Origin of the sequence: Sphingobacterium tenebrionis (genome assembly GCF_037126265.1) — a bacterium.
Lineage (GTDB): Bacteria > Bacteroidota > Bacteroidia > Sphingobacteriales > Sphingobacteriaceae > Sphingobacterium > Sphingobacterium tenebrionis.
Genome location: NZ_JAYLLN010000022.1, coordinates 1 through 57,671, shown reverse-complemented (window position 1 = coordinate 57,671; position 57,671 = coordinate 1). Strand labels below are relative to the sequence as shown.

General features: G+C 41.4%; 41 protein-coding genes and 2 tRNA genes (1 of these 43 running past the window's edge). 26 read left to right on the top strand and 17 right to left on the bottom strand.

Annotated elements, in window-relative coordinates; genetic code table 11:
- Positions 1–787 carry the 3' portion of a DUF3347 domain-containing protein gene (locus VJ786_RS10105; protein WP_209023117.1) on the top strand. It extends 68 nt beyond the left edge of the window, so the window shows 787 of its 855 coding nt (coding positions 69–855); the start codon falls outside the window, past its left edge; the stop codon is at positions 785–787.
- Entirely contained in the window at positions 784–3,072 is a 2,289-nt protein-coding gene (locus VJ786_RS10100) for a multicopper oxidase domain-containing protein (RefSeq protein WP_134776886.1), read from the top strand. The genes VJ786_RS10105 and VJ786_RS10100 overlap by 4 nt, the downstream gene beginning before the upstream one ends.
- A 193-nt stretch (positions 3,073–3,265) precedes the next feature.
- Here the strand turns inward: VJ786_RS10100 and VJ786_RS10095 are convergent, their stop codons facing one another.
- Positions 3,266–3,712, bottom strand: a complete 447-nt coding sequence (locus tag VJ786_RS10095; RefSeq protein WP_134776887.1) for a DoxX family protein — start codon at positions 3,710–3,712, stop codon at positions 3,266–3,268.
- A gap of 86 nt (positions 3,713–3,798) precedes the next feature.
- Entirely contained in the window at positions 3,799–5,205 is a 1,407-nt protein-coding gene (locus tag VJ786_RS10090) for an alpha-L-fucosidase (RefSeq protein WP_134776888.1), read from the bottom strand.
- 94 nt (positions 5,206–5,299) lie between these two features.
- Between VJ786_RS10090 and VJ786_RS10085 the strand changes: the two genes are divergently transcribed.
- From VJ786_RS10085 to VJ786_RS10075, 3 genes are read left to right on the top strand one after another with little or no spacing between them, the layout of a single operon-like run.
- Entirely contained in the window at positions 5,300–6,088 is a 789-nt protein-coding gene (locus tag VJ786_RS10085; protein ID WP_134776889.1) for an N-formylglutamate amidohydrolase, read from the top strand.
- Positions 6,075–7,904, top strand: a complete 1,830-nt coding sequence (locus VJ786_RS10080; protein WP_134776890.1) for a peptidase MATCAP family protein — start codon at positions 6,075–6,077, stop codon at positions 7,902–7,904. The genes VJ786_RS10085 and VJ786_RS10080 overlap by 14 nt, the downstream gene beginning before the upstream one ends.
- 31 nt (positions 7,905–7,935) lie before the next feature.
- Positions 7,936–8,967, top strand: coding sequence for an ATP-grasp domain-containing protein (locus VJ786_RS10075; protein WP_134776891.1), 1,032 nt, complete (start codon positions 7,936–7,938; stop codon positions 8,965–8,967).
- Here the strand turns inward: VJ786_RS10075 and VJ786_RS10070 are convergent.
- From VJ786_RS10070 to VJ786_RS10040, 7 genes are all read right to left on the bottom strand, one after another.
- Positions 8,939–9,928 carry a YihY/virulence factor BrkB family protein gene (locus VJ786_RS10070; protein ID WP_099366083.1) on the bottom strand — a complete coding sequence of 330 codons (990 nt, stop codon included), beginning with the start codon at positions 9,926–9,928 and terminating at the stop codon, positions 8,939–8,941. The two genes, VJ786_RS10075 and VJ786_RS10070, sit on opposite strands and share 29 nt — an antisense overlap.
- A 213-nt stretch (positions 9,929–10,141) precedes the next feature.
- Positions 10,142–10,738 (bottom strand): hypothetical protein, encoded by a 597-nt coding sequence (locus tag VJ786_RS10065; RefSeq protein ID WP_134776892.1) that lies wholly within the window; start codon positions 10,736–10,738, stop codon positions 10,142–10,144.
- Positions 10,739–10,909: 171 nt separating this feature from the next.
- Entirely contained in the window at positions 10,910–14,080 is a 3,171-nt protein-coding gene (locus VJ786_RS10060; RefSeq protein WP_099366085.1) for an efflux RND transporter permease subunit, read from the bottom strand.
- A gap of 26 nt (positions 14,081–14,106) precedes the next feature.
- Positions 14,107–15,165, bottom strand: a complete 1,059-nt coding sequence (locus tag VJ786_RS10055) for an efflux RND transporter periplasmic adaptor subunit (protein ID WP_134776893.1) — start codon at positions 15,163–15,165, stop codon at positions 14,107–14,109.
- Positions 15,166–15,178: 13 nt separating this feature from the next.
- On the bottom strand, positions 15,179–16,516 hold the full coding sequence (locus tag VJ786_RS10050; protein ID WP_134776894.1) for a TolC family protein: 1,338 nt from the start codon (positions 16,514–16,516) through the stop codon (positions 15,179–15,181).
- Positions 16,517–16,520: 4 nt separating this feature from the next.
- On the bottom strand, positions 16,521–17,123 hold the full coding sequence (locus tag VJ786_RS10045; protein WP_336557662.1) for a TetR/AcrR family transcriptional regulator: 603 nt from the start codon (positions 17,121–17,123) through the stop codon (positions 16,521–16,523).
- A gap of 140 nt (positions 17,124–17,263) precedes the next feature.
- Entirely contained in the window at positions 17,264–17,926 is a 663-nt protein-coding gene (locus VJ786_RS10040) for an NUDIX hydrolase (protein WP_099366089.1), read from the bottom strand.
- A 139-nt stretch (positions 17,927–18,065) separates the two neighbouring features.
- On the opposite strand from VJ786_RS10040, the gene pfkA reads away from it, so the two are divergent.
- From pfkA to gap, 3 genes are read left to right on the top strand one after another with little or no spacing between them, the layout of a single operon-like run.
- Positions 18,066–19,049 (top strand): 6-phosphofructokinase, encoded by a 984-nt coding sequence (gene pfkA, locus VJ786_RS10035; RefSeq protein WP_099366090.1) that lies wholly within the window; start codon positions 18,066–18,068, stop codon positions 19,047–19,049.
- A 3-nt stretch (positions 19,050–19,052) separates the two neighbouring features.
- Positions 19,053–19,901, top strand: coding sequence for a hypothetical protein (locus VJ786_RS10030; RefSeq protein ID WP_134776896.1), 849 nt, complete (start codon positions 19,053–19,055; stop codon positions 19,899–19,901).
- Between the two features lie 6 nt (positions 19,902–19,907).
- Positions 19,908–20,906, top strand: coding sequence for a type I glyceraldehyde-3-phosphate dehydrogenase (gap, locus tag VJ786_RS10025; RefSeq protein ID WP_099366092.1), 999 nt, complete (start codon positions 19,908–19,910; stop codon positions 20,904–20,906).
- Positions 20,907–21,220: 314 nt separating this feature from the next.
- Here gap and mnmA read toward each other — a convergent pair whose 3' ends face one another.
- Positions 21,221–22,321: a tRNA 2-thiouridine(34) synthase MnmA gene (gene mnmA, locus VJ786_RS10020; RefSeq protein WP_336557661.1), complete on the bottom strand. Its 1,101-nt coding sequence runs from the start codon at positions 22,319–22,321 to the stop codon at positions 21,221–21,223.
- A gap of 185 nt (positions 22,322–22,506) precedes the next feature.
- Here mnmA and VJ786_RS10015 point away from each other — a divergent pair.
- Positions 22,507–22,579, top strand: a tRNA-Phe gene (locus VJ786_RS10015).
- Between the two features lie 259 nt (positions 22,580–22,838).
- On the opposite strand, the gene VJ786_RS10010 is transcribed toward VJ786_RS10015, so the two are convergent.
- Together VJ786_RS10010 and VJ786_RS10005 are read right to left on the bottom strand one after the other, a co-directional pair.
- Entirely contained in the window at positions 22,839–23,339 is a 501-nt protein-coding gene (locus VJ786_RS10010; protein WP_134776897.1) for an HAD domain-containing protein, read from the bottom strand.
- Positions 23,340–23,341: 2 nt separating this feature from the next.
- A complete protein-coding gene (locus VJ786_RS10005) occupies positions 23,342–23,725 on the bottom strand; it encodes a hypothetical protein (protein WP_134776898.1) in 384 nt (127 codons plus the stop codon).
- A 265-nt stretch (positions 23,726–23,990) separates the two neighbouring features.
- Here VJ786_RS10005 and VJ786_RS10000 point away from each other — a divergent pair.
- Positions 23,991–24,063: transfer RNA gene (locus tag VJ786_RS10000), tRNA-Phe, on the top strand.
- A 372-nt stretch (positions 24,064–24,435) separates the two neighbouring features.
- Here VJ786_RS10000 and VJ786_RS09995 read toward each other — a convergent pair.
- Complete coding sequence (locus tag VJ786_RS09995; RefSeq protein WP_336557660.1) at positions 24,436–24,897, bottom strand: helix-turn-helix domain-containing protein; 462 nt, start codon at positions 24,895–24,897, stop codon at positions 24,436–24,438.
- Positions 24,898–25,753: 856 nt separating this feature from the next.
- Between VJ786_RS09995 and VJ786_RS09990 the strand changes: the two genes are divergently transcribed.
- Both VJ786_RS09990 and VJ786_RS09985 read left to right on the top strand, forming a co-directional pair.
- On the top strand, positions 25,754–28,645 hold the full coding sequence (locus VJ786_RS09990) for a TonB-dependent receptor (RefSeq protein WP_134776900.1): 2,892 nt from the start codon (positions 25,754–25,756) through the stop codon (positions 28,643–28,645).
- A gap of 43 nt (positions 28,646–28,688) precedes the next feature.
- A complete protein-coding gene (locus VJ786_RS09985) occupies positions 28,689–29,516 on the top strand; it encodes a tyrosine-protein phosphatase (RefSeq protein WP_134776901.1) in 828 nt (275 codons plus the stop codon).
- A gap of 217 nt (positions 29,517–29,733) precedes the next feature.
- Here the strand turns inward: VJ786_RS09985 and VJ786_RS09980 are convergent, their stop codons facing one another.
- The 4 genes from VJ786_RS09980 to VJ786_RS09965 all read right to left on the bottom strand — a co-directional run bounded on the left by VJ786_RS09980 (position 29,734) and on the right by VJ786_RS09965 (position 34,174).
- Positions 29,734–31,347: a tetratricopeptide repeat protein gene (locus VJ786_RS09980; protein ID WP_134776902.1), complete on the bottom strand. Its 1,614-nt coding sequence runs from the start codon at positions 31,345–31,347 to the stop codon at positions 29,734–29,736.
- 347 nt (positions 31,348–31,694) lie between these two features.
- Complete coding sequence (locus tag VJ786_RS09975; RefSeq protein WP_134776903.1) at positions 31,695–32,663, bottom strand: MBL fold metallo-hydrolase RNA specificity domain-containing protein; 969 nt, start codon at positions 32,661–32,663, stop codon at positions 31,695–31,697.
- On the bottom strand, positions 32,660–33,247 hold the full coding sequence (coaE, locus tag VJ786_RS09970) for a dephospho-CoA kinase (RefSeq protein ID WP_134776904.1): 588 nt from the start codon (positions 33,245–33,247) through the stop codon (positions 32,660–32,662). The genes VJ786_RS09975 and coaE overlap by 4 nt, the downstream gene beginning before the upstream one ends.
- A gap of 30 nt (positions 33,248–33,277) precedes the next feature.
- Positions 33,278–34,174, bottom strand: coding sequence for a CdaR family protein (locus tag VJ786_RS09965; RefSeq protein ID WP_245153304.1), 897 nt, complete (start codon positions 34,172–34,174; stop codon positions 33,278–33,280).
- A 141-nt stretch (positions 34,175–34,315) separates the two neighbouring features.
- Here VJ786_RS09965 and purL point away from each other — a divergent pair, with 141 nt between their 5' ends.
- The 14 genes from purL (at position 34,316) to VJ786_RS09895 (ending at position 57,525) form a co-directional block, all read left to right on the top strand.
- Positions 34,316–37,996: a phosphoribosylformylglycinamidine synthase gene (gene purL, locus VJ786_RS09960; RefSeq protein ID WP_134776905.1), complete on the top strand. Its 3,681-nt coding sequence runs from the start codon at positions 34,316–34,318 to the stop codon at positions 37,994–37,996.
- An 8-nt stretch (positions 37,997–38,004) separates the two neighbouring features.
- Entirely contained in the window at positions 38,005–38,163 is a 159-nt protein-coding gene (locus tag VJ786_RS09955; protein ID WP_167554253.1) for a hypothetical protein, read from the top strand.
- Between the two features lie 57 nt (positions 38,164–38,220).
- Positions 38,221–39,111: a 23S rRNA (adenine(1618)-N(6))-methyltransferase RlmF gene (gene rlmF, locus VJ786_RS09950; RefSeq protein WP_134776906.1), complete on the top strand. Its 891-nt coding sequence runs from the start codon at positions 38,221–38,223 to the stop codon at positions 39,109–39,111.
- Between the two features lie 549 nt (positions 39,112–39,660).
- A complete protein-coding gene (locus VJ786_RS09945) occupies positions 39,661–42,555 on the top strand; it encodes a SusC/RagA family TonB-linked outer membrane protein (protein ID WP_167554254.1) in 2,895 nt (964 codons plus the stop codon).
- 66 nt (positions 42,556–42,621) lie between these two features.
- Positions 42,622–44,067 (top strand): RagB/SusD family nutrient uptake outer membrane protein, encoded by a 1,446-nt coding sequence (locus VJ786_RS09940; protein WP_245153305.1) that lies wholly within the window; start codon positions 42,622–42,624, stop codon positions 44,065–44,067.
- An 11-nt stretch (positions 44,068–44,078) separates the two neighbouring features.
- Entirely contained in the window at positions 44,079–45,179 is a 1,101-nt protein-coding gene (locus VJ786_RS09935; protein ID WP_134776908.1) for a discoidin domain-containing protein, read from the top strand.
- 19 nt (positions 45,180–45,198) lie between these two features.
- The gene (locus tag VJ786_RS09930; RefSeq protein WP_245153306.1) at positions 45,199–46,290 is read left to right on the top strand and encodes a DUF5007 domain-containing protein; all 1,092 of its coding nucleotides are present in this window, start codon (positions 45,199–45,201) and stop codon (positions 46,288–46,290) included.
- A gap of 11 nt (positions 46,291–46,301) precedes the next feature.
- Entirely contained in the window at positions 46,302–49,433 is a 3,132-nt protein-coding gene (locus VJ786_RS09925; RefSeq protein WP_336557659.1) for a SusC/RagA family TonB-linked outer membrane protein, read from the top strand.
- A 12-nt stretch (positions 49,434–49,445) separates the two neighbouring features.
- Complete coding sequence (locus VJ786_RS09920) at positions 49,446–50,984, top strand: RagB/SusD family nutrient uptake outer membrane protein (protein WP_134776909.1); 1,539 nt, start codon at positions 49,446–49,448, stop codon at positions 50,982–50,984.
- Entirely contained in the window at positions 50,984–51,724 is a 741-nt protein-coding gene (locus tag VJ786_RS09915; RefSeq protein WP_099366105.1) for a fasciclin domain-containing protein, read from the top strand. Before VJ786_RS09920 ends, VJ786_RS09915 begins: the two co-directional genes overlap by 1 nt.
- A 3-nt stretch (positions 51,725–51,727) precedes the next feature.
- Entirely contained in the window at positions 51,728–53,332 is a 1,605-nt protein-coding gene (locus VJ786_RS09910; RefSeq protein WP_134776910.1) for an IPT/TIG domain-containing protein, read from the top strand.
- A gap of 10 nt (positions 53,333–53,342) precedes the next feature.
- Positions 53,343–55,061, top strand: coding sequence for a LamG-like jellyroll fold domain-containing protein (locus VJ786_RS09905; RefSeq protein ID WP_134776911.1), 1,719 nt, complete (start codon positions 53,343–53,345; stop codon positions 55,059–55,061).
- A gap of 10 nt (positions 55,062–55,071) precedes the next feature.
- Positions 55,072–56,454: a discoidin domain-containing protein gene (locus VJ786_RS09900; protein ID WP_134776912.1), complete on the top strand. Its 1,383-nt coding sequence runs from the start codon at positions 55,072–55,074 to the stop codon at positions 56,452–56,454.
- A gap of 21 nt (positions 56,455–56,475) precedes the next feature.
- Complete coding sequence (locus tag VJ786_RS09895; RefSeq protein ID WP_134776913.1) at positions 56,476–57,525, top strand: PKD domain-containing protein; 1,050 nt, start codon at positions 56,476–56,478, stop codon at positions 57,523–57,525.
- Positions 57,526–57,671 lie beyond the last annotated feature (146 nt).

The following is a 57,671-nucleotide window of genomic DNA, read 5'->3' as shown; positions in this document are numbered from 1 at the left end:
GAACCAGGAAACCATTACAGCAAGTATCAAGGGGAATTGCGGGATGTGCAAAAAAACCATTGAAAAAGCAGGAAACGAGAAAAACATTTCGGCGGTTAATTGGGATGCAGACAGCCAAACGGCTAGCATCAGTTTTGATAAGACAAAAACATCAAAAGAGGCCATTTTGAAGAAAATTGCGCAGGTAGGTTATGATAATGAATCATTCCGTGCCCCTGACGATGTGTATGCTAAATTGCATGAATGTTGTTTATATGATAGGGATCATGAAACGGCGGTTGCAAAAGAAGACCATGCAGGGCATATTGCTAAAAATGATCATGCAGCCCATTCAAGCCATCAAATGAACAACAGCAAGGAAACCAGTCTGAACTCGGTTTATGGCCATTATCTTGGTCTTAAAGATGCCTTGGTCGCTAGCAATGCAAATACCGCGGCATCTCATGCCAAAGAATTAAGCAAGGCTATTCAACAAGTGGATATGGGGAAATTGGAAAAATCAGAACATGATGCCTGGATGAAAGTCTATAAATCCTTGGAAAAAGACGCTTCAGCAATTGCAGCGGAGAAATCCATCGATAAACAAAGAATCAATTTCATCAATCTTTCCAACAATCTTTACAGCTTAGCAAAGGTAGCCAAAGCGGATAAGCCTCTTTATTGGCAATTCTGCCCAATGGCAAATAACAATAAAGGTGCGTTTTGGTTAAGTTCAGAGCAAGAGATCAAAAACCCTTACTTCGGCAGTAAAATGTTGACCTGTGGTTCGGTAAAAGAAAAGATATGAGAAGTCTAACGAAATACATCCTGCTCCTATTAACGGCAGTCCTGTATTTTCCGGCGGATGCACAACAGGTCGTGCGATATGATCTTTATGTAAGGGATACCATGGTCAACTTCAGCGGAAAACCAAAGAACGGGATTTCGGTTAATGGCGGTATTCCGATGCCGACATTGACCTTTACAGAAGGAGATACCGCAGAAGTGCATGTCCATAATAAAATGAAAGCAGGAACATCCCTCCATTGGCATGGGGTGTTTCTGCCTAATAAAGAAGATGGGGTTCCTTTTTTGACCCAAATGCCCATCAAAACCGATGAACCTTTTGTATATCGTTTTCCGATCAAACAGAATGGTACTTATTGGTACCATAGCCATTCAGGAATGCAGGAACAAATAGGCATGTATGGAGCCATCATATTCAATAAAAAGAAGGGTGATCCAACTTTCCGAAAGGGAATAGACGATATTCCATCCATCCCCTTGGTGCTTAGCGAATGGACAGATCTTGATCCAGACAATGTACACCGGATGTTGCACAATGCAAATGATTGGTTTGCGATCAAAAAGAACGCAGTTCAGAGTTATGCAGAAGCAATCCAGGCGGGACATTTCAAGACCAAAGTGACGAATGAATGGAAACGCATGTTGGCCATGGACGTGAGTGACGTTTATTACAACAAATTTCTCATTAATGGGGGCTCTGAAAAAGTGTATCCGGATTTCAAAGCGGGTGATAAGGTTAGGCTGCGTGTGATCAATGCCGGAGCATCTTCCTACTTTTGGTTGACCTATGCCGGTGGTAAGATCACGGTGGTTGCGAATGATGGAAATGACGTAGAACCGGTGGAAGTTGATCGTTTGATCGTTGGGGTTTCAGAAACCTACGATGTGGTAGTGACCATTCCGGAAGATGGATTTTCCTATGAATTCATGGCTACGCCAGAGGATCGGACAGGAAATTCTTCTATTTATTTAGGGAATGGCATCAAACAGTTGGTCACTCCCCTTCCTACCCTTAAGTATTTTGAGGGGATGAAGATGATGAACGACATGATGAAGATGAATGGGGATCTGGATGATATGGGCATGAAAATGACGCTCCAGAAAATGGATATGAATACGGTGATGTATCCAGAAATGGAAGATCAGCAGAAGGAGGCACATGAAGGGCATCAAATGCAGGAGAACCATAAGGGACATGATATGCAGGAAAAGCAAGATAATTCAGCGACCCATGAAGGACATGATATGAACAGTCATCAAGGGTCGGGAAACATCAAAACCCTGAATTATGGGATGTTAAAATCAACTATTCCTACTTCCCTTCCGAAGGATGCGCCTGTCCGGAACCTACATTTTGAACTGACCGGAAATATGAACCGCTATGTTTGGAGCTTGGACAATAAGGTCTTGGACGAATCGGATAAGATCCTGATCAAGAAAGGTGAAGTATTAAGGATCACCATGTACAATAACTCCATGATGCGGCATCCGATGCATCTCCATGGTCATGATTTCAGAGTGATCAATGGACAAGGCGAATATGCTCCTTTAAAAAATGTGTTGGATATTATGCCGATGGAAACCGATACTATTGAATTTGAATCCAATGCGGATGGTGATTGGTTTTTTCATTGCCATATCCTTTATCATATGATGGCAGGTATGGGTCGTGTTTTCAGCACGGAGAACCAACCTGCAAACCCTTATCTTCCCAATGAGCGGATGGGATACCCCATGCTCCAGAAGGAAAGCAACATGGCTCATTTCATGATCCAAAATGATTTTGCCACGAATGGGAATGATGGGGAATTAATGGCCCATAATGCGAGGTATAGCTTGACCACGGAATGGCGCTTGGGTTATAATAAGATGCATGGTTATGAGGTGGAAACCCATTTGGGAAGGTATATTGGGAAGATGCAGTGGTTTATGCCTTTTGTAGGTTTTGATTATCGATATCGAAAAATGGAAAACCATGAATCGGAGAAGAATCTTTTCGGCCAAGCGAATAGTAAGGATGAACGGGCTTTGTTCAGTGCAGGATTTGCTTATACTTTACCGATGCTGGTTCGGTTTCAGGCGGAGGTTTATCATGATGGAACGTTGAGGTTGGGGTTAATGCGGGAGGATATTCCTTTGACCAAGAGGCTGAGAGGTGGATTTATGGTGAATACGGATAAGGAGTATATGTTAGATCTGAGGTATATTTTGACGAAGAATTTTGGTGTGCGAGGTCATTATGATTCGGATATGGGTTATGGGATTGGGTTGAGTGTGAATTATTAAACCTACGTCATTGCGAGGCACTGCGTCATTGCGAGGAGGCATTACCCCGTCCTTGCGAACCATCCGTCATTGCGAGGAGGCACGACGAAGCAATCTTTACACTAATCGAAAGATTGCTTCGTTCCTCGCAATGACGTAATTTTCGCAATGACGTTGTTTTTGCAATGGCGTTGTTCTCCCTATTACATTTTTCCTAAATATCCCTTTTATACCCTGGCTTATCCATCATCTTATCCAAAGACATCGGGCCAGAACCTACTACCACAAAATAACAAAGCAACAACAACACCACCAAAGACAACCAGAACTCCGAATTCAGAAAACTAAATCCCTGCGTGATATTCACGAAAAACACCGCACCTATCAAAATCGGGATCTGTATCAACGCCGCTAACCTCGTCGCAAACCCCATCATGATAAAAATACCACCTACCAAATGCGCAAATACCACATAATGTACCGCCCCCCAAATAGAAAGCTGAAAATGCGTTCGCTCAATTAATGCAGCTACGGAATCCCTGTCCATAACAAAACTTACACCTTTGGCAAAAATCAAAATGCCGAGTGCAATCCGGATGAAATCAATCCACCTTGGATGGTGATGATCTCCCCAATATTCAATTCGTTGAATTAGGTTCATAATAACCTCCTTTTTTAATTGGTCATACTAAAACAACGAACAATAACCCGCTGATATTGTGTGGATTATTATCAAATATTTTTAGATCAGTTCAATATCAACTCAATAACCGGAATTTCCACATTCGGTTTTACCACCGGCAGATCCATGATCAGATCATTCTCTCTGGCCGTAATCGCCATGTGCTCCCCATCGTTGGATTTTGTCCTGGAGGTATATTTAACTTCCGAATTATCATGCAGAAATTGCGCATATTTCACCTTCCCTTTAAAATTTGGCAGATAAAGCGTTTTGAAAGGATATTGCAATAAATGAACATACAAACGCTTGGTCTTCGGGTTATAGGTCAACAACGTATTACCCGGTTTCTGAAAATCCGCAGGCGCCTCTGTACAGCCGTAAATAGATGCCGAGTGGAATTTCATCCATTTCCCAATAGCTTCCAATCGATCATTTGCCCGATCATCAAAATTCCCTCTCGCTGTTGGCCCCACATTCAGTAACAGGTTACCGCCCTTACTCACCACCTCGATCAGCATGGCGATAAGCTGGTTGGAGGACTTCCAGGTGTTCTCATCCCTATGGTATCCCCAAGATCCCGAAAAAGTCTGGCAAGTCTCCCAAGGAACCCTCACCCCGTTAAAAGTCGGCCACTCATTCGGCATGAATTGTTCTGGCGTTTTATAATCCCATCCCCAAGCTTCAGCTCCCATATCCAAACGATCATTCATGATGATGTTAGGTTGCAGCTCCCGCGCCAGTTTGATCAGTCCCTCGCTGTCCCAATCCTTGTTTCCTTTGCCATTAGGCCCCGGATACGAAAAATCCCAGAACAACAGATCGATCTTTCCATAATTGCCCAGCAATTCCCTGACCTGCTCCTTCAAATACTTCCGGAAATTATCCATATTTTTACCCGAATTCGTGGCGATGGCTTCCTGGTTGCCTCTCAGAGGATGCGTATTATCAATGGTAAAGTCTGGATGGTACCAATCGATCACCGAAAAATAGAAACCCACTTTCAGTCCGTTCTTACGGCAGGCTTCCACAAAAGGTTTCAACAGGTCTTTTCCATAAGGTGTTTTGGCCGCATTGAAATTGCTCGATTTGGTATCCCACAAACAAAATCCCTCATGATGCTTGGCGGTTAACACCACATATTTCATCCCGGCATTCTTGGCCGCTAAAGCCCATTCTTCGGGATGGTATAAGTCAGGATTAAAAAGATCAAAGTATTTCTTCTTATAGGTTTCATGGTCGGTTCTTTCGATCTGCTGAACCCATTCATGCCGTGCTGGCAAGGCATACAATCCCCAATGGATGAACATTCCGAATCGGTCGTTCTTCCACCAGGCCATCCGTTCTTCTTTGTTATCAATGGATTTTTCCTTCCAGTCTTTTCCTTGGGCAACGGCTTGGGAGGAAACAGAACCAAAAAGCAAACAGGCTAACGCTAATTTTTTAAGTAAAGGTTTTTGGAATAAGTTGATCATAATGGTTAGAATATAAATAACTGAAAATAGGAAAAATAAAACTATTTCTACAATTTATTGTTTATTAATAAGATAATCCCTAAAGGAGAATTTTATGCCTTTGCTTACAAAATATGAAATCAAATTGGCCGATAGCCCATTCTGGACTTTTGCTATCCACGACGGCCACGATATAGATGAAAAATTACTGCCTTATCAACTGTTGAATGAGGAAGAACGATTACGGGAGGAAGATCCCTTTACTGCGCTGATCGCCGAACTTCCCTGCAATCGCTTTATTATGGAAAGCTCACGCTTTCAATTGGACATCAACCGTACCTTGGATGACGCCATCTACCTCAAACCCGAACAGGCTTGGGGTTTAAATGTATGGAAAGAGGACTTCCCATTGGAATTGATCAGTGAACTCCGTAATGATCATCGCGAAATATTTGAAATCATAGAGAGTAAGATCCAGGATACCATTGCCCAATTTGGCTATTTCATTATCTTGGATATCCATAGCTATAACGCCAAACGCGAAGGTCCAGACCAAGAGATCAATATGGATACGGATCCTGAAATAAACTTTGGCACCATCCACCTCAACCAAAAGTGGAGACCATTAATGGATGAATTGATTAACTTTATATCAGCGGAGGAATTGAATGGCCAGGCCATTGATGTAAGGGAGAATGTAAAGTTCAAAGGCGGCTATTTCGCGCAGACCATGAACCAACTCTATGGAGACTATGGTTTCGTGCTGGCGATCGAATTCCGGAAAGATTTTATGGATGAATGGACCGGTGACCCCGATTACCACAAAATCATGGCCTGCAAACAGTTACTCTTAAAATCATTGACGGTATTTAACCAGTATTTTCACCAAGATGGAAAAGAATAAAGCACTTTTACGTATTCTAAATGCGATCAATAAACGTACTCCTATCCATTATCAAGTTCCAAATGCCGGTAAATTCATATTCAATAAAATAGTTCCCTATATTTTTATTTACCGTGTTCCAGACACGGGTAAAAAGGATAAAATGATTGCCGATTTGGCAAAGACCGAAAATGCAAGCATTGTATGTAAAGAAGATGAATTTGCGCTGGAGGAATGGATAAAACCGATTGCTGAATCCTTGGCACAAGAATTTGGTGCCTGTCTATTGATTGAAACTTGGATTTCGGAATCCAACCAAAAGGATGATATCCTTTTGCATGTCGGTCAGAAAGATATACTCCCACTTGCGGAATATTTTGAAAGGAACATCCGGATGGAAACGGCAGAATTATCGGTAGCCATTTCTAAGGACCTGCAGATTCCAAAACCGGAAAACCTGCCATCCTTATTCTCGAAGAAATACCTGCAGAACAAGCAGATTTTATTATTGGGAATATCCATAAAAAAGCGATATATCGATTACGAAGAGAATATTTTACCACTCTTGATGCGTACCTATCGCGAAACATTGGCAAAATCACTTTCCCGACTTTTCTTTGAATTCCTGCGGGTCTATACCCACTTGAATGCCACTGCCCAAAAGATCAATGTTCATCAGGAACTTACCCCGATGATGAATGAGATCGATGATGCCTTGGCCCAGGAAAGCAAGAAATTCGATTTCCTATTGATGGTCACGCCTTTGAATGCCCATGAAGCTTGGTTGCAGTTCAAAAAGGATAAATATTGGAAAACACCAAAATTCCTTTACCGACCTATGCACGTAGATCCCGATCTGGTTAAACGCCGGTTGTACAACCTCCGGATCGAAGATATTTACGATCCTACGATGGCCTATATTTTTCGGGACAAAAGAACCGAATTGGACTCCATGATCACCATGCTGGCCGATCGTGGTAAAGAGGATTTCCTGCATGGGAGCCTACAGGTATTCGGGAATGTTTCAGAGAAACTATACAACTCCGCTTTGGCCCTATTGATGATGACCGAACCAGAAACGACTTCCAGCAAAAATGAAGAATGGATCGGACCAAGTGAATTTGCCAAAATGGCCAAGGAAGAAGTTAAATTTCTGCAACAACAAAATCAGGAATTCAATTGTCCTATCCGTATCCGCGAAGATATTTCGGGGGTTATGGTCAATAGAGGGGCATTGAATATCAGTAAGGAGTATAAACTCACCAAATCACGGGCAAAAGCACTCATCCAGCATGAGATCGGCACCCATGTCGTAACCTATTTCAATGGCAGGATGCAACCATTGAACCTTTTTAGTTTGGGTGTTCCCGGCTATGAAGAATTACAGGAAGGCTTGGCGGTACTTTCGGAATATATTGTTGATGGTCTGAACAACGATCGGTTAAGGATCATTGCAGCGAGGGTTATTGCGGTACAACATATGCTCTTGGGTAATTCCTTCACCGATACCTTTGCCCTGTTGGTCGACCAATTTGGGTTCAAACATGAAACATCTTTTCAGATTGTCATGCGGGTTTATCGTGGTGGTGGATTGACCAAGGATATGCTCTACCTCAAGGGCATCATGGAATTGATCGAATACCTAAAGGAAAACAACAATGTACATCTCCTGATGATGGGGAAAATACGAAAAGATTACCTGCCGATCATCAAAGACCTGCTGCAAAAAGAAATCCTTATTCCACCAGCCATTACACCGAGGTTCATGTTTCCTGAATATTTGGATAAATGGAAAGAGGTGAAGACAAAAGCATCTGTTTTTAAATTGACACATTAAATCACTACATAAGAAAAAACTCAACGCAAATATGAAAATTGCATTTTTGATCAATCAAACGCATAAAGAAGAAGAGAAATTCACGACCACGATATTAGCCCTCAAAGCATTGGAGAGAGGCCATACGGTATTGTATATTGGTTTGGCAGATTTCGTTTACAAGGATGAACAGCGGGTTATGGCACACTGTAGGCTCATGGAACCTCCTGAAACCATGCCTACTGCAGCCAAGTTCATGAAAACCCTAAAAGCGAAAGAAAAAGAACTGGTCGATATGGCCGATGTGGAGGTGCTTTGGCTAAGGTTCGACCCTACCCTAGATATGATCGGAAGGCCATGGGCTTCAGCAGCAGGGATTCAGTTTTCCCAACTTGTAAAACGCAATGGAGGATTTGTTATCAATGACCCTGATAACCTAATCGAGGCGAATAATAAGCTGTACCTGCAGAATTTCCCAAAAGCCATCCGCCCAAAAACGTTGGTCACCAGAAACCATGAAGATGTAACGGCATTCCTGAAAGAACAAGGGGATAAAATTATCCTTAAACCTTTAAAAGGCTCCGGCGGAAAGAATGTGTTTATGATCAAATCGGGAGAGACACAGAACCTGAAGCAAACGGTAGAAGCCATTGCGCGGGATGGTTATGTTATGGCTCAGGAATATCTTCCAGATGCTGTTAAAGGCGATATCCGTTTCTTCCTGCTGAATGGTGCCCCTTTGGTGGCTGAAGGTAAGTACGCCGCGGTTAGACGTGTGCAATCTGCAGATGAAATCCGAAGCAATATCCATCAGGGAGGATCGGCTCAAGAAGCAGAAATTACGGATGATATTCTAAAGTTGGTTAAAAAAGTGACCAAAAAGCTAAAGGACGACAATATGTACCTAGTGGGATTGGACATTGTAGGCGACAAAATTATGGAGATCAATGTATTCTCTCCCGGCGCTCTGATGCATATTAATCAATTGACTGGCATTGATTTCACCGAAACCATCATCATCGATCTGGAAAAACGAGTGAAAGCATTCTATAAACCTACTTCTCGACCACAGTCTCGTCGGTAGTAAGTGGAGCGGGCGGAATTTCTTTGACATTCCGCTCGATCTCTTTAACCTCTACATGAACCGCATATTCCGATGGCTCTATCGGATAATTTTTGAAGGTGGCATATTCCCTCGTAAAAATTGCCCCAAAATATAGAATAGCCGCGGTATAATACACCCATAATAAAATCAATACGATCGATCCAGCAGCGCCATAAGTCGTAGCGGTATCTGAATTGGAAAGATAAAATCCTATTCCTAAGCGTCCGAAAATAAAAAGAATAGCGGTAAATAAGGCGCCCGCCTTAACCGGTTTCCATTGGATGTTGACATCAGGAAGAACCTTAAAGATAACCGAGAATAATAAAAATATAATTCCAAAGGTTAGCATGAAATTGATGATATCCATAACATGCACGGCCATATCCGGGAAATACCGCAATAAGTTATCGGTAAAGGCAATAATGATCCCGTTGACCACTAAGGTGACCACCAATAGAAATCCTAAACCAATGACCAATGAAGAGGATAACAAACGGTCCATGATCAATTTTAACCAACCTTTTTTCGGTTTCGCCCGCACATGCCATATTTTGTTGATGGAGTTCTGAATATCCCCAAAAACAGTGGTCGCACCAATGATTAATGTGACTATACTGATGATCAACGCCATGGAAGATTTTCCGGAAAGCTCCAAGTTTTTAATGATTTCTTGAACCTGACGTGCTGCATTTCTTCCTATCAGTTCATTCAACTCCGAAAATAATTTACCTTTAATGGCATCTTCCCCATAGAAAATACCCGCCAAAGAGATCATCAGCACCAAAATAGGACCTATGGAAAAGATAGTATAATAAGCCAAGGAAGCACTATACTTCATGGTATCTTCATTGATAAATCCTAATGCACTATTTTTTAAAATCGTAAAGGTGTTTTTAAAGAAACCTCCTTGTTTTTTATCTTCTTTTCGCTGTTGATCCATGTGTTGTATTTAATATTTTTTTCGAGATGTAAGTGAGGTGTAAGTGACTTGCAAGTGTGGTGTAAGTGCAAAAAGGCACTTACAATATACTTACAACCTAATTACAGTATACTTAAAGTGTGTTCACAGTCCTATTCAAGGCTTTATCCTTAAAACACCAAAGTCAAAAAATGGTTTGAAACCAGTAAAATATGGGGATTGCTTTGAACCTAGCTAAGAAGCTTCCTCAAATCTACCTTCGGAAGTCAGCAAATAATTGGTAACCGTTTTTGTAGGCTCTTCCGACATGTAATTCCAATCGGTAAGCACTACCCTATCCTTCTCCATCACGCTCTCCTTCCGAAAAGCTGATTCGGCAATCTCATCATAGGCAATATCCAAGAAATCAATGATTTTTCCTTCTTTATTGATATTCAACAAGGTTGTAATGATTTCATGTTCTCCTAGAGGATAGGTCAATACAATACTATAATAGGCTGGAGAATAGTGAAGCCTATACCTCAAGCGTACATCTTTAAAATTCACTTCATCGGCCTCAAAATGGATACGTTTCAAAAAATCAGGATTATGGATCCCTTTTTTATCCACATTATCAAAATTGGTCGAATCGGCCAAAGGAAATGAACGGTTATCAAGGCCTTCGATAACGGCCAAAATTTCGTCCTTTTCTTCGGATGTTGGGGCAACGGAAACTTCCTTTTCTTCTTGCTGAACAAGCTGCTCCACAGGCTGTTCTACAACCTTATTCTCGGTCTGCTGTCTACAACCTACCAGCACAATAAAACAACATGTTGTCAAAAAGATTTTCATTTCCCGTTCGAATTTTCTGCAAAATTAATCAATTTCAGAACAAGTTTGTAGGGTAGAAAGTTTTGTAGGGCAGCTAATTATTTCAATTTTCTAAACATTCAGCTACAATTACGAAAAAAGAGGCTGAATCTTTACGATCAGCCTCTTTAAGTATGTGATTTTTAAATTGTTCTAGTTGTGTTTCACATCCATTTCATCCACATAATGTTCGTTCGGAACATAATCGGCATCAATAAGTTCCACATAGTTGGTTTTCTTTTTACTTCCCCAACGGCGGCCCATACTATCAAATAGCGAATAAACCACTGGAACTACCACTAAGGTAAGTAATAGGGAAGATAATAGACCCCCGATAATTACGATAGCCAAACCTTTGTTCATATCTGCACCATCACCTGTTGCCAACGCGATCGGGATCATACCGAATACCATCGCAATGGTCGTCATTAAGATCGGACGAAGACGGGCATGGTTGGCAGCAACCAAGGCATCGTGCGTAGTATCCCCATTATCCTTACGGTGGTTAGCAAAGTCGACCAATAGGATCGCATTCTTCGCCACCAAACCGATCAACATGATGATACCTAAGATGGTAAAGATGTTCAAGGATTGACCAGTCAATGCCAATAAGATCAAGGCTCCAATAAAGGATAGTGGAATCGAGAACATCACGACAAATGGTGTACTGAAACTATCGTACAGGGAAACCATTACCAAGTAAACCAACAGGATAGATGCCAATAATGCCACTCCCAAGGTCCCGAAACCTTCTTGTTGGTTTTCCATGTTACCACCCCAGATATAGACTACTCCTGGCTTACGCTCTAACTTAGAGAACTCTGCTTCCCATTCTCCAGCCACATCCCCTAAGGTACGACCTACAAGAGATGCTTGAACCGAAACAGCTGGCGATTTATCACGACGCTCCAATAAGGAAGGTCCTGAACCGTATCCTACCGTAGCAAATTGCTCTAAGGAAATAGGAACACCTTGTTTGTTGATGAATTTCAATCCCCTCACATCAGCGATGTTAGAACGGCTAGCTTCATCAAAACGGATATTGATATCATATTCATTATCACCTGCACGGAATTTATTGTCTGTATTTCCGGAGAATGCTGTTTGCATGGTCATACCTACGGTAGCCACATCCAAACCTAATGAAGTCATTTTCTCGCGGTCTACCTGCACATTGATTTCAGGGTTACCACCTTCAGAAGTTAATTTCACGTTGGTAGCTCCCGGAACCTTACGAAGTAGGTCTGCTGCTTTCTCAGCAAATTCATTCGCATCTTTCAGGTCAGAACCGATCACGGTCAATTTCAATGGTGCCTGTTCTGCTCCCATCAATCCCATACTCACGAATTTTACCTTCGCTCCTACCAATTCTTTTTCCAATTCACGTTGCAATCTTGCCGCATAAACTTTTGAATTCTCGGTATAGGTATCCTTCATGATCACGTGGATCTCGGATTTATAACGCGTTCCTGAAGTAGAGTTCATACCATCTGAGGACTGACCTACTGTAGTAATGATACGTTCCACTTCTGGCTTATTTTTAATGATATTCTCTGCTTTTTGGGTCAGGAAGTTGGTCTTCTCTAGAGAAGCATCTTTCTCCAACTCAAACTGCATCAGGTATTCCCCTTTGTCCGAAGATGGGAAAAAGTCAGTACCGATATAACCTGCAGGAACCAGGGCACAAGATCCTACCAAAAGGAAAAAGGCGATAAATAAAGTTCCCAACTTGGTCCATCTGTTCTTCAATGACCATTCCAAGATACCGGAGATCCAGTGGGTGAATTTGGTCAATCCAGCTTCAAATCCATGGATGATCTTTCCAAAGAAAGAGTTTGGATTCAAATGCTCTAATTTTCCGAAACGGGAATATAACCAAGGCACCACCGAGAAAGATACCAATAAGGATAGTAAGGTCGATATAATAACCGTTACACAGAACTGCGCAAGGATATTAGCCACCAAACCAGAAGACATCGCGATCGGTAAAAATACCACCACGATAACCAAAGTAATCGCTGTTACGGTAAAACCGATCTCTTTTGCTCCGTCGTAAGCCGCACGCACCTTGTTCTTACCCATCTCCATATGGCGGTGGATATTCTCGATAACAACGATCGCATCATCGACAAGGATACCCACTACTAGGGAAAGTCCTAAAAGGGACATCAAGTTCAGGGTATAACCCATCAACAATAATCCGATAAAGGTCGCGATCAAGGACAATGGAATAGCCACCATGGTAATCGCCGCATTTCTCAAGGAATGCAAGAAGAACAACATGATGAAACCTACCAAGGCAATCGCGATCAATAAGTCATGGATTACGTTATTTGCTGCGTTCAAAGTATAATCTGTCGAGTCATTCGCCAACAATACTTTCACATTGTCTTTCGAATAATCTGTTTCAACCGTTGCAATAGTTTCTTTTACCAACCTGGATACCTCTACCGCATTCGCATCCGACTGCTTGAACACCTGTAACATGATGGTATTCTTTTGGTCTAAACGAGCGATCTTTTCGATCTCTTTGATACCATCCTGTACATCGGCCACATCACGAAGGAAAATCGTTGTTCCAGTCGGAGTAGTAATAGGCAGGTTTCTCAATTCATCAATTGACGTTACTTTACCGGCCAAACGGATGGTGGTACGGTTTTCACGTGTACTCACATTACCTGTAGGGAAATCGAGGTTGGATGATCCGATCACCTGTTGGATCTGACCAATGGATAAGCCATATCCTTCCAATTTCTGTGCATCCACACTGATCTGGATCTCTCTTTCTTCACCACCGATCAGGTCTACTTTCGCAACACCATTGATACGGGCAAAGATCGGTTGGATCTTATTGTCCAGTAAGTCGTAAAGTTGTTTCTCCGATAGGTTGGAAGTCACCGCTAAACTCATAATAGCGACATCATCCAAGGAGAATTTATTCAACGATGGTGCATCAACATCATCTGGTAAATCGTTCAGGATGGCATTGATCTTACGTTGGGCATCGGTCAACAGGAAGTTGACATCGGCTCCGTCGTTCAAGGTAATCATCACCACCGAAACGTTTTCCATGGAAGTAGCTTCCAATTTTTTGATGTTTTCCAAGGAGGAGACGGCATCCTCAATTTTCTTGGTTACGGTATTTTCCACCTCCGTAGGCGAGGCACCTGGATATACAGTTTGCACGGTAATTACGTTTACCTCAAACTTAGGTACCAACTCATACCCCAACTGGGTATAGGAGAATATCCCCCCCAAGGTCAGTATTATAAATAATACGATGATCAGGCTGGGACGTTTTATCGATATTTCAGTAATCTTCATAATAGAATTGTCGTACTTAGCACAAATTATTTAATAACTTCAACCGCAGTTTGATCCAACAAGTTGATCTGACCAGAAGTGATCACCTGATCGCCAGCTTGAAGACCGCTTGTGATTTCGATTAAATCACCAAAGCTTCTACCCGATTGAACTTTTGTTTCGATGGCTTTGCCATTTCTCAATACAAACACCTTGTTATCAGAGATGGAACCTACGAAAGCTGTACGAGGGATAACCAACGCTGAAGCAGTTCCAGAACCGCCGAATACCGCTGTTCCGTACATACCTGCACGAAGGTCATTGTTAGGGTTGTTAGCAATTTCGATCTCTACAGGGAAGTTCAAGCTACCATCAGATTTAGGTGCGATGAACGTAATTCTACCTGTAAATTTCTTGTCGCTGTATACACTAGCCAATACTTCTACTGTCTGTCCGACGCGAAGTGTTGCCACATTTTTCTCATCTACATTAACTCTCAATTTCAAGGTGCTCACATTAACGATATCAAATGCCGGAGTACCTGGACTTACATAAGCACCTGGTTCAATTTTACGGGAATTTACGATACCAGAAACTGATGTTTTGATTGTTACATCACCCGCAGTTAACTTCGCACTTTTCAAGTTGTTCTTTGCGTTTTCGAATTGAAGACGCATCTGATCTACCTGTGCTTGGGTTACACCACCAGTAGTTAATGCACTCTGATAACGTTGAAGGTTGGATTGTGCAATATCGTATGCCGCTTGTGCATTGGATACATTTACATTCAATTTATCACCTTCAACCACCGCTAAGGTTTGACCTGCACCAACTCGTGATCCCTCATCCACCAACACTCTTACTACACGGCCACCTGTTTCTGCAGCTACGGTAACTTCTTGTTTCGGCATAAACGTACCATTGGCTTGGTAAGCTAAGTTCATGGCTTCTGTACGAGCTGTATCAATACGTACAGCTACCGCAGCATTTTTCTCTGCTACCACGGCAGTCTCTGCTTCAACTTTCTTTTTGTTCTTGTTCAAAATCATGAACATCCCTACTAGGGCTGCCCCGATTACTATAATAGCTATTATTGCGCGTTTCATATGGAGTGTTATATTATTCGTTAATTAAAGATTTGATGTTACCGTTCGCTTTGATCAATTGGATCTCGGCAACTTTATAGTTCAATAAAGAGGTGTTCAAGTTATTTTCTGCATCTGCCAAAGCATTCTCTGCATCTAATAGTTCGGTCAATGTGGCCAAACCATTGTGGTAGTTGTTCTGCGTATTGGACAACACATTTTTGGCAAGTTCGATGTTACGGCGGTTATTGTCTACCGTGATCAAACTATTCTTGATCTGTGCTCTTGCGTTTTCTGCTGCAAGGTTCAATCCTAATTTTGCATCTTCTTTATCTACCTGTGCCTTACGGATCTCCACATTTGCCTGGTTGATCTGTGATTTAGTTCTTCCACCACTAAAAATCGGGATGGAAAGGTTCAGACCGATGGCTGAATAAGGAGAGAAATTGGCGTTGCTATTGAAAATTGGAAATTTCTGACCAAATCCTAGATATCCCAAGTTTCCAGTAAAGGATAGGTTCGGGTAATAGTTGGAGATCATCGCTTTCTTGTTCAGCTCCAACAATTCGATCTGCTTATCCAATAACTTGATTTCCGTACGGTTATCCAAGTTGAATTCTGCACTTAGGTAATCGGCTTTGATATCAAAGGTTTCCTTCGGAAGGACAATGTCTTCTGTAATGGGCATACCGATAGCGAATTTCAAGGCATTTTCGCGAAGATCTGCCCCATTGATCACCTGTTGTTTGGAAGCCAAAAGGTTATTGATCGCTACTTCCACACGGTCAAGGTCAATTTTCTTTGCTAAACCAGCATCCACCAAGCCTTTTAAAACATCTCTCGTTTTGATTGTGTTCTGAAGGTTGTTTTCAATCGTCTGCAATTGCATTTCCGATTGGTAAACTTCGTAATACGCATTGGCTACTTTCTCGATCAATTGCTCATCTGTCAGTTCATTGTTGATCTGATAGAATTCGCGAGTCGATTTAGCGGCCTTTAATCCGGTAAACAAGGACTGGTTAAAGATCTGCTGGCTCACTTGCACAACAGCATTGGCTTGCCAAGGTTGTCCAAATGCTACCATGATCGTTTCTCCGGGCCTTCCCATCAAGGCACCATCCAATGCACTTTTCTGAATCAATGGATTATAGGTCAAGGATCCTTGTCCGCTGATCTGCGGCAATGCTCCTGCACGTACTTCAGCAATCTTGTATTCTGAATTCTCCAGGTCCAGTTTTGATTTCTTTGCCTCCGCTTTGTTTTCTAACGCATACTTGACTGCCTCCTGCAACGTCAAGGTTTCTTGCGCATGTAAGAATGTGCCGGTAAAAATACCAGACAACATTAGTGCGATTACTTTTATATTTCTCATGGTGTTAATTGCGATTTATTTTACCATCAAAGATCAATTTTGCCGACCTTTTTTGGCTTTCTAATATTTTATCCACATTGCTATCGTTCGGAATGCCTGTAATCACATCCGCAACGGTATGTAATAGGGCGATGCCTTTCTGTATTTCCGTTAAACAAACGGCTGCCTCGTCTATATTATTCATTTTCAACTCTCCGGCTTCTACAGCTTTGTTCAATAGGCTTTTCAATACTTCCACATCCCTTTTATAGAATTTCTCCATCGTATCGGTCAGATCGATACCTTTGATCCAATCCAAATTCTCATTGATATGGAACAGGTAGTATTTACGCATGAAACGAGACCTCGTTTCTATGACTTCATTGACCACCTTCAAAATATCACCATTGTATTTTTCAACGATGGCCAATTCCGCTTCATGCAGATCAGAGGCGATCTTGCATAAAACATCAATTATCAAGGATGGTTTGTCCGGATAATAATAATATAGATTTGCTTTTGTAATTAGTAGATCGTCGGCAATCTCGTTCATAGTGGTTTTGTGGAAACCAAAATGTGAGAAGCGCTTTAGCGCCACCTCGATGATCTGATCCTTACGATTCTCCATTTTTACTTTTGTTATTTTTGACTTTTTCTAAAAATTGTTCAAAAGTAAAGAATAGAAAATAAATAATATCATTCCTTTGTCATAAAAACGATTATTAACATTTTCTTAACTTAGGAAGCGTATTTTATGAAGTGTAGAGATTAATCTTGATTGAATTGCTTTTGGAACTTTTTCTTATCAAAGGCATAAAGTTTTGCCGCACGATAGGAAACCCCCTTCTGAAATTCATTAAGTTCTTTGAGATAACCTAAATTATTGATTTTCTTGCGGAAGTTCCTTTTATCCAATTTTTTGTTCAACAAGGCTTCATAAACCTGTTGCAATTGGGTAAGGGTAAATTTGGAGGGTAGTAATTCATAAGGGGTGGTGGAATAACCTACTGTTTTTTTCAAACGATCTAAGCTCAGTTCGATGATCTCGCGGTGGTCAAAAGCCAGGTCTGGAAGTTCATCTACCGAAAACCACTTTAATTGGCGCATATAATCAGAAATGGCGACGATTTTATTCTTCACATCTTCCATCTGTACCAGGGCCATATAAGCCACGGTTAGGATACGGCCTTCAGGATGTCGCTTAACACCGGCAAATGCAGCCAATTGGTCCATGTAGATATCCTTTAAGCCCGTCATTTCAAAGAGAATCCTTGCAACCGCATCTTCCATTTCCTCGTATTTGTTCACAAAATATCCGGGAAGCGCCCACCAATCTTTGTAGGGATATTCGTTACGTTCCGCCAATAACACTTTCAGTTGACCCTCGTCAAATGTCAGTATGACACAATCAATGGTAAAATACGTCTGCAAAATTTAAATCTTATTTAACTGATTAATATAGTCTCATGAATTTATCAACAATAATACTAATTAAACAAACAATTTACTAAAAAAATTTAATAGTGTAAGAAATACACATTATATTCGTAAATCAAAAAAGAAAGACCTAATGAAGCAAATCAAAAGAATTGGTGTTTATACTTCTGGGGGTGATGCTCCCGGGATGAACGCTGCAATTCGCGCAGTAGTCCGGACTGCACTCTATAATGGATTAAAAGTTACAGGCATTTACAGAGGATATGAAGGGATGATCGAGGGGGATTTCAAGGAGATGGTGAGCCGTTCAGTGAGTTCTATCCTGCAAAAGGGAGGAACGGTATTGAAGTCGGCAAGATGCCCGGAATTCCGGACGCCTGAAGGCCGTAAAAAAGCCTATGAAAATATTAAGGAAGCCGAGATCGATGCATTGGTCGCAATCGGTGGTGATGGAACCTTTACCGGAGCGGAAATCTTCTCGCAGGAATACGATATTCCGGTGATGTGTATTCCCGGTACGATCGACAATGATCTATATGGTTCTGACTACACCTTAGGCTTTGATACTGCGAATAATACGGTAATTGATGCGATCGATAAAATTAAAGATACTGCGGCATCACATAATCGTTTATTTTTCGTTGAAGTAATGGGAAGGGACTCCGGATGTATTGCGTTGAACGCTGGGGTTGCCGGTGGTGCCGAAGCCATCATGCTACCTGAAAAGGATACAGCGATCGATGAACTGATCGACATGCTGGAAACAGCAAAACATCGTAATAAGACCTCTATGATCGTTATTGTGGCCGAAGGGGATAAAAATGGTGGAGCTTACCATGTGGCGAAAAGGGTGAATGAAAAATTTGATTATTATGATACAAAAGTTAGTATATTAGGACATTTACAGCGAGGAGGATCCCCAAGCAGTTTTGATAGAGTGCTTGCCACCCGGATGGGATACTTTGCGGTAAACGAACTAATCAAAGGAAATAGAAGTGCAACAGTGGGCATCCGCGGAAGCCAGATCGTATCAACCAGTCTTGAAGAGGCTTTGCGTGGCAAGGAATTCAAACTGGATGAAGAGTTGGTCACTATCTCCCAAGTAATGAACATTTAACATATGATTGCAGTAGTTTTTAGTGGCTCCAGGTACGCCGATTGGCGTTTAGCAGAAAAAGGTAGAATTCTCCATGGCTTCCGTACGACGGGTATCAACCCCTACATACAGGATGAAAGGTTCATTTATCAATTACTCAATAAGAACACCCAATTGATCAACAATGCCGAACGGATCCGTAAGATCTACTTTTTCGGTGCTGGCGCCTCCTCTACCGAGCGTCAGGAAAAGATCGAAAAGGTGTTCAGCCAGTTCTTCAAGAATGCCAAAGTGAAAGTGAGCCATGATGTACTGGCTTCTGCCATTTCGACTTTTGGAAACGAGAAGGGCATTATCGGAATCATTGGTTCCGGATCGAATGCAGCCTATTATAATGGGCGTAAAATCACGGAAAACAATTATGGGCTAGGCTATATTCTTGCGGATGAAGCATCGACCAACTGGCAGGCCAGACAGGTCCTCAAGGATTTTCTGACAGAGGCGATGCCTGCGGGTTTTCGGGACAAGTTCGTAAGGAAGCATGCCATAGACCGAAAAACAATATTGGATAAAACCTACAATACCCCCAATCCGAACATCTTTTTGACCTCTTTTGCGGATTTCATCCTGGAGAACAAGGACGATCCTTATATGGAAGGCATCATCAAGAAAGGATTGGAACTATATGTAAAAACTTATTTGGTACCGCTTTCCGAAGCGTATCCGGATGCAACAATCAACTTCACAGGCTCGGTGGCAAATAATTATGCCGACTGGCTGACGGAGATCGTTCAAGATCACCATCTGGCCATAGGTACGATTATACGGGAACCTGTTCAAAACCTATTAAAATATTATTTAAATAAAAATTAGTTAGAAATGAAAATTGGAATTAACGGATTTGGCCGTATCGGCCGCTTAGCTTTTAGAGCTGCTGTTAAACGCAGCGATATTGAAGTAGTAGGTATCAATGACCTAGTTGAGCCTGATTACTTAGCATATATGTTGAAATACGATTCTACACATGGTAAATTCGATGGTACAGTAGAAGTGAAAGATGGACATTTGGTAGTAAACGGAAAAGAGATCCGTATTACTGCAGAGAAAGATCCTGCGAACCTGAAATGGGATGAAGTAGGTGCTGAAGTGATCATCGAATCTACAGGTTTCTTCTTGACCAAAGAATTGGCACAGAAACACATTGATGCTGGTGCGAAAAAAGTAATCATGTCTGCTCCTGCAAAAGATGATACCCCTACTTTCGTAATGGGTGTTAACCATAAAGATCTTAAAGCAGAATACACAATCGTTTCAAATGCTTCATGTACTACGAACTGTTTAGCACCTCTTGCGAAAGTGTTGAACGATAAGTTTGGTATTGTTGAAGGATTGATGACTACAGTACATGCGGTTACTGCAACTCAAAAAACAGTGGATGGTCCTTCAGCGAAAGACTGGAGAGGTGGACGTGGTGCTTACCAGAACATCATCCCTTCTTCTACAGGTGCAGCGAAAGCAGTTGGATTGGTATTGCCTGAATTGAAAGGTAAATTGACAGGTATGTCGTTACGCGTTCCTACGGCGGATGTTTCTGTAGTGGATTTAACGGTACGTTTGGAAAAAGCAGCTTCTTATGAGGATATCAAAAAAGCAATGAAAGATGCTTCAGAAGGCGAATTGAAAGGTATTTTAGGATATACAGAAGATGCAGTGGTTTCTACTGATTTCTTAGGTGATCCTCGCACTTCCATCTTTGATGCGGAGGCTGGTATTTCCTTGAATGATCACTTCGTGAAAGTAGTTTCATGGTATGATAATGAATGGGGTTACTCGAATAAGATCATTGATTTAGCGCAAGAAGTAGCTAAGTTAGGGTAGTGATAACGCCATTGCGAGGCTATTAACACGTCATTGCGAGGCACTCATTACCGCGTCATTCCGACACGGCCGTCATTGCGAGGCACTCATTACCGCGTCATTGCGAGGCACGAAGCAATCTTTCGCCGTGTCATCCTGAGCGCAGTCGAAGGATCTGTACGGAGAGAAATATACGAACAGATGCTTCGACTATGCTCAGCATGACATGCTTAGTAAAATACTTAAGAAAAGATTGCTTCGTCGTACCTCCTCGCAATGACGAAAAAAGGGATCCAAATGGATCCCTTTTCTATTTCTATCTAATTCCTAACTCACTAAAACTCTTCCTTCATCAAAAATCCGCCGCCCAACAAATCATCTCCCTCATAAAACACCGCAGATTGTCCTGGCGCAATACCCTTCACCGTATGGGTAAAATCCACCTTCATAATATCCCCTTGTTGGGTAATGGTAGACAATGCACCAGCATCCTTATATCTAATCTTCGTAATAGCCTCCATAGGCTCCTCAATCGAAGCATATTTCACCAGATTAATATTCTTCACAAAAGCTTGGGTTCTTTCCAATTCATGCTCTTCACCCAACACCACCGAATTACTTTCCGGAAGGATCTGGATCACAAACATCGGTTTACCCAAAGCAATCCCCAAACCTTTACGCTGTCCGATCGTGAAATAAGGATAGCCGATATGCTTCCCTACCACAGTACCATCCGACAACAAAAAGTTCCCTGGTCCAATCTCTTGATCCAACGTAGGTCTTTTATGTCTTAAGAACGAACGGTAATCATTATCCGGAACGAAACAGATCTCATAACTCTCCGATTTATTGGCAAGCTCTTTCTGCCCCATATCCAATGCCATCTGACGGATTTCAGATTTCGCGAATTTCCCCAATGGGAACTGCGTCCTGCCAAGGTTCTCCTGTGACACCCCCCAAAGTACGTAAGATTGGTCTTTATGTTCATCCTTACCTTTGGAGATCACATAGCGACCATTATCATGTTGCCTGATATTGGCATAATGTCCTGTTGCGATAAATTCACAATCCAATTTATCAGCGCGTTTCATCAACGCTTCCCATTTGATGTGGGTGTTACATAACACGCAAGGATTTGGCGTACGACCAGCAATATATTCATCCACAAAATTATCAATCACAAAATCGCCGAATTCATCGCGGATATCGAGAATATAGTGTGGGAAACCATAGTTTACCGCCAGCATGCGAGCATCATTGATACTATCCAAGCTGCAGCAACCCGTTTCCTTTGAAGAGCCACCAGAACTTGCATAATCCCATGTTTTCATCGTAATACCGATGACCTCATACCCTTGTTCGTGTAGCATGACAGCAGCAACGGAGCTATCCACTCCCCCACTCATTGCTACCAATACTCTTCCTTTTTTACTCATATTAATTTATTGAGCTGCAAAGATACCGTTAATTCACGATTCACAATGTTTATTTCGTGTAATTTTATCTCAATCAAAATCAAGACATTGCTGAAAAGGGATAAACTTTTTGGGCGAAAAGTTTTAGAATTCGAAAAAAGACGGTACATTTGCATCGCAAGTCCGGTAACGGATTAGCAAAAAAAGGTGCCATAGCTCAGTTGGTAGAGCAAAGGACTGAAAATCCTTGTGTCGCTGGTTCGAATCCAGCTGGCACCACAAAAAAGCTCGTCGGAAGACGAGCTTTTTTTGTGGGTATTTAGTATTGAGTATTTAGTAGTTAGACCTGTGGCGCCTCTGCCCATTGTTGTTTTCTGAAGTTCATTTTATATTGGTTCTTCTTAATCCTGAAGGAAGAACAAGAACATTGTCAGGAACTTGCGCGGAAAACAAGTAGACAAAAACTGAAAGAGATTTTAGGCATCTAAGATTGAATTACGTAATTATACATATCGACATACCCTCCCAATTGTGGAGGCTATATTTTTATACTTTTGGTTTTACGATTTAATACTTCTTTTAAAGGATTAATATTATTTAAGCCTGTATAGGGATTGGTTAAGACCAATCTTTCTTTGAATTTATTTGGCAAATCATTCAAGGATTTATCATCATCAATAATGATAATATCTTCTGATCTATAATTATGGAATTGTATATAATTAAAAATTTCTGTTCTTCTATTTATTGGTAATCGGATGTTATTATCCTTATTTACAATTGAGCTGTTATTACCAAGGATACTTACATTTTTAAATTTTAGTCCTCTCCTATGAAATATTTGTTTCCACTGCGCAATGTTATATTTAAATCGATGTGATGTAGACAAAATAATTTCATCCTTGCTGGTATATAAAATTGATTTTAGAATATCCACTGCTAATTCATTAAACTTATAAAACCCATCATCCTCTAGCTCCACCTTTCTATGGGGATTAGCATGAACCATTACGCCATCAATATCCAAAAAAACAATCATAATTACTTTCTTTTAAATTCTTCTAACCATTCTCCATCAAAAATAAATCTTCTATTCTTATATAAATGAACATCCCAATCGTTGTCAAAATCAATAGCTAAGTTACTATATTCTAAAGGATTATCCGAATTATTACTAGAAGATTCGATTATGCTAAATTCTATTCCTGCTAATAAATAAGCTATATAACGATGGTTACCTTCAACAATAATCATCTTGTTATAACAAGCTTTAATATCTTTAAAGTAATAATTTCGCTTGCATCTGCTATAGATTCTTTTAATAATATGGAAGCAAATTTTCTTTTGAATTGTCTTAAATCCAAATTTATAGGATTCCATAAAATTTTGAAATTCTTGCTTTGTTAGCTCATTTTTTGCTTCCAAAATAACTACCTAAAGGTTATAATAATTTAATAAATAACTCCTCCATTATACGATGCTTACCACATAAGCGATACTTCTGAAATAAAAACAATGCATCAATTTTAGGTTAACTTTCAAAATCGCGGTTTAAATCGTTTAAAAGATGATTTTATCCTACTCATTTTCTGATGATTAATAAATAGTTTTATACGAATATTTGCATAATAGCTCAAGATTACTACCTTTGTAGCGTTGTCAATCAAATTCGATTAACACAAGAATAAAAGGTGCCATAGCTCAGTTGGTAGAGCAAAGGACTGAAAATCCTTGTGTCGCTGGTTCGAATCCAGCTGGCACCACTGAAAAAAGCTCGTCTTCCGACGAGCTTTTTTAGTATTTAGTAGGGAGTATTTAGTAGGTAGACCTATGGCGGTTGAGACACATACTCCGTCATTGCGAGGAACGAAGCAATCTCTATTCACCTTTGCAATCCATCATGGTTCGAGACTTATAAACTAAGCAAAAAACCTTAACCTAAATTATCCATTTTCTCAACCTGGCTCCTAACCTATATCTTCAAAATATGTTTGAATTAGGGTCAGAATCGTACTTAAAACATGCTTAAAGCAGGATTAAAGTATCGGAAAAGTATATAAAGCATACATTTTGCATACTTTCAGCATCCTTTCAGTATGCTTTTGCACCGAAGGTAACTATAATAAAAACAGCTCTTATTGTATCTGCTTATAAAAGTTCGAAGGAGTCAATCCCGTAATTTCTTTAAAATATTTATTGAAGGTAGATTTAGAGTTAAAACCCGAAGCATAGGCTGTGGTCAACATATTAACTTCCAGATCCCTTTCCACCGCCCTTTCAATACGATCTTTAAAAGAATTCACCCGATACTCATTGATATAGGTATAAAAGGGCTTATTAACATAATGATTCAACGTTTCACTAATTCGATATTTATTGATCCCTACCAAACTTGCCAATTTATCTAACGTTAGCTCTGTATCCTTAAAATATTCCTCATTCTTCATGGAAGATTCAAGTTTATCCCAAATTTCCATCATTTCCGTTTCAGAGATTAATTCCCTTCGCTTTTTAGGTTGTTCAAGGGCTATTTCAGATGATCCTTTTTCCCCTTGAGGCGCTGTTGGAAAGCCTAATCCATTTGTATTCTGCGACACTTTTGTATCAACAAACCGATATTTAATGATCAAAACACATATAATCACTAATATAGCATATACGATCGTTCTTAAGAGAATGGGATCTAGACTATAGGAACTAATCTCAAAAAAAAGGGTATAACTCAATGCTAGGACATTTATAGTCAAAAAACCAATGGACATGCTGAGTGTTAACCTTTTTTCCGCTGGACTAAATTTATTTTTTAATGTTAATACGATAGCTTTAGTGCAAAGTATAATCGTAAAGGGAATGAGTGTCCAATAACTAATCTTATTGTACCAGTCCAATATATATTTTCCCTTCTCTAAATCAATGCTCAAAGCCGTTATCGCAGAAAAATAAACTATGCTGGCCATAAAAAACGGTAATAAGAGGTAAAATTTCTGTGCGATCTTCAAGGAAAAATTTGCCTTTTGAAGCGTAAAAAAATAAACAAATGGACCGTAACAATAACCGATAAAAGTATTCATCATATCGCGCACACTCTGCTCTTCCACAAAATTGAATATGGTGAATTTTATGGATAGATGAATGGTTACACAAGTAATGATTGCCAACAAAAGAAAATCACTTTTATCCCGCGATTTCAATTGCAGCAAAAAAAACATACAAAGAATTGCCTGAAAGATTCCGATTGAAATAACAATAGTCATGTGATTAAATTCAATAACCTAAGCTATAAAAGCAATATTACCTAAGTATTAATAGTTTAATAACAATTTAATAACAACCCATAAGCAATTGTAAATCAACAGGTAAACGTCCGCTTAAAATGATACGGACTTGGGACAATCGCTATTATTTGTTGGGGGCGAAAAATCTTTGGAATCCTTAAAACTTTGTTCCAAATGAATGCAAAAAATCAAATCCAATAAAAAAATGAAACCTCATCGTATTTGCTTAGCAATCGGGTTCTTTATTATTCTTCTTGTCTCGGGGAACAAAGAATTAAGTGCCCAAGTTATTAAATCCAATGTAATTGGCGCCACAGGCAATTTGCCAGGAGCTACTGTAAAAGGCTTGACTTTTAAAAACAGTGTTACCACCAATCTACAGGGCGAATTCACTATAGTAGCACCAGATACTGGAATGGCTAAATTAGAAATAACATACATCGGATATCAGCCAATGGAGATTGAACTCCACGTTAAAAAGGGAATTAACAGTTTGTCCCCTATTGAATTAAGCGAAGGAGCTAATGCCCACATTCAAGAAATCCTACTATCCGGAACCATGGCACCCTCCCAAGCCAAAGCATTAGCCATTAAAAAGCAATCAAACGCCATTATGGATGTCTTAGCAGCCGATGCGATCGGAAAATTACCCGATAGAAATGCTGCTGAAGCCGTTCAGCGTATGCAAGGTGTTGCTGTGGCCAGGTATCACGGTGAAGCGGATAGAGCAGCAGTGCGAGGAACTCCTTTTTCTTGGACTTCCGTTTTGTTCAACGGTAGCCGCCTTCCAAGTGCTGATGTTCTTGGCAATCGCTCCACTGTACTCGATGCTATCCCTTCCGAAATTATTCAATATGTGCAAGTAGCGAAAGCGATCACTCCGGAGATGGAAGGTGATGCAATTGGTGGTTCTATAAATTTTATTACGCGAACCGCACCTGCTAAAAGAACATTAAATGTGAGTGCTGCAGGAGGATATAATACCTTTAGCCAAAATGGAACCTATAATGGTTCTCTTGTCTATGGAGACCGATTTTTCAACAACAAACTTGGAGTCATTCTTTCTTCTGCCATTTGGACGCGGAAATGGGGTTCTGATTCCTTTGATGTTTCCTATAATACTGGACTTTCGAATGAGCAGCAAAAAAATTCCATTGGTTCGGTGATGCTTAAGCGGTATTTGGGAGAAAGACAAACCAAAGGTGTGAACCTTGGTGCAGAATATAAAATTAATGCTGGAAACAAGGTTTTTGTTCGGGGAATGCTGAACAAGTTTGAAGATATCCGACCTGTTTATGAAGCCTATGTCGATTATAACAAATCAAGATATCAGTATAACAATCGCTACTCCCACTACAATACCACCATCAATGGCATAGAACTTGGCGGAGAAAGCCAATTAGCCAACAATGTAGTTTTAGATTGGACGCTGAGCGATTACAAATCCAAGTATTACCTCAATACCCCGCCTGCCAATGAAAGAAAGGGTTTACCAATTGCTACATTCCAACAGAAAATCCAAAGTGGATTTGATAATCTTTCCAACGATGGCCTTCGTTATTGGGAATTCGATTCTCCAAATGCTGTTGGTGGATCGCCAAATGATTTTCAATCGGGCGTAAAAGATCCATTGGAAAACATGGACCCCAATAAATTAAAATTAAACCAATTGGTCATTGCCAAATTGGATAACAACGAACGAGATCAGGTCGGACAATTGAATTTGAAATGGACGGCCTCTTCCAAGGTGAAATTTCAAATAGGAGGAAAATTCCGCCATAAATTCCGGGAAAATAAATTTGGTGCCAACCATGTTTATCTAGCATCCGCATCACTGGGCATACCTAATTCAGCTCCGGCATTGAGTTTAGCAGAATTAAATAGGCAGGATTTCCCTGCCGGAGTGGAATACTTTGATCATTTAAATGGAAATTATGAAGCCTTCAAATTAGACCCATTAACAAAAAATCAAATTCTAGACCTTTTTGATCCTAATTTCTTGGATCAACATGGTTTTAAGGATTATACAGACGCTGCATCGGCTGCTTCCGAATATTCAGGATATGAAAATGTTTCTGCAGGATATATTATGTTAGATTATGACTTATCCGACCGTTTGAAAATGCTGGTGGGTGTTAGAAACGAATACACACACATGGAATTGAATGGCCAACGCGCCGTTCCAAAAGATAAAACATCAGAATTGATCCCGGCACAGACCAAAAATGACTACAATTCTTTGCTTCCTATGCTTCATTTCAAATATAAATTATCAGAAAATGCCAATTTGAGGACTGCATACACCAGAACTTTCATACGTCCAAACTTTGGCGATATGTCACCAGGATCATCCATTGACAGGACAAGCGCTATAATCACCATTTCTCAAGGAAACCCCGATCTAAAACCTACATTCAGCAATAATTTCGACCTTATGGGTGAATATTATTTCGATAATATTGGAATCCTTACTGCTGGGATTTTCTATAAGGATATCCAGGACGTGATATTCACAGATATCAGCCAACAGGAAATTGAGGGACAATTATTCAGAATTTCACAAGCAAAAAACCTGAATAATGCCTCAACCTTAGGTCTTGAAGCTGGGATCAATAAACGCTTTGATTTTCTACCTGGATTTATGAGCAATTTAGGAATGGAAGTGAACTATTCCTATATCGATTCCAAAACAAAAGTACCGCGCCTCGGAAATGCTGGGATCATTGACAAAAGTCCGCTTCCTAATCAATCAAAACACTTGATGAATGCGATTTTATTCTATGAGAATAATGCGTTGATGATTCGTCTAGCAGGAAATTATAGGGCAAAATCCTTAGAAGGTATTGATCAGACTTTAGGACCGGATTTCTACAAATGGTCTGCGGGTACATTTAGCTTGGATTTTTCAGGTACAGTTACCCTTACCCGCAATCTTAAAGCATTTGTGGAATTGAATAACATCAATAACTCCGCAACAACCGTCTACTTGGGCGATAGTAGACGTACGGTATCTCAAGAGGTCTATGGTAGCCGAGGTCAGGCTGGAATCCGTTGGGATATTTTAAAATAATACAGAACAAAAAGAATTACAATCAAAACATAAAAGAAAAGTTATGAATACCATTAAAACATTTATTTGTGCAACGGCTGCATTATTACCAAGTTTAACGTTTGCACAATTAGCAGACAGTACCAAAAGGTTGGCACCGGTAGAAGGTGCTATGAACTTCAGGGATATTGGGGGATACAAAACCATGGATGGCAAGGAAGTCGTATGGGGAAAAATTTTCCGAAGTGATGCTATTAATAAATTGACCGAAAAAGACGTAAGCTGGATGGATAAACAAGGTTTACACACGGTGATTGATTTACGTGGAGAAGCGGAAGCTAAGACGGCTCCAGACCGATTGGCAAATGGCACCGACTACACCCTTAGTCCAGCGGGAAGTGATAAATTGCCTACTGCTAACGATATGGCGGATATGTTCAAAAAGAAAGATTACCTACTAAATTTTTACGCGGAAGGGATCGATTATTATGGCAAAAAATATCGACCTGTATTTGTTAAACTTCTGGCTTTGGAAGCAGATGGCGCTATGATGTACCATTGTACAGGAGGAAGAGATCGTACTGGAATGCAAACCGCTTTAATTTTACATGTTTTAGGCGTTCCATACGAAACTATTGAAGCAGATTATTTAGCTTCTAACATCTATCTTGCCCGCAGACCTAATGGCGGATTTGATAAACAAAAAATTGCAAAAGCATTAGGGATGACAGAAAAGGAAATCGATGAAAAACTTGCCCTTACTCCTCAAACGCTAGCTTCTTTTTTCAATGCCATTAAGAAAAAATATGGAACGGTGGAAAATTTCCTTCAAGAGGAAATGTCGATTGGACCGAAAGAAATTGCACACTTAAGAGCAAAATATACCAAATAGGAACAAATTTGACTTCCATATTCCAAGTAAAAACGGCTAGGACCTCGATAGGCCTAGCCGTTTATGGAAGCATTCCAAACCGATTTTTGTTACCAATTGAATTCTCTTAAATGTATCATCAAGATCGCATTAAATGAAAAGGGCATTTGCTCAGGATTTTTACATTTCTAAGGATTTTTAAAAGTGGACAAGCTAACTCAATTATTAAATCCCCATGTTAGATTTTCAATAAATTTTCTACTTCTGCCGGTAATACTTTCCCTAATTCTTTTGCCTTCTTAAAATGTTCCACACATTTATTCTCATCCTTTAAGTTAACATAAAAAATCCCTAGCCAAAAGTGAACATCAGCAAGATTTTCCGGATATATTCTTCCATAAATGGTTTTTGGTATACCGAGTGAAATTGAATTTTGATTAGCTTCGTATTCCCTTAAAAAATCTTCCAACTGATTTTTCCCTTTTTCAAATTCCTGTTTTGATCCTAAAAAACGGGCATACTGCATTTTAGCCAAATAAAAATCATATAACTGCATCATGCGATACTTCTCCCCCCTTTTGGCCTTTTCTGACTCCTTTTTGAAAATTAATAATGCAGCTTCAAATTCCTTCTCAGCAGCAACCTGATCATTTCGCATAACATAAATGGAAGCCTTTTCAAGATGGGCCTTATAGTATAAGGAATCGAAGTCTGCCAACACTTTATCAAAAGTTATAAAGGCATTATCCAATTGATTAAACCTTTTCTCTATCATTCCTTTTACAAACCAAGTCTCGGGACTTGTTGGCTGCAATTTGCTCAAGGAGGCCCAATAATTCCGGGCATCTTTCTCCATGTTCTGTTCTAAAGCTAACCAGGTAAGTTGCAAATAAGCTAAAGCATGGTTAGGATCGATTTTTAAAGCCTCTTCATATTTTGTCTTTGCATTTCCCCAATCTTTAACGCGTGCAAAATTGACCCCTTCTAACACCAATTTCGCCGCTTGGCCATTCAGATTTTTCTTACGATAATTCTCTTCCTCTCTTTTAACCTGATCTGGATTATTCAAAAAGGCAAATTTTCCATAATATAAATCCGGTTCTTTAGGTTTAGGTATATGTCCGCTATGGTCAGGATGGGTGAACTCACTATCGGGTTTAAAACGGACCACCCCCCAGGTCTGATTAATTTCTTGAAGAGCTTTCATCCTTTCTCCAATCGGATAATAGTAATAAACCTTCCCAACTCCTAAATCAAACTTCAACAAGTACACCGTAATCATTTCATAATTATCCACCGTATCCTTAAATTTAAATTTAGTATTGGAAGTGAAAATTAAGGCTGTATCTGCGTTTATCAGTTTTAAGGCATCACGGTTCACATATTCCAAATATTGCAGTCCAGCATACGAAGGGCCAATGCTTTTTGGATCTGCGTTTATTGAATTTGTCCAGCGCCTAGATTCTTCAACCGATTTTTTATCATTGTTATATTTGTAATAATTGGAAAGACGAAACCAATTTTGGTCATAACCGATATAAATATCCCCTTTTTTAAAAGAAATAGGGTTACGAAAGGCCAATAGCGGATTGATGGCCAATTTATTCTCCTCCAATTTTTTCGCTTTTGGATCGCTTGCAAACAAACTAAAGTTGATGGAATCTGGAAGTTTCGGCCATGGAACGGTTTCATACCCTTCTGGTTTAAAAACTAATGCATTTATTTCTTCCAATTTGGAATGGGTTTGCGTATCGAAAGCTCCTAAGGATTTTTTGTTAACGATTTGTTGCCCCAACGCAAACAAATGTAGACAAATGCCCAACAGTGCAAAAAGGATTTTCTTAGAATACATAATCTAGCTTAAATGTTAAATGTTTTAAAGGTATTTTAATGATCTGGTAAATGGATGCTTTTTTTTAATCAATCCATAACTAAAATTAATTTTATTTTTGAGAATACGAGTTATTTATTGAAAAAATTAACAATAAAAAAACGGCTAGGACCTCGATAGGCCTAGCCGCTAAATTTTTTCTTATGTTCCTATTATAGGCCTACAAATAACCCAACAAATAATAGATAATGATAAATACGATAATGGTACCGAAACATCCCAGTCCCATTTTTTTGGCGCCCCATCCGGCAATCAGTGCTCTAAAAAACTTATTCATTCTTTTCTCCTTTTTGTTTAATATCGAAATATTAACAATAGTCGGGAGAAAATGTTTGTGAGAGGATATCCCGAATTTCAAATTTCCCATGGAAATGCTGCTGTAGCACCCTTCCATCGCCATGAATCGTCCAGATAGCCTTAGGTTTTACCTGCTCGATAAAGTACAAAATATCGTTCCAATCCACATGATCGGAAAGGTAAAGGCTAATATCGTTTTGCGCCTGCAACCGCTCCCAACCCGAAGCAAAAGCTTTCAGCACATTCCTTGCTCGCCTATAACTGTTGAAGGTCAATGGCGGAACCAGATAGATCTTATTCTGCGAACCATCTTTCATCGACTTCCGGTTGTATAATTCATAGCGCATCGGAGCCTTCAGGTACCGATCATAAATCTTATGCATGCCCAACATGGAATGGTGCACGAGAACTTCCTTCTCCGGACAATGCTCGTTCAATAATGCGGTAATGCGCTGCGCTTTTCCCAGGGAATAACAGCCCAGTAGGATGTTATGGGGAACTGCCAGTTTCATGATCTCCTGCACCGGATCTGGATGTTTGACCGCAGGATTGGCAAAGGTGGTCTCTGTGATCAGCACATCAGCCTCTTTGAACTGAATTGGTTCGCAGGTAGGATCAGCCTGCAGTTTATAATCGCCGGTATACAGGTATCGAACCCCTTTGTAGACCATTAATATCTGCGCACTTCCCAAGATATGACCAGCCGGATATAGGTAGATCCCTACCCCATTGATCTCAAAATAGGTATCAAATGGAATAAGTTGAAAAGATTGGTCAGGCTGTTTCGAATGTCGGAGTTTGATGAATTCGGCCGTTGCCTGGGTACAATAAATGTGCTTATGTCCAGGGCTTGCATGGTCGCCATGCGCGTGGGAAACCACAGCATGCTTTACCGGATATAAGGGGTCAATATAAAAATCGCCATAAGAACAATAAAAACCTTGTTCCTTACGCACTAAAAAATCTTCAATAATATTCATGAATGGAAAAACCGTTTATGAAGTTCCATAACCTGGACGATCAAACTGTGATCATCGTCATTATGGATGATGAAATCTGCCAACTTTTCCTTTTCGGATTCTGGCATCTGTTTGCTCATCCTTCTCCTCACCTCCTCTTCTGTTACCTGATCACGTTTCATGACCCGCTCGATGCGAACCGACTCTGGCGATGTCACCAAGATCGTAAAATCCAATTTCTTATAAGAGCCACTTTCAAATAATAAGGCGGCTTCCTTTACGCTATAAAGCGATGTTTGTGCGGATGCCCAATCCTCTGCATCCTGAATAACCGCTGGATGCACGATGGCATTCAACTTCGCCAATTCTTCTGCATTGGAAAATACTTGTTTCGATAACCAAGCCCTATTCAACTGCCCATCTTCCAGGTAAACTTCCTTGCCAAAGGTTTTCAGCAAAGCCTGGCGTACCGCTTCACTCTTGAACATGATATCCTTGGCTTCCCGATCGGCATCATAGGTCGGAATACCCAACACCTTGAAGATCCGGGCAGCCATACTTTTCCCTACACCGATTCCGCCTGTAATACCTATTTTCAATCCCATAATAGCTTGTTTTTTTTGAAATTAGCTTTGTTATTTCCTGACGAAGAAATCCACGTTCTGTGGCTCGATACTCAATACCTGACAGAACTCAGGTACCTTGGTGATGATGACAGGCAGGCTGCTGACTTGATGGTCCTTCCAGGAATCCAGGTCCACCACCGCCTCAAAATCCCTTGAGGTCCACTTGTTATAATCCTTTACAGATAATAAAACCGTTGCTTTCACCTTGCTCGGTAATACCCTAACGGAAGTATACCCCTTGTTATTCTCTATCTTGATGGGCAATTCGATCACCTTTTCTGTCACTTCCCCTACCGGGATGATCACCTCGGCAAAAGTCGGGTAGATCGTGATGTTGGTCTTGTTCTGTCTATCCAGATAGGCCACCGTGCGAACATCCGTATTCAGCTCCTTGCCTTTGATCGTATCCGTCTCCAAATATTCAATGCTCGCCACATCCTCCAATGGACCGGTAATGGTGACATATTCGGGGATGGTGCGCGTAGCAGCAATAATGCCATATTGTTTTTTGAAGGTCAAGCTATGGATGGCCTTTACAGGAACCTTGCGTTGGGTCTGTTTCGAAAAATCAAAATACAAGGTATCAGGAGAAACAGCCACCACCTGTTTATCGCCTGGGAATTGCCTGTTGATAAAACCGATCTGGCTTCCAAAAACAATGAAATTACGGGATTTTAATCCGCTCAGGTCGACCTGGATTTTGGCAGTATCCGGATATAATCTTTCCATCAGCATCTTCCAACCCGACATCTTGATCTTTACCGATACGGTATCCGACTGCAAAGGGTGGAAAGCCTTGTTTTCTGGCAGGTTCACATAGGTAATACTGGCCTTTTTACTGAAATTGTAATCGCTGGAAATCGCAAACAAGGTCCATGCTAAAAAAGATATGATTACACATCTCAAAAATATGGATAGCTTTCGCCTCTGTACCTTATTTATTCGCCTCATAGCCATGTTACAAATGTAATATTTTGTAGTTACGAATGATAAAATATTCCGTAACTTTGTACTTTAATTGAAGGACATTCAAAATTCACTTTAATAATGATTCATTTCTTTGTGAACCAATCGAACACATTTTATGCTGTTCAAACCCCAAAAGTTTTATCAACCGAAGATATCTCCAAATTAAACTGGCTTTTTGGAAATGCTAAAAAACTCGACGAGCAATCGCTGAACGATTCCTTTGTTGGGCCAAGAGCAGCCATGGTTACCCCATGGAGTACGAATGCCGTTGAAATCACCCAGAACATGGGTATTGAAGGTATCATCAGGATCGAAGAATATCAGCCGGTGGCTGCAGATTTCAGCGATTTTGACCCGATGATTTCGCAGAAATTCTCGGCATTGACGCAGGATATGTTCAGCATTAACATCAGCCCTGAGCCGATCATGGAAATCGACGATATCGACGCATACAATAAATCCGAAGGACTTGCTTTAAGTCCGGAGGAAGTGGAATACCTGGATAAGCTGTCGGATAAAATCGGCCGTAAATTAACGGATTCCGAAGTATTTGCCTTTTCCCAAGCGAACTCAGAACATTGTAGACATAAAATCTTCAATGGTACGTTTGTTATCGATGGTGTGGAGCAACCAACTTCGCTGTTCAAATTGATCAAGAAAACATCAGAAACAAACCCGAATGCGATTGTTTCTGCCTATAAAGATAACGTGGCTTTTGTAAAAGGTCCTCGCGTTACCCAGTTTGCACCGAAAACGGCAGACAAACCTGACTTCTACGAAGAGAAGGAATTTGATTCCGTAATCTCTGTAAAAGCAGAAACCCATAACTTCCCAACTACGGTGGAGCCTTTCTCAGGCGCAGCGACAGGTTCGGGTGGTGAGATCCGCGACCGTTTAGCAGGTGGTCAGGGAGCTTTGCCATTGGCTGGAACAGCAATTTACATGACTGCTTATTCCCGTTTGTTGGCAGACCGCCCTTGGGAGAACGGCATGGAAGAAAGAAAATGGTTGTACCAAACACCAATGGACATCTTGATCAAGGCATCAAATGGTGCATCGGATTTTGGAAACAAATTCGGACAGCCATTGATCACCGGATCAGTATTGACATTCGAACATGAAGAGGATGGCCGTAAATTAGGCTATGATAAAGTGATCATGCAGGCTGGAGGTATTGGTTATGGTAAATTGGATCAGGCCAAAAAACACGAACCGCAAGCAGGCGATAAGATCGTCATCCTTGGTGGGGAGAACTACCGTATCGGGATGGGTGGAGCTGCGGTTTCTTCCGCAGATACTGGTGCCTTTGGATCTGGTATCGAATTGAACGCGATCCAACGTTCGAACCCTGAAATGCAGAAACGTGCTGCAAATGCCATCCGTGCATTTGTGGAATCTGATCATAACCCTATTGTTTCCATCCATGATCACGGTGCCGGTGGACACTTGAACTGTCTATCCGAATTGGTGGAAAGTACCGGTGGATTGATCGATATGGATAAACTTCCTGTCGGTGACCCTACCCTTTCTGCGAAGGAAATCATTGGTAATGAATCCCAGGAACGTATGGGCTTGGTGATTGCCGATGAGGATATCCAAGTTCTTCAGACCGTTTCGGAAAGAGAGCGTGCTCCGATGTATACCGTTGGGGACGTGACGAACGATCACCGTTTTACTTTCCAATCGGAAAAAACGGGGGAAAAACCAATGGATTATGCATTGGAGGATTTCTTTGGATCTTCGCCAAAGACCATCATGTCGGATAAGAAAATCGATCGTCCATATGCTGATCTTTCCTATGACGCGAAGGATGTTCCAAATTACCTGAATCAAATATTGCAACTGGAGGCTGTAGCATCCAAAGATTGGTTAACGAATAAAGTAGACCGTTGTGTGGGTGGCCGCGTTGCTAAACAGCAGTGTACTGGTCCATTGCAATTGCCATTGAACAATGTGGGTGTAATGGCCTTGGATTATAAATCAACAGAGGGTATAGCTACTACAGTGGGACATTCGCCTTTGACGGCTTTAGTGGATCCGGTTGCTGGATCGCGTAATGCCATCGCAGAAGCTTTATCCAATATCGTCTTCGCGCCTATCCACAACAAATTGGCAGGCATTTCCTTATCGGCAAACTGGATGTGGGCATGTAACAATGATGGGGAAGATGCACGTTTATATGAAGCAGTAAAAGGTTGTTCTGATTTTGCGATCGAATTGGGCATCAATATCCCTACGGGTAAGGATTCCTTATCGATGAAACAGAAATACCCTAATGGGGAAAACGTTATTGCTCCAGGAACGGTGATTATTTCTGCGGCAGGAAACTGTACCAATATCAATAAAGTGGTAGAGCCGGTATTGAAAAAGAATGCGGGTTCGATCTATTATATCAATCTTTCCCAGGATGCGTTCAAATTGGGAGGATCATCTTTTGCGCAGATCTTGAATAAGATCGGTGCAGAGGTTCCTACAATCAAGGATGCGGCTTTCTTCAAGAAAGCGTTCAATGCTATTCAGGATCTGATCAATGCCGATCAGGTTGCTGCGGGTCATGATGTGGGTTCTGGTGGTTTGATCACGACCTTATTGGAAATGTGTTTTGCAGATGTGAACCTGGCAGCGGACTATGACCTTTCAGGATTGAAGGAGTCGGATACGGTTAAAGCTTTGTTCAATGAAAATAATGCGGTTGTTTTACAGGCGAAAGAGGATGCTTCTTTTGAGTCATTGTTAAAAACGGCTGGCGTTTCTTTTGTTAAAATAGGAACAGCTAAGGAAGGTTCTTCGATTTCGATTCAGAATCATACTGATGCTTTCCAATTTGATGTGGCGGAGACTAGGGATACCTGGTTCAAGACTTCGTTCTTATTGGATCAGAAGCAATCGAAAAATGGAACGGCACAAGCTCGTTTTGATAATTATAAAAATCAACCTTTACAATATACTTTCCCAAGTCATTTTAATGGTAAGAAGCCCGTTATTGATGCTGGGAAGGCGCGTCCAAAAGCGGCTATTATCCGTGAAAAAGGATCGAATTCGGAGAGAGAGATGGCAAATGCGATGTACTTGGCCGGATTTGATGTGAAGGACGTGCATATGACGGATCTGATTGCTGGTCGCGAAACCTTGGAGGATATTCAGTTCATCGGTGCAGTTGGTGGTTTCTCCAACTCGGATGTATTGGGATCGGCAAAAGGATGGGCCGGTGCTTTCCTTTACAATGAAAAGGCAAAATCGGCATTAGAGAAATTCTTCTCCCGTCCGGATACCTTATCTGTGGGGATATGTAATGGATGTCAGTTGTTCATGGAATTGGAATTGATTAATCCGAACCATGAGGTGCATGGTAAGATGTTGCATAATGATTCGCAGAAACATGAGTCGAACTTTGTTTCGGTGAAGGTACAGGAGAATAATTCGGTGATGTTGTCAACATTGGCGGGTTCTACCCTTGGGGTATGGATTTCTCACGGAGAAGGAAAGTTTAACCTGCCTTATGGGGAAGATAAGTACCAGATCGTAGCAAAATATGGTTATGAGGAGTATCCGCATAATCCGAATGGTTCTGATTATAATACAGCGATGATGTGTGATAGTACAGGAAGACATTTGGTGACTATGCCACATATTGAACGTTCTACTTTCCAATGGAACTGGGCGAATTATCCAGAAGGCAGACAAGATGAGGTAACCCCTTGGTTGGAAGCTTTTGTGAACGCAAGAAAATGGATCGAGGAGCAGAATAAGAAGGGGTAAGGATAGGCGTGGAAACACGACTGGCCGTCATTGCGAGGACCATCGTCATTGCGAGGACCATCGTCATTGCGAGGACCATCGTCATTGCGAGGACCATCGTCATTGCGAGGAACGAAGCAATCTTTACGCTAATCGAAAGATTGCTTCGTCGTACCTCCTCGCAATGACGATGGCCTGGCAATCACCCGAATACCCAATGACTACATAATTTGTCATATTAAACAATGGAAAAAAAAATTAAGAATCTACATCCACGCAATAAATTCAATCAAGAGTACGATTTCATCCCTTTGATAAAACGTGTCCCTGAACTCAAGAAACAGCTTATCAAAACCCCAGACGACCGTACTAGTCTTGATTTCAGAGATCCAAAATCCGTGTTCCTATTGAACAAGGCCCTTTTGGAATCCTCCTACGACCTTCGTGGTTGGGAAATCCTGGAAAACAGCCTTTGCCCATCCATCCCTGGACGTTTGAATTACATCCATTACTTAGCAGACCTATTCAAAGCTCGTCCTGGAAAACCGGTTCGTGTATTGGATGTTGGTACAGGTTCATCAGTAATCTATCCTTTATTAGGCGCGAAGGAATATGGTTGGCATTTTGTAGGATCAGAAGTTCACAAACCATCGATCCAACAGGCCAAGAACATCCTGGCAAAAAATCCGGAATTCCGCCAAACCATAGAACTAAGAGAACAAAAGAATCCAGATTTGATCCTAAAAGGGATCATCCATGCTGGAGAATATTTTGATGCCATCATGTGCAACCCTCCTTTCTATAAATCAAGAGAGGACTATGAAAAGACGGTTACCAAAAAGAACAGTAAACTGCATCAAACATCCGAAGACCTATCTACCAATTTCAAAGGTTTAGATAATGAATTATGGGTAGCGGGAGGTGAAAAAAAATTCATCAGCCAGTTGATCTATGAAAGCATCGAACTGAAAGATCAAATCGGCATTTGCACAACCTTGGTTTCTAATAAGGAAAACATCAAACCTCTTCGAGCTATCCTCGAATACCATAAAATTCAGGATATCAAAGTGACGACCATGCAACAGGGCAATAAGATCAGTAGGATCTTATCCTGGAAATTGAGCGGATCGAAATAAGAAATTGAACAAAATAAAGAGCGGAGCGTCAAAAAAAGGTTTATGAAGGAATTCATAAACCTTTTTTGTTACATTGACCCTAATACCTGTTTAAACGCTGATACTTAAGCACTACGAATCTTCACATTTTTTTTACAAAAAATTTGCTAAAACGATTTTAATTTTTAAATTCGTTATAACCATTATATAATTTAAAACAAAAACAGTCACCATCATGAACCTATTTTTTCCAAAAATTATCGTCAATTTCTATAGACCTTAATAAGTCTACTGAAAATTTGTTGGCCAAAACCTAGGTATAAGCTAACAAACCTTTACCAAACTACTTGCTAAATCGTTTTTTACAAGACGACTAGCACCTTATTGCCCTATTTGAACCTCAAATATTAACCTTTAGACAAACCAACATATGATTACACAACGACACAAGCCAAAACTGAAAACTTAGCCGGAAACCAAATTTTAGCTAATAGCTCTTCAATTAAACCTTATTTAATAACCAATAAAAAGCTCTACATTATGAGTGTAAAATGGAAGTTTAAATCGTTAATGATTTTGACTCTCTTATCTGCCCAAATGGCGGATGCCGATGAGTTGAATGAGTTTTTCGTTGATAAACAAGACACTAGCCAAACCGACACGGTACCCGAGTTGAGAGCCGTTTACCGCTTTGATCAAGCCAACAACAAGGTGGGCTCCATCAAGAATATTTCCTTGATCACCGCCCATAGCCTTCCGCAATTAATCAAAGGGGAACTACCAGGTGTCTATGTTTCGGAATCCAATGGGGAACCCGGAACCAGCCAGCAGATGTTTGTCCGCGGCCTCAACAAACCCATCTTTACCAATCGGGATATCTATAGTACCCAACCCCTCATCGTATTGGATGGAGTTCCCCAAATTGGAGAACATCCCTTTTCCTTTGATATCCAAAATTATGATGTGGAAAGAATTGGTCCTGAAAACAACCTATTGACCACCTTCGACATCGATAACATCGAAAGCATTGTGGTACACAAGGATTTGGCCACCTTGGCGAAATACGGCCCTATAGGTGTCAATGGTGTTATTGAAATCACCTCCAAAAAAAGCCTAGGACCAGATAAAAAAAGAATCTCCGTAAACAGTTATGGGGGATTTTCTGCAAGACCTGCTGTAACCACGATCAATGGTTCCTATGAAAATGCTTTCCGTAAGCAATTTTATGATCTTTTTACTACCAATGGCCGATATAATGAGGATGATGTTTACCCCATTTATTTAAGTGATTCGTTGAACAACAATTATTTCGGGCCCTCCAATTGGTCAGATAGTTATTACCACAATGGTTATAATTATGGTGCGAATGCTACCGTTGCCGGAGGTGGAAACCGCTCCAATTTCCAATTCAACCTGGGCACCATCCAAAATGGCGGTACAGCTGAGGATACTGAATTCGATAAACTGAATGCACGGTTCTATCTTAACCTTCGCCCTTTCAATTGGTTGGTTTTCGAAACCTTGGTCAATGTGAACCGACTCAATAGGGATAGGAATAAAAATCTCCGCAACCGTTACGCCATGATGGGGTACTTCCCAGATCTTGGTGCTCCCATATCACCCAATAAAGAGGTATATGATAAATACCTAGACGAATTCGACAAAAGCTTCGATAATAATTTCAACAACTTGTTGGGCGGATTTTTCGGATTGCAGTTCAATGTGGACAGGTTACGGTTCAAGACCAAATTCGGAATCGACTACAACGAGGGATACCGCGATCTTTTCTACCCGAGTACCATTTTGGAGTCCAATAACTTTGCTTCCAATTATTACGGCTATAACCAACGTATCCTTATCGATAATACCTTGGTCTATGATTTCCAAAACGACGCGAACTACTTCTATTTTGAAGCTGGCAATTCCTTTACATGGGATGTCTTTAAATACAATTATGCTTATGCCTTTAAAGGTGTAAATGATTACATAAAGATCAATTTATTAGGAGGAGACCAGAATTCCAGTGTGTTTCCAAAACAATTGATCTATAAATTCTTGGACAGGACCCGTCACAATATGATTTCGGTGTATGGTAAAGGTTCCTATACCTACGATAATACCTATACCGCATCCTTGATGCTTCGTTATGACGGATCTTCGAATGCCCAACCTACCGCACGATGGTTCTTCTCGCCTACCTTATCCTTGGGTTGGAATGCGAAGAACAGCCTAATGGCCGACAACGAACAGATCAGCCAATTGAATTTTCGTGCTTCGGTAGGGCGTTTAGGAATCTACAACATGTACGATAATTATTCCCAAGGACCAAGCTATACTGCACAGATCGGCTATACCGGAAACATGATCGTCCCTAGTTACAATGCCTTCGCTGCCTTGGTAAGACCCTATGAAGTGGGCTGGGTAGGATACGATATCCCTTGGAGCTATATGGATGAAGTCAATATTGGGATGGATCTTGGTTTACAGCAAAACAAACTTCAGTTCAGTCTGGATGCCTATGTTCGGGATACCAAAGATCAATTGGTGATGCTTCCCGGCAAAAGAGATTTCGGATATAAATACCAATACGAAAGTGGATTGGATGTGCGAAATATGGGCGTGGACCTGGGGATCAGTGGAGATATCATCAACAAAAGCCAACTTTCTTGGAATTCTGGGATTATCCTAGGTTTTAATACCAACAAGATCTTGGCTCTGCCAAATGGACTGGATGAGGTAGCCGTGGACAACCGCTTATTAAAAGTAGGTGAACGAGTGGATGCTTTCTGGTTATTGGAGAACCAAGGGATCTATCTGACCGATAATGATGTTCCACAGCAGTCGGGTCAGTTACTGACCTATCGTGCTATCGATCTAAAAGCTGGAGATCCTATCTGGAAAGACCAGAATGGTGATTTCAACATCGATGATGAAGACCGGATCGTGAAAGGAAACATTATCCCTAAAGTATCTGGTAGCTGGAACAATAGCCTACGATATAACAATTTCGACCTAAACCTTAATTTTTATTTCAACCTGGGTAGAAGTATCATGAACCAAGAAATGTCCAACCGCTTCAATTTCATTGAAAATGAAAATGCTCGGGAGATCGATGCGATCAAAGAGATCACTTATTGGGAGAAAAGAGGCGATTACAGCAAATATCCGCTCTATAATCCATGGAGTTCGGTGAGTCCTTATCAGGTCAATCAATCCCTATTCTTGGAAAATGGATCCTTCGTCAAGTTGCGGACTGTTTCCCTTGGTTACAACATGAAGGATGTTTTGAGCAGCAAGTACAGCAAGAAAATGGATCTGTATGTCTATCTGTCTGCCAACAACCTTTTGACTTTATCGCCTTATTCAGGTCGGGATCCGGAGTTAGTTAATTATTTAGGTTATGACTTAGGTTATTCGCTTCCTTTGCCGAAAACCTTTGCTCTAGGCTTCAAACTTAATTTATAACCCGTTATGAAAAGATTATTATTTATTATTCTGATATCATCTTTAACCCTAACATCCTGCAAAAAGATGTTAGATATAGACTCCAGTCGCTTGGTTTCTGAAGAGAACATGTGGTTAAAATTAGAGGATTCCAGAGCAGCGTTGATGGGGGTTTATGGATTGACAAAAGCCGCCCTGAATGATCATAATGCCCATTGGCTTTATGGTGAAGTTCGCTCCGGCGATTTCAGCATTCCGATTCGTCAAGATCTGAAAGCCATCAGTAGCCATAACCTATCCCCTTCTTACGGAGTAATGGAAGACCTTAAAAGCTGGCGGAGATTCTATGCGGTTATCAATGCGGCTAATATCTTTATTGAACGTGTTCCGGAGGTTTTGGCGAATGATAAACGCTATACCGATAACAATATGGTGGTGGATGTAGCGCAAGCTCGCTTTCTAAGGGCCTTTGCCTATTTTTATATGGTTCGGATCTGGGGCGATGTGCCATTGATCACGTCCTCTCAGGAAGGAAAGTTTACCGATGCTCCTCGTGAAGACCAATTCAAGGTTTTGGCCTGGGTTCAGCAGGAGTTGGAAGCTGCCGCTGCAGATCTTCCTTATCGTTATTCTGTTAATGACCCACAGCAGATCGGAAATTATTACAATGAAGCACCGTCTCGCTGGGACGGTGCATTGGCCAGAAAATTAACGGCTTATGCCCTATTGGCGCATGTGGCCGCTTGGCAGAGCAATTATCCTGATGCAGCAACCTATTCCAAATTTGTTGTCGATAATTATGGCAAAGCAGGCATGGGATTGATCCCTTCAGAAACCCTCTCGGCTGCAAATGGCTTTTTCTACGATAAAAACAGTAACCAATTACTGGGCTTCGGTCATGTGTACAACCATGTGGAAGGTTCCTTCACCGGACATATCGAAGAATTGACCTTGGCAACACCGGTGGTGGATAAGACCATTCCAGATATGTTCCTTCCGAAGGATAAAATCCTTCAGTATTTCAATGAGGCCAATGACCAACGATTCAGTGCAGATACTTTGGGGAATCCTACGTCTGAAAACTATTTCAGGAACTTCAATGGTCGCTATCCCATCTTCAGCAAAATCAAGTGTATCCTTGGTGGTGTAACCAACCCAACTTTCCGTTTGTTCTCGAGTGCTACGGTCTTTACGCGTCTTGAAGATATTTACTTATTACGTGCGGAATCATTAGCGGTATTGGGCGAAACCAATGGCGCCATCGATCTGCTGAACACGCTGCGGGAAAGAAGAGGTCTCGCCAAGTATGCCTTTGAGAAAAATGGTGAATTGGTGGATGCGATCTTCCATGAACGGAACAGAGAGTTGATGGGAGAAGGTCATCGATGGTATGACTTGATTCGATATAGCCGCCTAAAGAATGACAATTCGCCGATCAACCAGATGATTCGAGCAAACGCCATTTATTGGCCAATTGCGAAAGATGTACTGGCACAGAACAGCAAGTTAACCCAAAATGAGTACTGGAAATAATAAGAAGCATCATGAAGAAACATTCAAAATACCTTTATTTCCTTTTCATCATCCTTATAACAGCCTGTACGAAAGATGCTGGCTATTATAATGAAGAGGTACAAAAAATAAAATTCAATGGTACCATCTATGATTACCTATTAAGTAAACACGGTGTTTTCGATTCCTTGGTGAAAGTGGTGGGCCGTACAGAGATGGAAAAACTATTGAAGGAATCCAACAACATTACCTTGTTCGCGCCTACTAACCAAAGTTTCAAGATAGCGTTGGAGAACCTGAACAATACCCGTAAAAAGGCTGATAAACCCTTGGAATACATCAATAATGTGGATATCCTACATCTGGATACCATGATGTCACAATACCTGATCAGAGGCTATTACCCTACAGATTCCATGCTCTTAAAAGATGGTATCAATCTGTTCGATTATAAAAATGGCTATCCGATGAATGCCAAGGTGATCAGCGGCAATTCATCAGGATATTTGAAGGGTGGTCCGGTAATCATTCAGTATAGTGATACCAAAAGGAGCCAGTTTACCCGGAATTGGGTCACAGCCACCACGGAATCCATCAACATCCAAGCGGACAATGGTATTGTCCATGTTTTGGCTCCTGACCATGTGTTTGGTTTCAACGATTTCGTGAACAAATTGACCTATATTCCGCCTCCACCAAACCTATTTGTTACCGTGGGTGGTAAATTCAGCGTATCAAGAGAAAACTCCGGTGGACCTAATGCGGTAGAAGCCTCTAAATATGTATTCGATGGAAACCCAGAGACCAAATATTTAATAAGCGCCATGAACAATCCAGAGTGGATGCAGGTAGAACTGAATTCACCATCGGTAGCCAATGCCTATACCCTAACATCTGCCAACGACTTTCCAACACGGGATCCTGCAGATTGGCAATTACAAGCTTCTCATAACGGAACAGATTGGACTACCCTGGACTCCAGAAATTCGGAGGAATTTACATCCCGATTCCAACAACGGGTATTCTTTATCAATAATACCGTTGCCTATAAATTCTACCGACTACGCTTGATCCGCGTTCGGTCTGGAGTGGACATGCAATTAGCCGATTGGAGTGTAAACAAACATGATTAACCTAACTGAATAGCTAAAAATGAAATTATCAAATTCCATACGATTAATGAGCGTCTTGTTAGGCAGTTGTTCACTTTTCGCTGCTTGTAAGGAAACCTTTGAACTTCCTGCAGACCGCGACTTCATCAGTGAAAACATTACTTACGAGAACAAAGTTATCCAACCTATCATAGGTCGGGATAATATACATACAGGTTTACTCTTGGATAACTCCACCTTGCCCCTGAAGTTTGAGATCATCAATCCGCGGTACGGTGATGGAACTCCTTATACGGATGTTTTCCAAAAGGCACCGACCTATGAATGGATCGCCGAATACGATGGTAAGGAGAAATCCTTAGCGGAAATCGAAGCCAAAAGGCATCTGGTTGAAAAACCATATTTTGAAGTGGACGATTATGGAAGGTTCATTATGTACGGATCTTCCACGAACGAGACGGTCGCTCCTAGACCTGCTGATACAGTGGTGAAGACTCAGGATGTTCGGTTCTTTGACCTTAAGGTATCCAATTCTGGAGGCTTTCAGATCATCAAAGACCTACAGTTGATCCCTTGGCGGCAACGGGATTATTCGCCAGATTATGATATGAATCCCTATACGGGCGGAGTGGCGCCAGATCCTAGAAACCCGAAGGATCCCTCGAAAAGAGAATACCTGAAGCCTTCTTGGTTCAGCAACATCATCGGGGTTAACTCGAATACCAACCTGAAGAATGATGATAAGCAGACAGACTTGGTGGTATTTATTCGAAGGTTTGAAGGTGGAAACGGTAAGAGCCTGCGGTTTAGGTTTTTGAATCCAGATAGCACTTCCATCAACCCCGCAAAGTTCAATGAAACAAAATGGGACTTATTGGTACATGGGTTCAACAAACAGATGACCAGTGAATATGTACAATATGATGTTGCTTATCCGATTCCATTGACCAGTATCCGAACCGATTACAATTCCGGCAGCAATGCCCGGGTCGTCTTCAAATATTCCCGAACCGGAATGGGAGGAACATTGACCTATGGCGAGATGGGGTTGGATTTCAGGATTTTCAAGCCTGGCGATTGGGAGATCGTGTTTATGTTCCGTAGAGAGAGTCCAAAATTTGAGGATGAATAAATATTAACCTTATGAAACTACAGAAAAATATCATTTTATATATGGTGATGGCTGTCCTTTCCATTTCATTTGCCATGGCCCAGAACCAGCAGATTCAAGGAAAGGTATTGGATGAATCCAACAAGCCGGTAAGTGGGGTTACAATATTAAACGCCTCGAACAACCGCGCCTTGACAGCAACCAAAGATAATGGCGAATTTACCGTTACGGTTCCGGCCAATACGACCTTGATTTTTCGAGGTATTGGATTTACAGAAAGAAGGATCAAGATCAATGTGAACCAAACTTCTTTGACGGTTCGCTTGAGTGCAACAGATAACCAAGTGGAAGAAGTCGTGGTACGTGGTTATGTAGCCCGTTCCAAGGAAAAAACCACCGGTTCATCCTATTCCTTAGGTGAGAAAGATATCAAAGATAATCCTGCCATCAATATTGAGTCCTTGATGCAAGGAAAAGTTCCTGGATTGAACATTCAGGTGAATACCGGTGCGCCAGGTTTCCGTGGATCCACACAGATCCGGGGTCTATCCACCCTTTCCACACAAGGTACGGGTAATGAATCGATCCTGATGCCGACCTCTCCTTTGTATGTAATCGATGGGGTCCCGATGGATGCGGACAGAGCTTCAGAGTTCGGTCTTCAACAACAAGGTCCGGGTATCAGCCCACTTTCCTTGATTCCACCGGAAGATGTGGAGAGCATTGAGATTCTAAAAGATGCCCAAGCAACATCCTTATACGGATCTAGAGGAGCATATGGTGTAATCATCATCAATACCAAACGAGGTAATTCAGAGGTGCCAAGGATCAATTATACGCATTCCTCCTTTATGAGGTCGATCCCTAAACTACGGGAGACCTTGGGCGGTAATATGGAAAGAAACCTAAAATTGCTTCAGATCTATACCAATGCTCGTACGCAAGGGGAATTGGATAAAATTATGCAGACGCCTTCCCTAGCGGATAGTCTAAACTCCTACTTCAACAATTCCACCAACTGGCAGGGCTTGTTCTATCAGAACACGTTTAACCAGAACCACAACTTCAGTATGGATGGTGGAAATCAGCAATTATCCTATAAAGCCAACCTCAATTTCTACGATGAAACCGGGGTCATCAAGAATACTGGATTTACCCGTTATTCGTCGAACTTAAGGATGGATTACCGTCCTTCCAGACGATTTGAGTTTGTAGGTCAGGTGTTTGCCCAACTGGGAAAGATGAACAAAGGGGATGGAACAGGTATTCTACAGACCGGGGTAGCCAGTGGAGGTCAGTCTTCCACCCTATTGCCACCTCCAGGATTCTTTACCGCCTCTTCGGATTATGTTGCCGCGATCAGAACACGGAACGACAATAAAACCAAATTAATAAAACCCTTTATTGAAGCTGGGGTGGAGTTCATTGATAATCTCCGATTCCGTACGACACTGAGTTATGAACTGTCTTCCGGCACAGAGGAGAAATTCTCGCCAGCAGCCTCTTCGGGCCAATTCTCTGAAGTATATGCCTTCAATAACCGTTATTCGCAATTCTATAGCCGGAATAACCTGAACTATTCAAAAACATTGAAAGAAGATCATGATTTGTTCTTCAGCATTTTCAATGAGATCATCCATGTGACCAACCAGAATTCGGTCATTACGCAACGTCGTACTCCGAACGATCAGTTTGAAGGTCCATTGGGTTATGATGGTTATTTTTCCAGTGGTGGTGGTATCCTGAGTTTTAAAAATGAGAAGGCACTATCTTTTGCTTTCGCAGGAAACTACAGCTATAAATCACGCTATGTACTGGATCTGACCTATCGTTTGGATGGATCTTCCTTGAATGGATTTGAAAACCTGTATACCAAGAATCCATCCATCGGATTGAAATGGAACATCCATCGGGAAGATTGGATCAAGGGATTGCCTTGGATCAATACCGCAGCGCTACGTGGTACCTGGGGAGTAAACGTGATGCCTACGGCAACCTTAGACCGGATCTATGGTAAATACAATATCTACGGGAACTACAATCAGCAAACAGGGATCGGTATCGACTCCTATCTGATTCCAAATCCTGATTTGAAACCGACGACTTCCATGCAGTACAACTTAGGATTTGACCTGATCATTCTGAACAACAAGATCGATATCATCTATGATACCTATTATAAACGTACAGAAAACCTGTATCAGGAATCCTATTTGAACAATACCACCGGTTTCTCCACGCTGTCCTCAAACGAAGGGGGTTTGGTAAACTATGGTCATGAGGTTTCCTTGCGATTGAGACCATTGAAAGGCGATAAGTTCTTTTGGATGCTATCGGTCAATGGCGCCTATAACCGGGATGTCCTTTTGCAATTGCCAAGTATCTTCAATGGTCAATTGATTCGTTGGGATGGTTCTGCGGCCAAACAACACATCCTGAACCGCGTAGGTACGCATGCCTTCTCCAATTATGTATTGGTGAACCGGGGTGTATATGCGACAGATGCGGATGTTCCGGTAGATCCGAGAACCGGCCTTCGCTATAGGACACCGGATGGTACCTTCTTCCAAGCTGGAGATCCGATCTGGGTTGATCAAAATGGGGATTATATTCTGGATGATAGGGATTATACCCGTTCAGGCAGTGCTCAACCGAATTTCATCGGCGGAATTCAGAATGAAATGTCCTACAAAGGCATCTCCTTGACGATCGCCGCTTCTTATACAGCCGGAAGAACAATTTTCAATAATGCATTAGCGGAACGTATGCGGCTGTTGGCAAATCCTTACGGTTTACAATCGGTAGTTCCATTGGATGATCTGGATATGTGGCGTCAGGATGGTGATATCGCCAAGTACCCGAATGCTTATGATTTCTCCCGTGCGGGCAATATCAATCCTCTGCGGAATGATCAAACCTTATGGGAAGAGAACGGATCTTACCTCAAAATCAATCAGGTATCCCTAGCCTATAATTTTGATCGGGAATTTTTAAAAAGATACAGGTTACAACGTTTCCGGGTCTATGCCACCATGGACAATGTTTACACCTTTTCAAAATATTCTGGACCTAACCCTGAGGGAGTGACCAGTTTAGGCCGTGACCTTTCCAATGGTTACCCGGTTCCTAGAGGTTATGCACTTGGTTTAAACTTATCCTTCTAAATCATGAAAACAATGAAAAGATTTAATTTAAAATTAGCTTCCGTAGGATTGGGTTTAATGCTCGGATTGGGTTCATGTAACAATTATCTGAATGTAGAACCTATAGACCGTTTAACTGGAAATAACTATTATAAATCTGCGGAAGATGTAGAGGCCAATTTTGCCTTTATCTACAGCCGTTTCTTCGATAAGATCAATGAATCCTGGGTAATGGGAGCCATTGGTGAAGCCCGTTCCGGTGAGATCTTCATCTCCCCTTTGGCCAATAATGAGAACAGCCGGAAAGTGATCGAGGTCATGGGTCAGAACGACCTGAACCAAGCCATCAGCAATCCTTTATTTGACTGGTACAATATAGACCGGATCACCAATTGGAAAACCTATTACGAGGTTATCCAGAATACGAATATCCTGATCCAGAAATTGGAAGAAGGAATTCCAGGCGTGAGTGACAGCGAAAAGAACCGATACCTTGCTGAGGCTAAGTTTATGCGCAATTTCACTTATTTCTGGATGTGCAGGTTATATGGTGATGTGGTGTACTACACCCAGCCCTATGAAGCTGCTGCCCTACCTCGGGAGGCCATGGTCTCGGTGATCAATAAATGCATCGAGGATCTGATGCCCCAGAAGGACCTGATGCCTTGGTCATTGAACGACCCATCCCTTCGCGGTGCAAGACCTGCCAAAGGAGCTATTATTGCCCTATTGATGCATATGAATATGTGGAACTCAGGTTTTGACCATGCCAATAAACAGAAGTATTATGAGGCCACTATAGCTTTAGGTAAGGAATTGCTTGCCAGCAACCAACATAAACTGATTGCTCCTTTTACAGATCAGAATTGGGCCATCGTGACCAAAGGTCGTAGTGAGGAATCCCTATTTGAGTTCTATAAAAGTATCAACTATGGTGACAATGTTAATCCATTGACGCCATTCTGGGATCACTTCTTACGTTGGCCATATAAGTTCCCACGTTTTACCAACCAGATCAGTCACTGTTATTACCTACCCTCCTATATGATGAGATTATTTCCAGAGGATGTGGCGGATAAACGCAGGGAGATGTGGTTTGAGGATATCTATTCCGGTAATGGGAATTTTGTACTTCGGAAATATGGTACCAATGTGTATGCATCAGGAAACGAAGATAAGAATCCGGACAATAGCTTCTTGATCTTCCGTTATGCAGATGCGATCTTGTTGTATGCAGAAGCATGTGCAGAAACAGGTTCGAATGATGATGAAGCGATCCGGGCAGTAAACCTGATCCGAACCCGCGCAGAAGCTACCCCATATACTGGTTCTGGTGGTGCTGAGCTAAAGGATTTTATATTCATGGAGCGAAGTCGGGAGTTGTTCGGCGAGAGCCATCATTATTTCGATCTGATCAGAACCCGTCGTATCCTGAATCCGACCTGGACCATGAGCCCATTGAGTTTAGACCAGTTCAACCGTGGAGGATGGACCTGGCCAATCGATCGAGAGGCTTTGCGCTATAACCCGAATATGCGATTAAATGATTATTGGACAACTATTGGACGCTAATGATGAAGAAGTTAACTAAGAATTTATCAATATGGGGTATGCTGGGGATACTGGGTTTCCTGGGCATATCCGGATGTGCAAAAGATGATTACTACAAAGATGGCGGACTAGCAAAAGCTGAATTTGATGGTACCATACTGGAATATTTAGATTCCAAACCTGTACTATTTGATTCCGTGGCAGCAATTATCCGAGCAGCAGAGATGGAGGAATTCTTCAACACGGAGGAATTCACCTTCTTCGCTCCTTCAGACCGGGATATCAAAGACCTGATCGGTTCAAAAGATAAAGGCGGCTTAAATAGGCGCTTGTATGATAATAAACAGGATACCATCAAAACTTTTACCGATGTGGATCCATCCATATGGCAACGATATCTTTACCGCTACATGTTCCGTGGTAAGAACAAGTTGGCGGATTATCCACAGATTGATTTTGGTTTATTGTCGCTATTTGGAGGTCAGAACTACCGATCCATGGCGGGAGATATCTTCAAGATCGGCGTGGTATTCAATGATGCTGTAGGAAGTGGAAGTAACCTCAAGTATATGGGATACCGCCAATTGCATGTAGGTCTGATTGGAGATCCTTCCAGGCCAGACAATTTTGATCCGGTGCCTGTTTCTACTTCGGATATCCAGCCTACCAATGGGGTGATCCACGTATTGGATTATACCAGGGTATCCTTTGGATTCGACCAGAACCAAGTTATGAACGATATTATTGAAAGTAAACGCTAAGTCATGAAAAGAAATTTTATATATACCTTAGGAATTCTTGTCGCCTTGGCGCTTTCTTCCTGTAATAAGGAAGTGGAATTCTTCTCAGAACCTTATCCGGAAGGCAAGGAAAACCTACTTGTCAAAATGGATCGAACCCTTAAACCTTCGCCTGAATTTGGGGCACCAGGAACGGAAGTGACCATCAAGGTCACCGGTCTTGAAGCTTATAAGGATAAAGCGATCTTCAATTTCAATGGGGAAAAGGCGGAAATCGTCAGCATCAACGATGAACAGATCGTGGTAAAAGTGCCCACATTTGCCAGTACAGGAGTGACCTCTATCTATATTGATGATATGATTGTTTTTGGGCCAAAGTTCACCGTATCAGGAAAAGTGAATATCGACCCTACCTGGGGAGCAACGAAAGGATCCAACGGTTCGATCAACGCCAATTTATGGACGATTGATGAGAAGTACATCTTTGTAGGGAATTTTAGCAATTACGAAGAGAAGGGTTCTGTAAAACCGATCAACAAATTGGTGCGGACCTTTAGAAACGGAACTTACGACATCAGTTGGAGAACTGGGGATGGATCCAATGGAAACATCAATTCCATCCTTCAATACCAGGACCATTACTATATCTCTGGGGGTTTTTCAGGATATGACCAACGTAAGGACAATATTTCGAACATCACCCGTATTCATCTGAGTGGTCGTATTGATACCATGGGCATCAAACCGTTCAGACGTCCGGAGCAGAATGATACCACGAAGTACTACCCTACCTTCAATGGTGGATTTGACCAGTTTGTAGCAAATATCTATGAACATAATGGAAAGATCATCGCCTCTGGAAATTTCAGATACCATATAAACCGGATCTATGGGGAGCCTAATTTTATGGAAACCAAAGACTCCGTGATCTTGGATTCTACGGAGATCCGCCATGTAGCCAGATTGAATACAGATGGAACGCTAGATAAGACCTACCGATTTACCGGAGACAAAGCATTTGCTGGCGCCAATGGATCGATCGAGACCTTTTTCCACGACGAGGGTCCTTTAAAAGGGAAGATCGTTGTATTCGGCAGGTTCAATCGTTTTGATGAGACTACCGTAGGAAATATCGTTCGTTTGAACGCCGATGGAACAGTAGACGCCTCCTTTAACACCGGCTCTGGAGCTAATTTCAAAGTGAATAAAGTAACCTACAACCCTATTACCAAAAAATATGTAGTCGTGGGCGAGTTCAAATCCTTCAATGGGGTGGAAACCGCTAGAATGGTCCTCTTGAACGAAGATGGAAGCATTGATAATACCTTTAAAGCGAAATCCTTTGGCAATGGTTACCCTTGGTATGCCAAGCAATTGAACGATGGATTGATCGTGGTAAGTGGTGGATTCATTGAATATGGAGGTGTGGCCAAGAATAGGTTTATGTTCCTGAAACCTGATGGATCCTTAGCTGAAGGCTATAATAATATTGGTCAAATGAATGGAAGTCTGAATCGGATAATAGAGACCACTTCGGAGGATGGAAAACGAGCCATCTTACTACTGGGCTCCTTTACTCGGATTGATGATTTTGTGGCGAATAACATAACACGTTTAATCCTTGAATAATTTGAACGCTATGAGAAAGAGAATATGTAAACCATTATATGCTGTGCTTTTTGTCCTGATGGGACTGTTTTTGAGTGCCTGTCAAGAAGAATTCAGCAAGATCATTCCTGAAAAAGAGGAAGAAGAAGTGGATGTTATCTACGGAACACCTAAGGTTTTGTTATTATTGGTGGATGGTGCACGCGGAGAATCTGTCAGAACAGCACAGATTCCTACCATGATGGGCATGCTTCCCAACGCGATCCATTCCTGGGTTTCCTTAAGTGAGGAGAATGCTTTGGATGTTGCATCCAATTGGACAGATGTCCTTACTGGCGTGAATTATGTGAAGCATGGCGTAAGATCTGACGATTTCAGCACCAATAAATTGGCTTCTTTTCCGGTAGTTTATAAACGGGTAATGGACTATGCAGATAGTATCAAGATGAATGTCATCAGTACCAAGCAGACCTTTATCGATCATTATGCTACAGGAATTACTTCCCAACTGGCCAGCAATGATGAGGATGTAAAGTCCAAAGTGATTGCTGCCTTAGGGCAATCGGATCTATCTTTTATCACGGGACATTTTAGTGATATTGATAAAGCTGGTGAGGCTTCGGGCTATGATAATTCCTACCCTACCTATAAGGCATCCATCGAAAAATTTGATGGGCAATTGGCAGAGATCATGACGGCGTTGAAGGCCCGACCTAATTATGCGAGAGAAAACTGGCTAGTGATCGTTACTTCTAGCCAAGGTGGACCATTTGAAATTCCCGAAGCACAGAACGACAATACCATTTTCAGTAATCCAGAGGTAAACACCTTCACCATCATGCACTCCCCTAAATTTGTCACTAAATTCATTGGGAAACCTTATATCGGAAATAAGTTCATTGGATCGTTCATGCGATTCAATGCAGAAAATTATGCTCAATTGGATGAAGGGGATAATCCTTTATTCGATCTGGATACCACCGATTTCACCATCGAGCTGAAGATCAAGAAGAATAAAGGTTCCAATAATAATTACAGTTTCAGTTATCCATCCATTATTGGTAAGCGAAAGCATTGGCAAGGCGCCTGGGATCGCGAAACGGATGGGATTGGATGGGTGATCCACCTTGCTGGTGAGTCTTGGATTTTTAATGCTCGTGGTGATAAGGGGACCGGAGAGATCAAGGCCGATAAAAACATGAACCGTGGCACTTGGAATTCCATTGCTGTGACTGGAAGTATCGTGGATGGTAAACGCATGGTGAAATTATACACCAATGGGGAACTATCAAAGGAAGGAGAAATAACAGGCTGGGGAAAAATATCCTCCGATGCGAAATTTAGGATTGGTTTTATCCCAACGCGTGAAAATTGGCGTTCCGATGCTTATCTGGCAGATATCAAATTCTGGAAAGCAGATTTGGGGAAGGATGTGATCAAACAATATAGCTGTGAGATAGGTGTTGATCCTAACCATCCTTACATGCAGTATCTGGTTGCTCATTATCCGATGATGCGATCTGAGGCAGGTATCATTAAGGATGAAGGAAGTTTTGGTCTACATCTGAAAACTGGAAATAGCAATTATCAGATCCTGAACTTCAACGATTACCTCTGTGCCCCATCTTCGCAGAATTTAGGCGCACAGGTTCCAAGGACCATCGATATAGCAACACAGATCATTAGTTGGCTAAAAGTTCCAAGACAATCAGGTTGGCAATTGGACGGCCGTGTATGGATTGATAAATAAGAAATGCCGTATGAAAAAGAAAATTAATCTCTATCTCTCCTATCTTTTCGTTGCAGCTATGGCATTTTCTGCCTGTTCTCGAGAAGACCTAAAGGAGTTTGAATCTACCCAGAATAATCCGACAACAGTTGGAACGGGTAGTATAGCCGGTCAGGTAATAAAAACAAACGAACAAGTGGTTGTTCCGGTAAGCATAAAGCTATCCAAACCCGCCGCCAAAGCTTTCGAAGTAGCCCTTGGTGTCAATCAGGAAGCCGCTCTTGAGCATATCGCCGATGGGAATCTTGGTTCCGATCATGTGGCGGTGGCGGCAGAATCGATCATGTTGCCCAATGCCATCAAGGTTAACTTTGGGGCTGATTCTAGCAAATTCGAAATCAAGATTACCCGCACAGAGGTAGAAAAATATTTCGGAAAAAATATTGTGATCGGCTATAAGATCACAGAAGCTGGAAAGGGTAATAACATCGATCCTACAAAAACCGATGGGGTGATCATTTTGAATACAGCGGATCTATTGGTTTTGGATGATATCCATTATATTTCCTTTACCAACGGTGCTGGTGAGGTTCTGGTTGCGAAAAACCAAACGAATTATGAAAGTGCCTCTTCGGGGATGTCCATCCCGATCGGTATCACACTGGCTAGTTTTCCCGGCCCTACCTTTACCGTGAACTTAGCAACCTCCACTGATACCATTGCCCAATTGATACAATCGGGTGTATTGCCGGCAAATACGGTTGCCCTACAGGCTGGTCAGTTCACTATGCCATCAAGGGTACAGGTTGCAAGCAACGCAAGAACCGCTAATTTTAATGTAGATGTTCCTTGGTCTGTTATCTCAGCAAACGTGAATAAACAATTGGCGATCATGGTGGAAATGACCAGTTCATCCCTTCATGTGATCAATCCGGCAAAAAGCTATACAATTTTGCTGATTGATTCGGAGAATGTAATTGAGGTCGATGTGACCAACCAAGGGGTATTCAGCGTGAATAAGGACAACTCGGGTGGTCCGAATGCGGGTGAAGGATCTTTAAAATTCATTGATGGTAATTATAATTCCAAATGGCTTGTGGGTAGTTTTGTTGGAGATCTTCAAGCGAAACTTGTTTTTAGCACGCCACAAAAGATCGGTTCTTATACATTAACATCTGGAAATGATGCATCGGATAGGGATCCGAATGTATGGCATCTGGAAGCTTCCAATGACGGAATTACCTGGACAACCATCGATTCGAGATCCGCTGAGGTATTTTCCTCACGGAACCTGACAAGAAGGTTTGATATTGATCTACCAAAAGCATATACCCATTACCGTTTGAATATTACGTCCAATGTGGGTTCCAGTTTGTTCCAAGCTTCCGAGTGGAGAATGATCAGAATTCCATAGCATATTTAACCATTCCATATTATGAAAACGAAACTATTAAAATCGACATATGCCCTTCTGCTGATGCTTATTACCATCAGCATGGGCTGCACCCGAGAGGATGTAATCGACAATTCTCCAGTAGATGGATTGGAGGAAAAACCTGCAGCGGCCTTTAATTTTGCTGTGGCAGATCCAAAGGATCCCTTTACCTATAAATTTGATAATAAATCAAGTAATTTTAAGGAGGTCCGTTGGGATTTTGCGGATGATAGCACATCATCCGAACTTTCTCCTACCCATACGTTTCTGAATACCGGAACTTATAAGGTTAAGATGGTGGTATTGAATGGGGAAGGTTATTGGGCCCAACGGGAGGAAACCATTAAAATCAATCCTTCATCCTATATACAGGTAGCCACGAAAATTCTACCGGATCGAAAAATGGAACTTTCTTTTGAAACTGCCATGGAGATTGAATCCGCCTCTTGGACACACGCTGTTTCTTCATCCCAATTTGATATCTTCTCGACGGAGAAAACAGCAAACCTATCATTTGCCCCGGGGGAATTCAAACGGATATTCCTAACGGTTATTACTCCGAAAAAATCCAAAGCCACGATCGAGTTTCTTTTATCGGAAACTGGGCAGATCAAAGACTTGACGAATTTCGACAACATCTTTACCATTTCGCATGATAACAGTGGCGGACCGGATGCCAATGAAGGTTCCAAGAAAATGATCGACAACAATACGAACACTAAGGTATTCATTGGTGGGGTTGGGAACAGCCTGACCTGGCAATTTGAGTACTATGTTCCGCAGATCATTAATGGATACCGGATGACCTCGGGTAATGATGCCCAAGAAAGGGATCCTAAAGAATGGAAAGTCGAAGGATCAAACGATGGTACTACCTGGACAGAGATTGATCACCGGAGCAATGAAGAATTCCCTTCGCGATACCTATCTAGAACATTTACCTTCAATAATAGCACAGCGTATAAGTACTATAAGTTCTCTATACTGCAATTACGGAGTGGTACAAACTTCCAGATGTGTGAGTTAAGACTCCTACAGATTCCTCAATAAGGATTTCATCCAAATAAAAAAGCCATGTAAAATTCATGAGGGCACTGAAAAAGTCTCAACTTTTTAATGAGATTTAAAGAAATGACTGAGTACAAGATTTATCTTACTCGGTCATTTTTGTTCTAAGGATTTCTGAAAATTTGTTT

Bases quoted from the DNA above. Each gene is read 5' to 3' on its own strand.
- VJ786_RS09915 (WP_099366105.1), top strand. From the start codon at position 50,984: ATGATGAAGAAGTTAACTAAGAATTTATCAATATGGGGTATGCTGGGG.
- VJ786_RS09925 (WP_336557659.1), top strand. From the start codon at position 46,302: ATGAAACTACAGAAAAATATCATTTTATATATGGTGATGGCTGTCCTT.
- gap (WP_099366092.1), top strand. From the start codon at position 19,908: ATGAAAATTGGAATTAACGGATTTGGCCGTATCGGCCGCTTAGCTTTT.
- VJ786_RS09975 (WP_134776903.1), bottom strand. From the start codon at position 32,663: ATGAATATTATTGAAGATTTTTTAGTGCGTAAGGAACAAGGTTTTTAT.
- VJ786_RS09905 (WP_134776911.1), top strand. From the start codon at position 53,343: ATGAGAAAGAGAATATGTAAACCATTATATGCTGTGCTTTTTGTCCTG.
- VJ786_RS09990 (WP_134776900.1), top strand. From the start codon at position 25,754: ATGCAAAAAATCAAATCCAATAAAAAAATGAAACCTCATCGTATTTGC.
- VJ786_RS10045 (WP_336557662.1), bottom strand. From the start codon at position 17,123: ATGGAGAATCGTAAGGATCAGATCATCGAGGTGGCGCTAAAGCGCTTC.
- VJ786_RS09920 (WP_134776909.1), top strand. From the start codon at position 49,446: ATGAAAAGATTTAATTTAAAATTAGCTTCCGTAGGATTGGGTTTAATG.
- VJ786_RS09930 (WP_245153306.1), top strand. From the start codon at position 45,199: ATGAAATTATCAAATTCCATACGATTAATGAGCGTCTTGTTAGGCAGT.
- VJ786_RS10030 (WP_134776896.1), top strand. From the start codon at position 19,053: ATGATTGCAGTAGTTTTTAGTGGCTCCAGGTACGCCGATTGGCGTTTA.
- VJ786_RS09910 (WP_134776910.1), top strand. From the start codon at position 51,728: ATGAAAAGAAATTTTATATATACCTTAGGAATTCTTGTCGCCTTGGCG.
- VJ786_RS10085 (WP_134776889.1), top strand. From the start codon at position 5,300: ATGCCTTTGCTTACAAAATATGAAATCAAATTGGCCGATAGCCCATTC.
- VJ786_RS10095 (WP_134776887.1), bottom strand. From the start codon at position 3,712: ATGAACCTAATTCAACGAATTGAATATTGGGGAGATCATCACCATCCA.
- VJ786_RS10055 (WP_134776893.1), bottom strand. From the start codon at position 15,165: ATGAAACGCGCAATAATAGCTATTATAGTAATCGGGGCAGCCCTAGTA.
- pfkA (WP_099366090.1), top strand. From the start codon at position 18,066: ATGAAGCAAATCAAAAGAATTGGTGTTTATACTTCTGGGGGTGATGCT.
- VJ786_RS09985 (WP_134776901.1), top strand. From the start codon at position 28,689: ATGAATACCATTAAAACATTTATTTGTGCAACGGCTGCATTATTACCA.
- coaE (WP_134776904.1), bottom strand. From the start codon at position 33,247: ATGGGATTGAAAATAGGTATTACAGGCGGAATCGGTGTAGGGAAAAGT.
- VJ786_RS10070 (WP_099366083.1), bottom strand. From the start codon at position 9,928: ATGGATCAACAGCGAAAAGAAGATAAAAAACAAGGAGGTTTCTTTAAA.
- VJ786_RS10075 (WP_134776891.1), top strand. From the start codon at position 7,936: ATGAAAATTGCATTTTTGATCAATCAAACGCATAAAGAAGAAGAGAAA.
- VJ786_RS09945 (WP_167554254.1), top strand. From the start codon at position 39,661: ATGATTTTGACTCTCTTATCTGCCCAAATGGCGGATGCCGATGAGTTG.
- VJ786_RS09900 (WP_134776912.1), top strand. From the start codon at position 55,072: ATGAAAAAGAAAATTAATCTCTATCTCTCCTATCTTTTCGTTGCAGCT.
- rlmF (WP_134776906.1), top strand. From the start codon at position 38,221: ATGGAAAAAAAAATTAAGAATCTACATCCACGCAATAAATTCAATCAA.
- VJ786_RS10065 (WP_134776892.1), bottom strand. From the start codon at position 10,738: ATGAAAATCTTTTTGACAACATGTTGTTTTATTGTGCTGGTAGGTTGT.
- VJ786_RS10060 (WP_099366085.1), bottom strand. From the start codon at position 14,080: ATGAAGATTACTGAAATATCGATAAAACGTCCCAGCCTGATCATCGTA.
- VJ786_RS10090 (WP_134776888.1), bottom strand. From the start codon at position 5,205: ATGATCAACTTATTCCAAAAACCTTTACTTAAAAAATTAGCGTTAGCC.
- VJ786_RS10080 (WP_134776890.1), top strand. From the start codon at position 6,075: ATGGAAAAGAATAAAGCACTTTTACGTATTCTAAATGCGATCAATAAA.
- VJ786_RS09980 (WP_134776902.1), bottom strand. From the start codon at position 31,347: ATGTATTCTAAGAAAATCCTTTTTGCACTGTTGGGCATTTGTCTACAT.
- purL (WP_134776905.1), top strand. From the start codon at position 34,316: ATGATTCATTTCTTTGTGAACCAATCGAACACATTTTATGCTGTTCAA.
- VJ786_RS10010 (WP_134776897.1), bottom strand. From the start codon at position 23,339: ATGATTGTTTTTTTGGATATTGATGGCGTAATGGTTCATGCTAATCCC.
- VJ786_RS10050 (WP_134776894.1), bottom strand. From the start codon at position 16,516: ATGAGAAATATAAAAGTAATCGCACTAATGTTGTCTGGTATTTTTACC.
- VJ786_RS09940 (WP_245153305.1), top strand. From the start codon at position 42,622: ATGTTAGATATAGACTCCAGTCGCTTGGTTTCTGAAGAGAACATGTGG.
- VJ786_RS09895 (WP_134776913.1), top strand. From the start codon at position 56,476: ATGAAAACGAAACTATTAAAATCGACATATGCCCTTCTGCTGATGCTT.
- mnmA (WP_336557661.1), bottom strand. From the start codon at position 22,321: ATGAGTAAAAAAGGAAGAGTATTGGTAGCAATGAGTGGGGGAGTGGAT.
- VJ786_RS10100 (WP_134776886.1), top strand. From the start codon at position 784: ATGAGAAGTCTAACGAAATACATCCTGCTCCTATTAACGGCAGTCCTG.
- VJ786_RS09935 (WP_134776908.1), top strand. From the start codon at position 44,079: ATGAAGAAACATTCAAAATACCTTTATTTCCTTTTCATCATCCTTATA.